The sequence below is a fragment of the Microbacterium sp. 2MCAF23 genome (assembly GCF_052115565.1).
Classification (GTDB): domain Bacteria; phylum Actinomycetota; class Actinomycetes; order Actinomycetales; family Microbacteriaceae; genus Microbacterium.
This window is the reverse complement of record NZ_JBFRGY010000019.1, coordinates 1-53273: the sequence shown is the minus strand read 5'-3', so window position 1 is coordinate 53273 and position 53273 is coordinate 1. Positions and strand designations below refer to the sequence as shown.

Annotated in this window: 44 protein-coding genes, 1 pseudogene and 2 riboswitches; of the genes and pseudogenes, 25 read left to right on the top strand and 20 right to left on the bottom strand. The window is 71.4% G+C overall.

What is annotated here, in order from left to right:
* From ptsP to dhaK, 3 genes are all read right to left on the bottom strand, one after another.
* On the bottom strand, window positions 1-2496 hold a 2496-nt coding region (gene ptsP / locus AB4078_RS18280; protein WP_441978312.1), incomplete at its 3' end, for a phosphoenolpyruvate--protein phosphotransferase.
* 50 nt (window positions 2497-2546) lie between these two features.
* Window positions 2547-3185: a dihydroxyacetone kinase subunit DhaL gene (gene dhaL, locus AB4078_RS18275; protein WP_440733448.1), complete on the bottom strand. Its 639-nt coding sequence runs from the start codon at window positions 3183-3185 to the stop codon at window positions 2547-2549.
* A gap of 23 nt (window positions 3186-3208) precedes the next feature.
* The gene (gene dhaK / locus AB4078_RS18270; protein WP_441978311.1) at window positions 3209-4204 is read right to left on the bottom strand and encodes a dihydroxyacetone kinase subunit DhaK; all 996 of its coding nucleotides are present in this window, start codon (window positions 4202-4204) and stop codon (window positions 3209-3211) included.
* Between the two features lie 186 nt (window positions 4205-4390).
* On the opposite strand from dhaK, the gene AB4078_RS18265 reads away from it, so the two are divergent.
* On the top strand, window positions 4391-5227 hold the full coding sequence (locus AB4078_RS18265) for an IclR family transcriptional regulator (RefSeq protein ID WP_441978310.1): 837 nt from the start codon (window positions 4391-4393) through the stop codon (window positions 5225-5227).
* Between the two features lie 107 nt (window positions 5228-5334).
* On the opposite strand, the gene AB4078_RS18260 is transcribed toward AB4078_RS18265, so the two are convergent.
* Together AB4078_RS18260 and AB4078_RS18255 are read right to left on the bottom strand one after the other, a co-directional pair.
* Window positions 5335-5844 carry a phosphoribosyltransferase gene (locus AB4078_RS18260; RefSeq protein ID WP_441978309.1) on the bottom strand — a complete coding sequence of 170 codons (510 nt, stop codon included), beginning with the start codon at window positions 5842-5844 and terminating at the stop codon, window positions 5335-5337.
* Between the two features lie 47 nt (window positions 5845-5891).
* The gene (locus AB4078_RS18255; RefSeq protein WP_441978308.1) at window positions 5892-6329 is read right to left on the bottom strand and encodes an Lrp/AsnC family transcriptional regulator; all 438 of its coding nucleotides are present in this window, start codon (window positions 6327-6329) and stop codon (window positions 5892-5894) included.
* Between the two features lie 151 nt (window positions 6330-6480).
* Between AB4078_RS18255 and pdhA the strand changes: the two genes are divergently transcribed.
* The 3 genes from pdhA to AB4078_RS18240 are packed head-to-tail and all read left to right on the top strand — an operon-like array spanning window position 6481 to window position 10234.
* A complete protein-coding gene (gene pdhA / locus AB4078_RS18250) occupies window positions 6481-7620 on the top strand; it encodes a pyruvate dehydrogenase (acetyl-transferring) E1 component subunit alpha (RefSeq protein ID WP_441978307.1) in 1140 nt (379 codons plus the stop codon).
* Complete coding sequence (locus tag AB4078_RS18245) at window positions 7617-8675, top strand: alpha-ketoacid dehydrogenase subunit beta (RefSeq protein WP_441978306.1); 1059 nt, start codon at window positions 7617-7619, stop codon at window positions 8673-8675. The genes pdhA and AB4078_RS18245 overlap by 4 nt, the downstream gene beginning before the upstream one ends.
* Window positions 8672-10234 carry a dihydrolipoamide acetyltransferase family protein gene (locus AB4078_RS18240; protein WP_441978305.1) on the top strand — a complete coding sequence of 521 codons (1563 nt, stop codon included), beginning with the start codon at window positions 8672-8674 and terminating at the stop codon, window positions 10232-10234. Before AB4078_RS18245 ends, AB4078_RS18240 begins: the two co-directional genes overlap by 4 nt.
* A 9-nt stretch (window positions 10235-10243) precedes the next feature.
* On the opposite strand, the gene AB4078_RS18235 is transcribed toward AB4078_RS18240, so the two are convergent.
* Window positions 10244-12361, bottom strand: coding sequence for a RecQ family ATP-dependent DNA helicase (locus AB4078_RS18235; protein WP_441978304.1), 2118 nt, complete (start codon window positions 12359-12361; stop codon window positions 10244-10246).
* A gap of 132 nt (window positions 12362-12493) precedes the next feature.
* Between AB4078_RS18235 and AB4078_RS18230 the strand changes: the two genes are divergently transcribed.
* From AB4078_RS18230 to AB4078_RS18220, 3 genes are all read left to right on the top strand, one after another.
* Entirely contained in the window at window positions 12494-12913 is a 420-nt protein-coding gene (locus tag AB4078_RS18230) for a pilus assembly protein CpaE (protein ID WP_441978303.1), read from the top strand.
* Window positions 12914-12976: 63 nt separating this feature from the next.
* Window positions 12977-14500 (top strand): ATP-dependent DNA ligase, encoded by a 1524-nt coding sequence (locus AB4078_RS18225; RefSeq protein WP_441978302.1) that lies wholly within the window; start codon window positions 12977-12979, stop codon window positions 14498-14500.
* 170 nt (window positions 14501-14670) lie between these two features.
* Window positions 14671-16317: a thiamine pyrophosphate-binding protein gene (locus tag AB4078_RS18220; RefSeq protein ID WP_441978301.1), complete on the top strand. Its 1647-nt coding sequence runs from the start codon at window positions 14671-14673 to the stop codon at window positions 16315-16317.
* Between the two features lie 21 nt (window positions 16318-16338).
* Here AB4078_RS18220 and AB4078_RS18215 read toward each other — a convergent pair whose 3' ends face one another.
* Window positions 16339-16749: a VOC family protein gene (locus tag AB4078_RS18215; RefSeq protein WP_441978300.1), complete on the bottom strand. Its 411-nt coding sequence runs from the start codon at window positions 16747-16749 to the stop codon at window positions 16339-16341.
* A gap of 125 nt (window positions 16750-16874) precedes the next feature.
* Window positions 16875-18743, bottom strand: a complete 1869-nt coding sequence (locus AB4078_RS18210) for an FAD-dependent monooxygenase (protein WP_441978299.1) — start codon at window positions 18741-18743, stop codon at window positions 16875-16877.
* Window positions 18744-18904: 161 nt separating this feature from the next.
* Here AB4078_RS18210 and AB4078_RS18205 point away from each other — a divergent pair, with 161 nt between their 5' ends.
* Window positions 18905-19603: an IclR family transcriptional regulator gene (locus tag AB4078_RS18205; RefSeq protein ID WP_441978298.1), complete on the top strand. Its 699-nt coding sequence runs from the start codon at window positions 18905-18907 to the stop codon at window positions 19601-19603.
* 122 nt (window positions 19604-19725) lie between these two features.
* On the opposite strand, the gene AB4078_RS18200 is transcribed toward AB4078_RS18205, so the two are convergent.
* Window positions 19726-21105, bottom strand: coding sequence for an MFS transporter (locus AB4078_RS18200; protein WP_441978297.1), 1380 nt, complete (start codon window positions 21103-21105; stop codon window positions 19726-19728).
* Window positions 21106-21284: 179 nt separating this feature from the next.
* Here AB4078_RS18200 and AB4078_RS18195 point away from each other — a divergent pair, with 179 nt between their 5' ends.
* The 6 genes from AB4078_RS18195 to AB4078_RS18170 all read left to right on the top strand — a co-directional run bounded on the left by AB4078_RS18195 (window position 21285) and on the right by AB4078_RS18170 (window position 28012).
* On the top strand, window positions 21285-22853 hold the full coding sequence (locus tag AB4078_RS18195; protein ID WP_441978296.1) for a fumarylacetoacetate hydrolase family protein: 1569 nt from the start codon (window positions 21285-21287) through the stop codon (window positions 22851-22853).
* Entirely contained in the window at window positions 22853-23566 is a 714-nt protein-coding gene (locus AB4078_RS18190; protein WP_441978295.1) for a GntR family transcriptional regulator, read from the top strand. The genes AB4078_RS18195 and AB4078_RS18190 overlap by 1 nt, the downstream gene beginning before the upstream one ends.
* Entirely contained in the window at window positions 23566-25104 is a 1539-nt protein-coding gene (gene hpaE, locus AB4078_RS18185) for a 5-carboxymethyl-2-hydroxymuconate semialdehyde dehydrogenase (protein ID WP_441978294.1), read from the top strand. The genes AB4078_RS18190 and hpaE overlap by 1 nt, the downstream gene beginning before the upstream one ends.
* A 171-nt stretch (window positions 25105-25275) precedes the next feature.
* A complete protein-coding gene (hpaD, locus tag AB4078_RS18180) occupies window positions 25276-26439 on the top strand; it encodes a 3,4-dihydroxyphenylacetate 2,3-dioxygenase (RefSeq protein ID WP_441978293.1) in 1164 nt (387 codons plus the stop codon).
* Complete coding sequence (locus AB4078_RS18175) at window positions 26436-27224, top strand: 2-keto-4-pentenoate hydratase (RefSeq protein WP_441978292.1); 789 nt, start codon at window positions 26436-26438, stop codon at window positions 27222-27224. The genes hpaD and AB4078_RS18175 overlap by 4 nt, the downstream gene beginning before the upstream one ends.
* Complete coding sequence (locus tag AB4078_RS18170) at window positions 27209-28012, top strand: HpcH/HpaI aldolase family protein (RefSeq protein WP_441978291.1); 804 nt, start codon at window positions 27209-27211, stop codon at window positions 28010-28012. The genes AB4078_RS18175 and AB4078_RS18170 overlap by 16 nt, the downstream gene beginning before the upstream one ends.
* 102 nt (window positions 28013-28114) lie before the next feature.
* Here the strand turns inward: AB4078_RS18170 and AB4078_RS18165 are convergent, their stop codons facing one another.
* From AB4078_RS18165 to thiO, 4 genes are all read right to left on the bottom strand, one after another.
* Window positions 28115-29389 carry a ThiF family adenylyltransferase gene (locus AB4078_RS18165; RefSeq protein WP_441978290.1) on the bottom strand — a complete coding sequence of 425 codons (1275 nt, stop codon included), beginning with the start codon at window positions 29387-29389 and terminating at the stop codon, window positions 28115-28117.
* Window positions 29386-30126, bottom strand: coding sequence for a thiazole synthase (locus AB4078_RS18160; protein ID WP_441978313.1), 741 nt, complete (start codon window positions 30124-30126; stop codon window positions 29386-29388). The genes AB4078_RS18165 and AB4078_RS18160 overlap by 4 nt, the downstream gene beginning before the upstream one ends.
* Window positions 30127-30239: 113 nt before the next feature.
* Window positions 30240-30500: a sulfur carrier protein ThiS gene (gene thiS, locus AB4078_RS18155; protein WP_441978289.1), complete on the bottom strand. Its 261-nt coding sequence runs from the start codon at window positions 30498-30500 to the stop codon at window positions 30240-30242.
* A gap of 111 nt (window positions 30501-30611) precedes the next feature.
* Window positions 30612-31757 (bottom strand): glycine oxidase ThiO, encoded by a 1146-nt coding sequence (thiO, locus tag AB4078_RS18150; RefSeq protein WP_441978288.1) that lies wholly within the window; start codon window positions 31755-31757, stop codon window positions 30612-30614.
* A riboswitch (TPP riboswitch) is annotated at window positions 31751-31851 on the bottom strand. It overlaps the preceding gene by 7 nt.
* A 93-nt stretch (window positions 31852-31944) precedes the next feature.
* Here thiO and AB4078_RS18145 point away from each other — a divergent pair.
* From AB4078_RS18145 to AB4078_RS18135, 3 genes are all read left to right on the top strand, one after another.
* Complete coding sequence (locus tag AB4078_RS18145; RefSeq protein ID WP_441978287.1) at window positions 31945-32676, top strand: DUF6882 domain-containing protein; 732 nt, start codon at window positions 31945-31947, stop codon at window positions 32674-32676.
* Window positions 32677-32701: 25 nt separating this feature from the next.
* Complete coding sequence (locus AB4078_RS18140) at window positions 32702-33904, top strand: HupE/UreJ family protein (RefSeq protein ID WP_441978286.1); 1203 nt, start codon at window positions 32702-32704, stop codon at window positions 33902-33904.
* 63 nt (window positions 33905-33967) lie between these two features.
* A complete protein-coding gene (locus AB4078_RS18135) occupies window positions 33968-34507 on the top strand; it encodes a hypothetical protein (protein WP_441978285.1) in 540 nt (179 codons plus the stop codon).
* 106 nt (window positions 34508-34613) lie between these two features.
* Here the strand turns inward: AB4078_RS18135 and AB4078_RS18130 are convergent, their stop codons facing one another.
* Together AB4078_RS18130 and glyA are read right to left on the bottom strand one after the other, a co-directional pair.
* Entirely contained in the window at window positions 34614-35495 is an 882-nt protein-coding gene (locus AB4078_RS18130; RefSeq protein WP_441978284.1) for a bifunctional methylenetetrahydrofolate dehydrogenase/methenyltetrahydrofolate cyclohydrolase, read from the bottom strand.
* A complete protein-coding gene (gene glyA, locus AB4078_RS18125) occupies window positions 35492-36766 on the bottom strand; it encodes a serine hydroxymethyltransferase (RefSeq protein WP_440733489.1) in 1275 nt (424 codons plus the stop codon). The genes AB4078_RS18130 and glyA overlap by 4 nt, the downstream gene beginning before the upstream one ends.
* A gap of 35 nt (window positions 36767-36801) precedes the next feature.
* Window positions 36802-36884: riboswitch (ZMP/ZTP riboswitch) on the bottom strand.
* Between the two features lie 84 nt (window positions 36885-36968).
* Between glyA and AB4078_RS18120 the strand changes: the two genes are divergently transcribed.
* The 6 genes from AB4078_RS18120 to AB4078_RS18095 all read left to right on the top strand — a co-directional run bounded on the left by AB4078_RS18120 (window position 36969) and on the right by AB4078_RS18095 (window position 44648).
* Window positions 36969-38546, top strand: a complete 1578-nt coding sequence (locus AB4078_RS18120) for a beta-N-acetylhexosaminidase (RefSeq protein WP_441978283.1) — start codon at window positions 36969-36971, stop codon at window positions 38544-38546.
* Window positions 38543-39718: an N-acetylglucosamine-6-phosphate deacetylase gene (locus AB4078_RS18115; protein ID WP_441978282.1), complete on the top strand. Its 1176-nt coding sequence runs from the start codon at window positions 38543-38545 to the stop codon at window positions 39716-39718. Before AB4078_RS18120 ends, AB4078_RS18115 begins: the two co-directional genes overlap by 4 nt.
* 468 nt (window positions 39719-40186) lie before the next feature.
* The gene (locus tag AB4078_RS18110) at window positions 40187-42313 is read left to right on the top strand and encodes a sigma-70 family RNA polymerase sigma factor (protein WP_441978281.1); all 2127 of its coding nucleotides are present in this window, start codon (window positions 40187-40189) and stop codon (window positions 42311-42313) included.
* 70 nt (window positions 42314-42383) lie between these two features.
* Window positions 42384-42806 carry a YrdB family protein gene (locus AB4078_RS18105; protein WP_441978280.1) on the top strand — a complete coding sequence of 141 codons (423 nt, stop codon included), beginning with the start codon at window positions 42384-42386 and terminating at the stop codon, window positions 42804-42806.
* 8 nt (window positions 42807-42814) lie between these two features.
* Window positions 42815-44248, top strand: a complete 1434-nt coding sequence (locus AB4078_RS18100) for an FAD-binding oxidoreductase (protein WP_441978279.1) — start codon at window positions 42815-42817, stop codon at window positions 44246-44248.
* Window positions 44241-44648, top strand: coding sequence for an NUDIX hydrolase (locus AB4078_RS18095; protein WP_441978278.1), 408 nt, complete (start codon window positions 44241-44243; stop codon window positions 44646-44648). The genes AB4078_RS18100 and AB4078_RS18095 overlap by 8 nt, the downstream gene beginning before the upstream one ends.
* A gap of 15 nt (window positions 44649-44663) precedes the next feature.
* Here the strand turns inward: AB4078_RS18095 and AB4078_RS18090 are convergent, their stop codons facing one another.
* The 3 genes from AB4078_RS18090 to AB4078_RS18080 form a co-directional block, all read right to left on the bottom strand.
* Complete coding sequence (locus AB4078_RS18090) at window positions 44664-45443, bottom strand: glucosamine-6-phosphate deaminase (protein ID WP_441978277.1); 780 nt, start codon at window positions 45441-45443, stop codon at window positions 44664-44666.
* 64 nt (window positions 45444-45507) lie between these two features.
* The gene (locus AB4078_RS18085; RefSeq protein ID WP_441978276.1) at window positions 45508-46434 is read right to left on the bottom strand and encodes an ROK family protein; all 927 of its coding nucleotides are present in this window, start codon (window positions 46432-46434) and stop codon (window positions 45508-45510) included.
* Window positions 46431-47579 (bottom strand): ROK family transcriptional regulator, encoded by a 1149-nt coding sequence (locus AB4078_RS18080; protein ID WP_441978275.1) that lies wholly within the window; start codon window positions 47577-47579, stop codon window positions 46431-46433. The genes AB4078_RS18085 and AB4078_RS18080 overlap by 4 nt, the downstream gene beginning before the upstream one ends.
* 283 nt (window positions 47580-47862) lie before the next feature.
* Here AB4078_RS18080 and AB4078_RS18075 point away from each other — a divergent pair, with 283 nt between their 5' ends.
* A complete protein-coding gene (locus AB4078_RS18075; protein WP_441978274.1) occupies window positions 47863-49341 on the top strand; it encodes a L,D-transpeptidase family protein in 1479 nt (492 codons plus the stop codon).
* Between the two features lie 147 nt (window positions 49342-49488).
* Here AB4078_RS18075 and AB4078_RS18070 read toward each other — a convergent pair whose 3' ends face one another.
* Complete coding sequence (locus tag AB4078_RS18070; protein ID WP_441978273.1) at window positions 49489-51708, bottom strand: NADP-dependent isocitrate dehydrogenase; 2220 nt, start codon at window positions 51706-51708, stop codon at window positions 49489-49491.
* A gap of 247 nt (window positions 51709-51955) precedes the next feature.
* Here AB4078_RS18070 and AB4078_RS18065 point away from each other — a divergent pair, with 247 nt between their 5' ends.
* Window positions 51956-52408, top strand: coding sequence for an N-acetyltransferase family protein (locus AB4078_RS18065; RefSeq protein ID WP_440733501.1), 453 nt, complete (start codon window positions 51956-51958; stop codon window positions 52406-52408).
* 271 nt (window positions 52409-52679) lie between these two features.
* Here AB4078_RS18065 and AB4078_RS18060 read toward each other — a convergent pair.
* Window positions 52680-53273 (bottom strand): annotated as a pseudogene (locus AB4078_RS18060) (hypothetical protein); the annotation flags it as partial.

The following is a 53273-nucleotide window of genomic DNA, read 5'->3' as shown; positions in this document are numbered from 1 at the left end:
CGCCTCGACGGCGGTCGCGGATCCGCGCGCCGCGGCGGCCGCACGCCAGCAGTCCTCCGCCGTCACCGTGCGCAGCCGGGCGGACACCCGGGCCAGGGATCGCGCCGTCATCGACAGGCTCGTGACGCCCAGCCCGACCAGCACGGGCGCGAGGGCCGGATCACCACCGGCCTCCCCGCACACGCCCACGGGCTTGCCCGCCGCACGTCCGGCCTCGCCTACCGCGCCGATGAGCCGCAGGACCGCCGGCTGCCACGGGTCGTTGAGCGCGCCGAGCGGCGCCGACAGCCGATCCGCGGCCATCGTGTACTGGGTGAGGTCGTTGGTGCCCAGGCTCACGAAGTCGACCACGGCGAACAGCTCCGCCGCCACGAGCGCGGCGGCGGGGGTCTCGATCATGATGCCCGCCCGTGCGATGCCCGCGGCCCGGCAGGCCGCCGCGAAGTCGCGGGCCTCGTCGACCGTCGCCACCATCGGCGCCATCACCTCCAGCTCCGCGCTCTCGGCAGCTCCCGCCACCGCGATCGCCGCGAGCTGGTGCGCGAGCAACGCCGGATGCGCCCGAGCGACGCGCAGCCCGCGCACGCCCAGAGCCGGGTTCTGCTCGTCCGCCGCGGTCGCGAACGGGAGCGGCTTGTCGGATCCGGCGTCGAGCGTGCGCACCACGACCTTGCGCCCCGCGAACGGTGCGAGCACGCCACGGTAGGCGGCGACCTGCTCGGCGACCGTCGGCTCTTCGGCGCGGTCGAGGAAGCAGAACTCGGTGCGGAACAGGCCGATGCCCTGCGCGCCGGCGTCGGCCGCGGCGACCGCATCGGCCGCGCCGCCGACGTTTGCCAGCAGCGGAATCGCGGTGCCGTCAGCGAGCACCCCGGTGCCGTCGAAGGCCGGCAGCGGCGGCGCCGTGGCCGCCTGCTCGTCCGCGGGCGGGTCGAGGCGCACGATCCCGGCCTCGCCGTCGACGAGCACGGTGGTCCCCGCCGCGATGCCGGTCGCGCCCGAAGCGCCAACAACCGCCGGGATGCCCAGTGCGCGGGCGAGGATCGCCGTGTGCGAGGTGGGTCCGCCCTCCTCTGTCACCAGACCCACGCAGGAGCTGCGGCCCAGGGTCGCGGTCTCCGCGGGCGCGAGATCCCGGGCGACGAGCACGAACGGATCCGGCCGATCCGGGATCCCCGGCACCTCCTGACCGGTCAGCCGCGCCACGATGCGGTCGCGCACGCTCCGCACGTCGATCGCGCGCTCGGCCATCCGTCCGCCCAGGCCGCGCAGCATCTGCTCCTGCGCGACGGCCTCGTCCCACACGGCGCGGGCCGCGGTCGCGCCGTCGGCGCGCACTCGTGCCGCGGCGCCCGCGGCAAAGTCGGGGTCGGCGGCCAGCAGCGCGGTCGCCTCGAGGATCTGCGYGACCTCGCCGTCAGCCCGGGCCGCGCGCTCCCGCAGCGCGGTCGCGATTTCGGCCGCCGCGGGCGCGATCCGCTCCGCTTCGGCGTCGCGGTCGGCGGCGGGCAGGGCCTCGGCCGTGGCGGGCTCCGCGATCGCCGCGCCGAGCTGGGCGACCGGGGCGACCGCGCGCCCCGGGCTCACCCCGAGCCCGCGCAGGGTGGATCCCGGTGCAGGTGCGCCGGGCGGCGTCCCCGCGGGCCGGTCCCTGAGCGCGGATCGCGGCGTCGAGACGGAGGGCGTCTCATCGTTCGGATCTGGAGCGCCTGTACCCGGCGCCCCTTCCCTCTCACCGAAGCCGTCCTCGAACAGCGCCGCCACGCGCTCCACGGCGACAGGATCCCCCTCCAACTGCACCTCGTCGCCAGGGCGAGCACCGAAGGCGAGCAGCCGCATCATGCTCGATGCGGGAACCGGGTCTCCGCCCGGCAGGCGCCGCAGTCGCAACTCCGCCCCGGCGGCCGCCTGCGCGATCATCGCGGCGGGACGCGCATGCACCCCTGCGGGGTTGCGCACGACGACCGTGCGCGCCCTCTCCCCCGGCCGCGAGACCGCAGGTCCCGGCACGCTCTCATCGAGCACGCTCTCATCGAGCACAGGGCCCCCCGACCCGACCGGAGCCTGCGGCTCGTCCGAAAGCTGCGCCGACTTCGCGATCAGCGCGCCGTTCGCCTCCGCCGCGACCTCGTCCAACGACGCCCCCTGCGCCGCCGTCACCGCGGCCGCGAGCAACCCCTCCACGAACGGCGCCGACGCGAGCCGCACCGGAACCTCGCTCGCGCGCAGCTCGAGGGCGAACTCGGCGCTCATCACCGCGGATCCGAGATCCATCAGCACCAGCACGCCGTCGCACGAGCTCGCGAGCTCGTCGATCGCCGCCGCGACCCGCGTCGCATCCGTGCCGAGAATCGGCACGCCGTCCGCATCCGTCCCGGCCCCCGCGGCGAGCGCGATCGGCACAGCGCCACCGGGCACCATCTGCGCCGCGAGTTCCCGGGCGGCCTCGGCGAGGCGCATGCTGTGCGAGACGGCGACGATCCCGGTGGTGCTCATCGATCCGGCCCCCGTACCCCGCGAGCGTCAGCACGCATGAGATCGATCCGTCAGTCCGCGACGGCCGCGGCGAGCGTCTCGAACAGCAGCGTCGCCGACGCGGATCCAGGATCCATGTGCCCGGCGCTGCGCTCCCCGAGATAGCTGGCCCTGCCCTTGCGCGCGACGAGGTCGATCGTGGCGTCGCGCCCGGCCGCGGCGGCGACGGCCGCCGTCGCCGCCGCCTCTCCCGCGGACTTCCCGTCGACGAGTGCCGCGTCCATCGCGTCGATCGCCGGAGCCACCGCGTCGAAGAGCGTCTTGTCGCCCGCCTCCGCTTTGCCCCGCGCGACGATGCCCTCCAGGCCCGCACGCAGACCCGCGGCCAGCGCCGACGGCTCCACGTCCGTCACCGCGCCCAGCGTCGCTCCGATCCGCAGGAAGAACGTGCCGTACAGCGGCCCGCTCGCCCCGCCCACGGTCGACACCAGCGTCATGCCGACGGTCTTGAACAGTTCGTCCGCCGTCGCGGGCGCGGCCTGGTCGACCTTCTCGACCACCGCGTTCATGCCGCGGGCCATGTTCGCGCCGTGGTCGGCGTCGCCGATCGCGGAGTCGAGTTCGGTGAGCCAGTCGCGCTGCGCGACGACGGCGTCACGGAAACGGTGCAGCCAGTCGACGAGAGCGGCGAGCGGGATGGTGTTCGACATGCAGATGTTCTCCTTCGAGCGGTTCAGGCGCCCCAGCGCAGGCCGGGGGTGACGACGGGCGCGTCCCACAGCCGGATGAGCTCGTCGTCGGCCTTGAGCAGGGTGACCGAGCACCCGGCCATGTCCAGCGACGTGATGTAGTTGCCGACGAGGTTGCGGGCGACCGTCACGCCGGCCTTCTCCAGCAGCGTCGCGACCTCGCCGTACATCAGGTACAGCTCGATGAGCGGCGACGCTCCCATGCCGTTGAGCATCACGATCGCCGGGGATCCGGTGAAATCCAGATCGGCGAGGATCGGCTCGACCAGCTGCGCCGCGATGTCCTTGGCGGGCGCGAGCGGAACGCGGTGGCGGCCGGGCTCGCCGTGGATGCCGATGCCGATCTCCATCTGATCGTCGGGCAGATCGAACGTGGGCTTGCCCGCGGCCGGCACGGTGCAGCTCGAAAGCGCCATGCCCATGGACCGCCCCTGGCCGTTCACACGCGCGGCGAGATCGGCCACAGCGGCGAGATCCTGCCCCTCTTCTGCGGCCGCCCCCACGATCTTCTCGAGCAGCACCGTGAGGCCTACACCGCGGCGGCCCGCCGTGTAGAGCGAGTCCTGCACGGCGACGTCGTCGTCCACCACGACCGAGCGCACGTCGATGCCGTCCATGGCGGCGAGCTCGGCGCCCATCTCGAAGTTCATCACGTCGCCGGTGTAGTTCTTCACGATGTGCAGCACACCCGCGCCGCGGTCGATCGCCTTCGTGGCGACCTGCATCTGATCGGGCGTGGGCGAGGTGAAGACCTCTCCGGCGCAGGCGGCGTCGAGCATGCCGGTCCCGACGAATCCGCCGTGCAGCGGCTCGTGTCCGGATCCACCGCCGCTCAGCAACGCGACCTTGCCCTCGTCCTTGCGTGTCGCGCGCAGGATCACGCGGTTCGCCAGGTCGACCTCGAGCTCCGGATGCGCGAGCGCGAGCCCGCGCATCGACTCCGCGAGCACGTCCTCCGGGGCGTTGATGAGCTTCTTCATCCTGCGACCTCCTCGTTGCAGTTCCACCAGCACCATTGCGATCCGACCAGCATTCCGCGACGGTCGGGATCCCGACGGATCCGCATCCGGGGGCGTGCCGAGACCCGAGGTCGGAACCTCTTGCGTCACGGGCGACTGCACTCCAGAATCGGAATACTTTTCGTTAATGTCGAATATGCGTTGAGGATGTCGGATTGTCAAGAGATCCGGATCCGCACCGTCGTCGCCGCTGCCGTCGAGGAGGGAACCGCACCGATGATCCAGGCGATCGATCGCGCCGCGAAGGTGCTCGAGCTGCTGCAGGGCTCCCGCCACCTCGGCATCACGGATCTCGCGACTGCCTTGCAGCTGCCGCCGTCGACCGTGCACGGCATCGTGTCGTCGCTGCGCGAGCACGGGCTCGTCGCCAAGGAGCGCGGCGGCCAGCGGTACATGCTGGGCCCGACCCTGCTGAAGCTCAGCAGCGTCTACCTCGACTCCCTCGATGTGCGGGCGCGGTCGATGCGCTGGACGCAGGAGCTCGCGCGGCGCACCGGCATGGCCGTGCGGCTCGGCGCCCCGCACTTCGCCGAGGTGCTCGTGATTCACCACGTGCTTCGCCCCGATGACAGCCCCCAGATGCTGGAGACCGGCGCGGCGCTGCCGGCGCACGCCTCGGCCATGGGCAAGGTGCTACTCGCGCACGACCTCGGATTCCAGCGGGCCGTGTTCTCAGGCCCGCTGCGGAGCCTGACCGGCGACACCGTCACGCATCCCGAGGTGCTCGCGGCCGGCCTTCCCGCGATCGCTGAGCACGGCATCGCAACCGAGGTCGACGAGGCCGTTCTGGGCGAGTCGTCGCTCGCCTCCCCCGTCGCCGACTCCCGCGGGGACATCGTGGCGGCGGTCGCCGTGGTGTACCCGACGGCCGACGGTCCCGCGCCCGACGCCGTGCTGCACGCGCTGCGCGACACTGCCCGCAACATCTCCCGCGAGCTCGGCGCCACGGCCTGGCCCCCGCGCATCGCACCCGCCGACGACTGAGGCCTCGCCACGGAGCCGCCCCCTTGAGCGCACGCCTCACAACCGAGTCGTCCCCCTGAGCACGGGCCATGGCTCGTGCTCAGGGGGACGACTCGGAAAATAGGAGGTCAGGCCGTGGGCGCCAGGCCCAGGTCCTCCTCGCGGACCGTGCCCTTGGCTGACCACGGGAAGTCGATCCAGCGATCGGTGTCCTTCCACGCGTAGTCGGGCTGGATGATCGTGGTGKGCTTGGTGTAGATCGTGACCGAGCGCACATCGGCGCCCTTGCTCTTGAGCAGCTCGACGGCCAGTGCGAGCGTGCGTCCGGAATCGGCGACGTCGTCGACGAGCAGCACGCGACGACCGTTCAGGTACTCCATGTCGAGCGCCGGCGGCAGCACCTCGGGAGCGTCCAGCACCGTGCCGATGCCGGTGTAGAACTCGACGTTGATCGCGCCGCAGTTCTTCGCGCCGAGGCCGTACGCGATGGCCCCGGCCGGCAGCAGCCCGCCACGTGCGATCGCGACGACCACCTCGGTCTCGAAACCCGAATCGAGGATCCGGCGGGCCAGATCCCGCGTCGCCTCGCCGAAACCGTCCCAGGTGAGCACTTCGCGCTCGATCGCCGTATCCGTCATGGATACATTCTGCCGTGCGGACGCGCCTCCCGGGAACGCGGATGCGGTCAGCTCTGCCCGAAGTCCTCGAAGATGAGCGTCGTGCGCGTGGAGCGGACCGCGGAGATCGCCTGGATGTCCTCGAGCACGATCCGGCGGAGATCTCGTGCGTCGCTCGCCCGCACGAGCAGGATCACGTCGAAGTCGCCGCCCACGAGTGCCATGTGCTCGACCTCGGGGATCCGCTGCAGCTGCTCCTGCACCTCCTGCCAGGCCGGCTGCTCGAGCGCGAGCATGACGTATGCCGATGCATGGTGGCCGAGCAGCACCGGATCCGTGCGCACGGTGTACCCGGTGATGACCCCGGCGTCGGTCAGCCGTTTGATGCGCGCATGCGCGCCCGCCCGCGAGATGTGCACGGACTCGGCGATCGCCGTCATGGACACGCGCGCATCGCGGCGCAGCTCACCCAGGATCGCCCGGTCGATGTCATCCAGCTCCGCCATGCGCGCGCCTTCCCTGCTTCTCATCACTGACACTCTGCATCATTCTGGTGCCTCTGCTCTGCAATCGTCCAGATTCGCCGCGATCCTGTTGGACGACTGCATCTGCCGACGCACACTGGAGACATCACGTTCGGCAAGGAAGGCGGACCCGATGCAGCACACCATGCCTGCCACGAGCCACGCGCAGAACGCGGATCCCCGCGATCTGCTCCCCCACGATGAACCGGTGCGGCTCATCGACGAGAGCGGATCCTCGCGCGTCGACGACGGCTATCCGATGCCCGCGGACGAGGTGCTCGGCCGGGCCTACCGCGGCCTCGTCGAGGGACGCCGCATCAACGATCAGGCGAACGCGCTGGTCCGCCAGGGGCGTCTCGCGGTCTACCCCTCCTCGCACGGCCAGGAGGCCTGCCAGATCGCGGCGTCGCTCGTGCTCGGCGCGCAGGACTGGCTGTTCCCGACCTACCGCGACTCGGTCGCGGTGATCGCCCGGGGCGTCTCCCCCGACGACGCCATGGTGCTGCTGAAGGGCGACTGGCACTCCGGCTACGACCCGCACGAGCACCACGTGGCCCCGCAGACCACGCCGCTGGCGACGCAGCTGCTGCACGCGGTCGGCTTCGCGCAGGCCGCGAAGCACCGCGGCGAGGACACCGTCGTGCTCGCGATGTGCGGTGACGGGTCCACGAGCGAGGGCGACTTCCACGAGGCGCTGAACTTCGCCGCCGTGTTCCATGTGCCCGTCGTCTTCTTCGTGCAGAACAACGAGTTCGCGATCTCCGTGCCGCTGAGCCGGCAGACCGCCGCCCCCTCGCTCGCGCACAAGGCGGTCGGCTACGGCATGCCCGGGCAGCGCGTGGACGGCAACGACGTGGCGGCCCTCATCGCCGTGCTCGGCGAGGCCGTGGATCGCGCCCGTGCCGGCGGTGGACCGACCCTCGTCGAGGCCCACACCTACCGGATGCAGGCGCACACGAACGCCGACGACGACACCCGCTACCGCGAGCGCGCCGAGGTGCAGGCCTGGGTCGCGAAGGATCCGCTGACCCGCCTGCGCGCGCACCTCAGCGCACGCGGCCTGCTCGACGAGGCCCGCGAGCAGGAGCTCGCCGAGGGCGCCGAGACCATCGCGGCGGCCCTCCGCGATGCACTGAACGCCGACCCCGAGCTCGACCCCGAGGACCTGTTCCGCTTCGTCCGCAGCACCCGTTCGCCACAGCTGCAGGAGCAGTGGCATCAGCTGCGCGACGAGCTGGAGCGCTCCGGATCCGCCGAAGGAGGCACCCTATGACCATCGCGCACGAGGGCGTCCGCGTGGACGCCGCCACCCCCGAGAACCAGACGGTTCCGACCGTCCAGACGATGACGATGGCGGCGGCGCTCAACCGCGCCCTCGCCGACGCCATCGAGGCCGACCCCGACGTCGTCCTCTTCGGCGAGGACGTGGGCGCGCTCGGAGGAGTCTTCCGGATCACCGACGGACTCACCGAGCGCTACGGCGAGGACCGCTGCTTCGACACGCCGCTCGCGGAGTCGGGCATCATCGGCACCGCAGTGGGCATGGCCATGAACGGCATGCGACCGGTCGTCGAGATGCAGTTCGACGCCTTCGCGCTGCCCGCGTTCGAGCAGGTCGTCAGCCACGTCGCGAAGATGGCCAACCGCACCCGTGGCGCGCTGCCCATGCCGATGGTGATCCGGATCCCCACCGGCGGCGGCATCGGCGGCGTCGAGCACCACTGCGACTCGTCCGAGGCCTACTACGCGCACACTCCGGGGCTCACGGTGGTGTGCCCGTCGACCCCGCAGGACGCGTACTCCCTGCTGCGCGCGGCGATCGCGTCGCCGGATCCGGTGGTCTTCCTCGAACCGAAGAAGCTGTACTGGACGAAGGGCGAGGTCGACACCTCGATCGTCGGGGAGATCGGATCCGCCCGGGTCGCTCGCGAGGGCACGGACGTGACCCTCATCTCCTACGGCTCCTCGGTGGCGACGTGCCTCGAGGCCGCCGAGATCGCCGCCGCGGAAGGCCGCAGCGTGCAGGTCATCGACGTGCGCACGCTGACGCCGATCGACGACGCCACGATCACCGCTGCCGTGCGCTCGACCGGCCGCGCTGTGGTCGTCGCCGAGGCGCCGGGTTACGCGAGCGTGGCCAGCGAGATCCAGTCCCGGGTGTTCGAGCGCTGCTTCGAGTTCCTCGAGGCGGCCGTGCGCAAGGTCACCGGCTTCGACACCCCGTTCGCCCCGCCGAAGTTCGAGCACTGGTATCTGCCCGACGCCGACCGGGTGCTCGATGCGATCGACACCCTGCACTGGCTCGACGAGCAGGGAGAAGAAGTATGACCACCGCGACGACGAAGGTGTTCCGCCTGCCCGACCTGGGCGAGGGCCTCACCGAGGCCGGCCTCGTGCAGTGGCTCGTGCAGGTCGGCGACACCATCCGCACCGACCAGCCCATCGCCGAGGTCGAGACCGCGAAGAGCGTGGTCGAGCTGCCGTCGCCCTACGCCGGCGTGGTCGTCGCGCTGCATGGCGAACCCGGCGAGACGATCGACGTCGGCGCCCCGGTGCTCGAGGTCGCCGATCCCGATGCCGCTGCAGCAGCGCCCGGCACCGCGGGCGGCGCTGCCGGCGGAGATGTCGAGAAGGAGGCGTATCGGTCCGAGGAGCGCGCCGGATCCGGATCCGGCAATGTGCTGATCGGTTACGGCACGACCGAACGCGCGGGGTCGGGACGACGCCGCGCGCGCCGCACGGCGGGGCCCGTGCGCGGAGACGGCTCCCCCGCGGGGCGTCCGAGCGTGCCTTTGGACGTTGAGCGAGCACCGGCGGAGCCGGTGTTCGTTGAGCGAGCCGAAGGCGAGTCGAAACGCAGAGACGAGACGCCGCGCGCTGACGATACGGCTGAGTCCGTCGGCCCGGTCGCCGTGCGCTCGCCCCTCGTCCGCCGCCTCGCGCGCGACCTCGGTCTCGACGTGCGCCGGGTCACTCCGACCGGATCCGACGGCGCCGTCACCCGAGCCGACGTGCTGCGCGCCGCCGTGGACCAGGCCGTGGACGGCATGTCCCTGCACGCGCTCGGCGCCTCGGCAGGCGCGACCCTGTCGAGCACCGCCTCTCCCTCGCTCACTGGTCTCGAATTGCGGTCACCGGATGCGAATGACCGCAATGTGCGACCACTGAGCGGGGAGATCGTCGACGGGCTCGCCGTCGCCTCCCGCGAGCGCATGTCGCCGCTGCGCAAGGCGGTGAGCGCGAAGCTCACCCGCAGCCGGTCCGAGATCCCCGAGGCCACGGTCTGGGTGGACGTCGACGTCACCGAGCTCTGGACGCTCCGCGCCGCCATGGCGCCGGAAGGCGGCAAGGCCCCGTCGCTCACGGCTCTCGTGGCACGGTTCGTGCTGATCGCCCTCGCCGAGCATCCGCTGCTGGCATCGCGGCTCAGCGACGACGCGAGCGAGATCCTCTCGTTCGACGGCGTGAACCTCGGGGTCGCCGCCGACACCGACCGTGGCCTCATGGTGCCGGTGATCCCGCGTGCGCACGAGCTCAACGTCGACGAGCTCGACGCGGCGCTGCGCGAGCTCGCCACGACCGCACGAGCCGGATCCATGCCGCCCGAGCGCCTGCGCGGATCGACCTTCACGCTGAACAATTACGGCGGCCTTGGCGTGGACGGATCCGCGGCGATCATCAACCACCCCGATGTCGCGATCCTCGGCATCGGCCGGATGATCGAGCGCCCGTGGGTCGTCGACGGCGCAATCGTTGCGCGGCGCATCGCGCAGCTCTCGCTGGTGTTCGACCACCGCGTGTGCGACGGCGGTTACGCCGCCTCGTTCCTGCGCCGGGTGATGGAGCTGCTGGAGCACCCGGCGCGCGCCTTCGGCCGGGTGCGCTGACCCCGCGGATCACCCCCGCAGCGCGAGCACGAACGGCAGGACGTCGGTCGCGCCCGCCCGACGGAGCAGGCGGGCGGCGACGGTGAGCGTCCATCGGCTGTCAGCCTGATCGTCCACGAGCAGCACGGGGCCCGCGGGCATGGCGAGAGCATCGGTCGAGAAGCGGTCCCAGACCCCCGCGAGGCGGAACGCGCTGTTGCCCCCTGGCCCGCCGGTCGGGCCTGCTCCGACCATGTCGAGCTCGCCCAGATACGGCAGCCGGCCGATCTCGGCGAGGCTCCGCGCGAGCGACCCGACCAGAAGCGGCCGGGACCGCGACGGCATCGAGACCACCGCGACCGGACGCTCGGCCCACCCCCAGCCGGCGAGCACCCGCACGCAGGCGTCGCGGAGCCGATCGGGAACCGGGCCGTCGGGGGCGCCGGCGGCGAAGAGCTCGCGCAGCGCACCGCCCCAGCCGAGGTCCGTGAGACGCGCGAGCGCGCGCCCTTCCCCCGCCTGCTCCTCCACGGCGATGCGCCCCTTCACGGGGACCCCGAGCCGGTCGGCGCCCGTCGGCCAGGCCCGGCGCGGCTCGATCGGCACGCCCACCCGGTCCAGCGACGCCGTGGCCGCGACGCTGGCCTCGGTGCCGATCCCGGTCGGAAACCAGACGCCGGCGCAGTTGTCGCATCGCCCGCACGGCTCGGCCGTGTCGTCATCGAGGGTGCGCTGCAGGAACTCCATGCGGCAGTCGGAACCCTGCTCGTACTCCACCATGTGCTGCTGCTCCGCGCGGCGCTCGGCGGCGATCCGGTCGTACCGCTCGGCGTCGTAGCCCCAGGGCTCGCCCGTGGCGATCCAGCCGCCCTGCACGCGGCGCACCGCGCCGTCGACGTCGAGCACCTTGAGCAGCAGCTCGAGCGGTGTGCGCCGGATGTCGACCATCGCCTCGAGCACGGGGGTCGACACCGGCACGTCCCCCAGCGCGGCGATCACCCGCTCGGCCCGCTCCCGGTCCGGCATCGAGGCCGTCGCGAAGTAGTGCCAGATGTCGCGGTCCTCGACCCCCGGCAGCAGCAGCACGTCGGCGCTCTCGCTTGCGCGCCCCGCGCGGCCCACCTGCTGGTAGTACGCGACCGGTGACGACGGGGCGCCCAGATGCAGCACGAACCCGAGATCGGGCTTGTCGAATCCCATCCCCAGCGCGCTCGTCGCGACCAGCGCCTTCACCTCGTTGCGCTTGAGCATCGCCTCCGACTCGGCACGCTCGTCCGGATCCGTCTGGCCCGTGTAGGCGCGCACCTCGTGTCCGCGATCGCGCAGCAGACGCGCCGTGTCGACGGCTGCGGCGACCGTCAGCGTGTAGATGATGCCGGATCCGGGCAGCTCGTCCAGATGGCTGAGCAGCCAGGCCAGCCGGCTGGGCGCATCGGGCAGGCGCAGCACGCCGAGCCGCAGAGAGGAGCGGGCGAGCGGACCCCGGATCGTGAGCACCTCGGATCCGCCTCCAGCCTCCGCAGCGCCGAGCTGCTCGGCGACATCGGCCACCACCCGGCTGTTCGCGGTCGCGGTCGTGGCGAGCACGGGCACGTCGGCGGGCATCTGCGCGATGAGCTCGCGCAGCCGCCGGTAGTCCGGGCGGAAGTCGTGCCCCCAGTCGCTGATGCAGTGCGCCTCGTCGACCACGAGCATGCCGATCCGGCGTACGAGGGCGGGCAGCTGCTGCTCGCGGAACGAGGGGTTGTTGAGCCGCTCGGGCGAGACCAGGAGCACGTCGACCTCGTCGCGGTCCAGCTGCGCGAGCACGTCGGCCCACTCATGCGCGTTCGTCGAGTTGATCGCGACCGCGCGCACGCCCGCGCGCTCCGCGGCGGCGATCTGGTCGCGCATGAGCGCCAGCAGCGGCGAGACCAGCACGGTGGGGCCCGCGCCCTCGTGCCGCAGCAGCAGGGTCGCGACGAAGTAGACGGCCGACTTGCCCCACCCGGTCCGCTGCACCACCAGCGCCCGCCGCCGGTCAGCGACCAGCGCCTCGATCGCCTCGTACTGCCCATCGTGGAACTCGGCGTCGGGTCGGCCGACGAGGGCCCGCAAGGCGGTGAGGGCGGCCGCGTGCGTCTCGGGTGAAGCGCCGTGCTGCGTCATGCCTCCAGCCTGCCGCACTCCTCCGACATGCGCTCGCCCGCCCTCCCCCGCGCGCGGCTACGCTCAGAAGATGAGCACACCGGCGGGACCAATGACCGGTCCCTGCGCCGCGATCGCCCCGAGGACCGCTTCGTGATCACGCGGGACCTCGCGCTCGCGCTGCGCGACGCCGGCCTGGCGTGGCACCCCGCGGAGGGCGACCGCTTCCAGCTCGTTCTGCCGGATGAGGTGGAGCTGGAGATCGAGGCCGACGTCTTCACCGTCAGCATCATGACCATCGAGGCCCGGCGCACCCCGACCGGCACGATCCTCGCATTCAACGGCACCACCGAATGGGCGCTCGACGCGGTGACGGTCACCGAAGCGGTCTGGCTGCCGCGTGAGGATCAGCTACGGGATCTGCTGCGCGGCACATTCCGCCGCCTGGTGCGGCTCGACGACGCGTTCCAGGTCGAGATCGAGATCGCCGGGCAGCCGCTGCTCTTCGAGCATCCGGATCCGTCCGAGGCGTACGGGCGGGCGCTGCTCGCCCTCATCCAGCGCTCGCGCTGATGCCGCGCAGGTCGGGTCGGGCACACCCAGCGCGATGTCCGACCCCAGTGCGACAATGCCGTCATGAAGCTCAGCGAGCTCGTCGCCGCGGCCGGCCAGACCGCTGCCACCTCATCACGCCTGGCCAAGATCGATGTGCTGGCGCGGCTGCTGCAGAGTGCCGAGCCCGGGGAGCTCGCACCCGTCGTCGGCCTGCTGCTGGCCTCACCCAGACAGGGCCGGCTCGGCGTCGGCTGGCGCGGTATCACCGCCATCGACGTGCCGCACGCCGCCGAATCGGCGCTCACGATCGACGACGTCGACCGCGCGCTCGACGAACTCGCCGCCGTCACGGGATCGGGATCCGCCGCTGTTCGCTCCGCCGCGCTCGAGGGGCTCGCGGGACGCGCCACGGCCGCGGAATGGGACTTCCTCGCCCGGGCGATGCTCGGCGAGCTGCGCACCGGCGCGCTCGCGGGCGTGGTGCTCGACGCGATCGCCCGCGCCTCCGACCGCCCTGCCGCAGCGGTGCGACGAGCCGCGATGCTCTCCGGCGACCTCGGCGCGACCGCGCTCATCGCCCTGACCGGCACGGCGGAAGACCTGGATGCGGTGGGTCTGGCCGTGGGCCGCCCCGTGCTGCCGATGCTTGCAGCGAGCGCTGCGACGCCGAGCGCGGCGCTGGAGATCACCGGCGAAGCATCCGTCGAGTACAAGCTCGACGGCGCGCGGATCCAGGTGCACCGCCACGGTGACGACGTCCGCATCTTCACGCGCAGCCTCGCCGACGTGACGCACCGCCTCCCCGAGATCGTCGAGATCGTGCGCGCGCTACCCGCCCACGACGTCATCCTCGACGGCGAGACCCTGTCGCTCGACGAGGACGGCGGCCCGCGCCCGTTCCAGCAGACTATGTCCCGCTTCGGCGCCGACGTCGCACGCGAGCTCGTGCTGCGGCCGTGGTTCTTCGACGTGCTGCGCGTCGACGGCCGCGACCTCCTCGACGAGCCGCTCACCGTGCGCCTCGAAGAGCTCGAGCGCGTCGCCGGCGCCTGGCGCATGCCGGGCATCGTCACCGCCGATCCCGAGGAGGCCGAGCGCCTGTCCCGGGAGGCGCTGGCAGCCGGGCACGAGGGCGTGGTCGTCAAGGCCATCGGATCCGCCTACTCCGCAGGGCGCCGCGGCAAGTCCTGGGTGAAGGTCAAACCCGTGCTCACCTACGACCTCGTCGTGCTCGGTGCGGAATGGGGATCCGGCCGCCGCCGCGGCTGGCTCTCGAACCTGCACCTCGGGGCCAGGGATCCGGACGGCGATTTCGGCGAGCCCGGCGGCTTCGTCATGGTCGGCAAGACGTTCAAGGGCCTCACCGACGAGTTGCTGCGCTGGCAGACGGAGACGTTCCCCGGCTACGAGACGCGGCGCACGGCATCCACCGTGTTCGTCCGCCCCGAGATCGTCGTCGAGATCGCGATCGACGGCGTGCAGCATTCGCCGCGCTATCCCGGCGGGATCGCGCTGCGCTTCGCCCGGGTCAAGCATTACCGCCCCGACAAGACCGCGGCCGACGCGGACACGATCCAGACACTCCGCGCCCTGCTTCGGGAGTAGGCGCTCCGCGGCAGCTGCCGCCGATGGCTACACTGGGAGGGTCCGGCGCATGCGCGAACCGCTGCCGCGCCGGTGCTCGAAAAAGGGGCACGAAGCCCGCAGTGCGACGACGCGCTCCGGCGAGACACATACGGATCCTCGTTCCGTTGTCGTCTCGAAAGGCCTTCAGCATGCCCACCGTCTCCGCGCACGTCGCCCTCACCCTCGCCCAGCACATCGACGCCGTCTTCGGCGTCATGGGCAACGGCAATGCCTACTTCCTCGACGCGATCGAGCAGCAGACCGACGCCTCGTTCACCGCCGTCCGTCACGAGCAGGGTGCCGTGGTCGCCGCCGACGCGCACTTCCGGGCCTCCGGCCGCATCGCCGCCGCCACCAGCACCTACGGGGCCGGCTTCACGAACACGCTCACGGCCCTCGCCGAATCGGTGCAGGCGCACATCCCCTTGGTCCTGGTCGTCGGCGACGAGCCCACGAGCGGGCCGCGCCCCTGGGACGTCGACCAGATCGCGCTGGCGTCGGGCGTCGGCGCCCGCACCTACACCGTGGGCCGGGCCGACGCCGCCGCCACCACGGTCATCGCCATCGAGCACGCCCTCACCTACCGGGTGCCCGTCGTGCTGGCCATCCCCTACGACGTCGCCGCGCTCGAGGCCGGCGAGGTGCCCGCCGCTCCGGCTCCGCGTGTGCCCGCGCCGCTCGCTCCCAAGGGGGAGTTCGCCGAGGGCATGCTCGACCGGATCGCCGAGGCGTTGCGCTCCGCGAAGCGTCCGTTCCTGCTCGCCGGGCGCGGTGCCTGGCTGGCCGGCGCCGGCGAGGCCCTGACCGCGCTCGCCGACGCGACGGGCGCGCTGACCGCCTCGTCCGCGCTCGGCCGCGGAGTCTTCGGCGACCAGCGCTACGACCTGGGCGTGACCGGCGGATTCGGCGCCGAGGGCGCGATGGAGCTCGTCCGCACCGCCGACGTCGCCGTCGTGTTCGGGGCGTCGCTGAATCAGTTCACGATGCGGTTCGGCGCGCTGTTCGCACCCGGCACGCAGGTGTTCCAGATCGACGTGGCCCCGGCCGCGACCCACGCGCACGTGGGCGGCTTCGTCCGCGCGGACGCGCGGCTCGCCGCCGAGGCACTCGTCGCCCGGCTGCAGGGCGCGACGGGCTCAGACTGGCGCGAGAGCGTCGACGTGGCCACCGCCCGCGCGTACGAGCCCGGTGACGTGGCCGCGCCCGACGGCCGGCTCGACCCACGCTCCGCCGCCCGCCGCATCGCCGAGCTGCTGCCCGAGGATCGGGTGGTGGTCTCGGACGGCGGGCACTTCATCGGCTGGGCCAACATGTACTGGCCGGTGGCATCACCCGACCGGATGATGATGATCGGCACCGCGTTCCAGGCGATCGGACAGGGCTGGCCCAGCGTCGTCGGCGCGACCCGGGCGCGCCCCGAGTCGACCGTGGTGCTCACCTCGGGTGACGGCGGCGGGCTCATGGCGATCGCCGATCTGGAGTCGGCCGTGCGCTCGGCCGGCGGCCGCGGTGTGGCCGTGATCTGGAACGACGCGGCCTACGGCGCCGAGGTCAACCTGTACGGGCTCAAGGGTCTGGCGCGCGAGCCCATGCTCATCCCCCAGGTCGACTTCGCCGCGTTCGCCGCGGCCGTGGGCGCGGAGGGCGTCGCCGTGCACACTCTCGCCGACCTCGACCGGCTCGCCACCTGGGGCGCCGAGGATCCGGCCACGCGCCCGTTCCTCGTGCTCGACCTGCGCATCTCGGGCGACGTGATCGCGCCGTACCAGGAGGAGATCATCCGCGTGAACTCCTGAGCGGAGGGCGCCCGGCCCTGCTCAGCGACGCCAGGGCATGTGCTGCAGCGTCCAGGTGTTGCCGTCGGGATCCTCGAATCCCGCGTAGAGCACGCCGCCCAGGTCCACGACGGGAGCGACATCGACGCCGCGGCCGATCAGCTCGGCACGCGCAGCCTCGATGTCCGCCACCACGAGGTGCAGACCGCGCAGCGAGCCCGGGTCCATCCGCTGATCCGGCAGGCCTTCGGTCAGCGTGATCGAGCAGTAGGAACCGGGCGGCGTCAGCTGCACGATGCGGACGCCCTCCTGCGGGCAGACGTCCACGTCCGCGGTGAAGCCGAGCTGCTCGGCGTAGAAGGCCTTGGCCCGGTCGATGTCCGTCACCGGCACGAGGACCAGCTCCAGCATCATCGAACCCGGCAGCACCTCGGGCACAGGGTTGTCCGTCATCGTCACGACCTCTCCACAGCGCTGCGGCGCGCGCAGAGCCGACGTTACCGGCGGGTGCCGGGCGACGCCAGAGGCGACAGGGATCCGTATCTTCTCGGGATCCGGATCCCTGCCGCTGGTGATCATCACGCCTCCAGGAAGGCGCCCTCCAGGAACGACGCGAGTTCGTCCACGCCGCCGAGCGGCAGGATCGCGGCGACGTACTGGTCGGGCCGCACCACGATCACGACGCCGTCGCGTGACAGCTCCCGCTCGACGAAGATGTCGCCCTTCGACCAGTGTGAAGGCGCAGCGGCGTAGAGCTTCTCCCAGTCGGTGAGGCCGAGCGGGCCGGTCTTCGGCTGGAAGAGCGCGGGCGCGGTCGTGACGTCGAGGTCCTCGTACGACTGCTGGTAGATCGCCTTCACGTCGAAGACCGCGTCCACATCTCCCGCGGCCGGCGTGAACCGCGCCAGCACCGGTGCCACCGCCTCGGCCCAGGCATCGAGCCCGGACCCGGTCGCGTCGCCGAACGCGTACACGCGCCAGCGGCCGTCCGCCTTCGCGTGGTGGCCGAGGTGCACGACGTTGCCGTCGGAGACCCGTACGACCTCCGCGCTCTTGAACCGCTTGCCGAGCGGGAACCCGGCGGCGAGAGCCTGGTGCGCATCGGATCCGATGATCATCGACGAGCCGTACTGCGTCATGAAGCCGGACGGGAACTCGGCCGTTCCCAGGTAGAACGTCGCCAGCTCCTGCGGATCCGAGATCTCCTCGGGCTTGCGCGCCATGAGCGAGGACCACTCGCGGTCGAAGTCGATGAGCTGCTGCGCCACCGGCTTGCGCTCGGCGCCGTAGGTCGACAGCAGCGCCGCCGGCGCGCGGCCGGTGAGCACCGAGCCGAGCTTCCAGCCGAGGTTGAAGCCGTCCTGCATCGACACGTTCATCCCCTGCCCGGCCTTGGCGCTGTGGGTGTGGCACGCGTCGCCGGTGAGGAAGACGCGCGGCGTGGCGGCGGAGCCCGGATCCACGTCGTCGAAGCCGTCGGTGATGCGATGGCCGACCTCGTAGACGCTGTGCCAGGCGACCTGCTTCACGTCGATCGAGTAGGGGTGCAGGATCTCGTTCGCCTTGCCGATGATCGCCTCGATGGGGGTCGCGCGCACGGCGTGATTGTCATCGGCCGCGACCTCGCCGAGGTCGATGTACATCCGGCTCAGGTAGCCGCCCTCGCGCGGGATGTGCAGGATGTTGCCGGCCTCGGCGTTGATCGCGCACTTGGTGCGCCAGTCCGGGAAATCGGTGTTCACGAGCACGTCCATGACGCCCCAGGCATGCGCGGCCATCGCCCCCACGTGCGTGCGTCCGATGGCCTCGCGCACTCCGCTGCGCGCGCCGTCGCAGCCTGCCACGTACTTCGCCCGGATCGTGCGCTCTTCGCCCTCGCGCGCCCCGGCGACGTATCGCACCTGCACCTCGACCGGGTACTCGCCCTCCTCGTGGACGGTGAGGCCGAGGAACTGCACTCCGTAGTCCGGCACGATGCGGCCGGGTCCGTCGGCGGCGGCCTCGGCGAAGTAGTCCAGCACGCGCGCCTGATTCACGATCAGGTGCGGGAACTCGCAGATGTCGAGGCCGTAGTCCGCGGTGCGCGCGGTGCGGACGATGTTCTGCGGGTTCTCCGGATCCGGGCCCCAGAAGTTCATCCAGCCGATGTTGTAGGCCTCGGCCACGATGCGCTCGGCGAAGCCGAACGCCTGGAACGTCTCGACGCTGCGCGGCTGGATGCCGTCGGCCTGGCCGAGCACGAGCCGTCCGTCGCGGCGCTCGATGATGCGCGTCGTGACGTCCGGATACTGCGACATCTGCGCGGCGAGGAGCATGCCCGCGGGACCGGATCCGACGATGAGCACGTCGATCTCGTCGGGAAGATCGGCGGGGCGGTCGATGCCCGTGCCGGCGGCGGGGAGCACCCGCGGGTCGTGGGACACATATCCGTGGTGGTGGAACTGCATCGTCGTCGATTCCTTCCTGACGGCGCCGTCGGGCTCGGTTCTGCGTGACTGCGAGGCTCTTGTGCTTCGCGACGCCTTGTTCTATATTCGAACACGAAGTTCTACTATTGAACACAATCTATCCGAGGTCGCGTCAGCGATCAAGACGGCGAGGAGTATTCGTGGCCGACGCACCCGCTTCGCAGACCCTCAGCCGCGGCATCCGGATCCTGGAGGTCCTCGCCGATGCGCGCGGAGCGCTCTCGATCGACGAGATCGCCGGCGCACTCGGCGTGCACCGCTCGATCGCCTACCGGCTGCTGCGCACGCTCGAGGATCACGGACTCGTCTCCCGAGACGCCTCGGGGCTCGTGTCCCTCGGCGCGCGCATGGCCGCTCTCGCCGCCGGCGTCGCGAACGATCTGCAGGCGGAGGCCCTCCCCGAGCTCACCGCCGTGGCCAACGAACTCGGCATGACCTGCTTCCTCGCAGTGCTCGACGGCGAGGAGTGCATCACGCTGGTGAGCGTCGAACCGCGGCATGCCGTGGCCAGTGTCGCCCAGCGTCCCGGGGCGCGGCACTCGGTGAAGGTCGGCGCTCCGGGCAAGGCGATCCTCGCGCAGCTGGCGGAGGCGGAATGGCCCTCGGACGCTTCTTCGGCGCTGCGCTCGGAGGCTGCGGGCGTGCGCACCGCGGGCTTCGCGACGAGCCACGACGAGGTGATCCCGACCGTGCAGTCCGTGGCCGTGCCGCTGGCCCTGCGCGGGCAGCGCCCGGCGGCGATCGCCGTGGTGCACGTCGCCACGGACCGCACCGACGCAGAGATCGCGGCACGCCTGCAGCGCTCGGCGACGACGATCCGAGAGGCCCTCGGGGCCTGACCGCGACGCGGCGCCTGAACTCCCCTGCACCGCATCACCTCAGGACGGATGCACTTCTGGAGGACGTTCCCGACGGAATCGTCCTCCAGAGCTGCAATCATCCTGTGGAGTCGCGGCCGGCCTCAGGCCTTGGACAGCCCGTAGATCGGGCTCACCGACTGCTCGGCCTCGTGATCGGGCCCGAGCGGGATGCCGCTGCGGTCGCGCAGCAGCAGCGTCGCGATGAGGCCGATCACGGTCATCCCGGCGAGGTACCAGGTGACCGCCTGCGTCGAGCCGGTCGCCTGCACGATCGCGGTCGCGATGGTCGGCGCGAAGGCGCCCCCGGCGATGGCCCCGATCGCGTACGAGATGGAGACGCCCGAGAACCGGATCGATGCCGGGAACAGCTCGGTGTAGAGCGCCGCCTGCGGGCCGTATGTGAAGCCGAGACCGATCGTGAGGATGGCGAGCGCCGCGAACAGCAGCCCGATCTGACCCGTGTTCACCAGCGGGAACAGCGTGAACACACCGATGAGCTGCAGGATCCATCCGACGATGTAGGTGGTCCGGCGACCGATCCGATCCGAGATCCATCCGGCAACCAGGGTCGACAGCAGCCAGGTGACGGCGGATCCGGCCACCGCCCAGAGCACGGGCCCGCGATCGAGCTTGAGCGCGCCCTCCGGGTTGGTCGCATACCCCTGGATGTATCCGCCGGTGGTCATGTAGCCGACCGCGTTGTTGCCGGCGAAGACGAGCGCGGCGATGATCACGAGCAGCAGATGCTTGCGGAACAGCTGCACGATCGGCATGCTCGCGGCCTCCTTGCGCTCGGCGAGCTCGGTGAACACGGGGCTCTCCTCGACCCGGCGGCGCACGTAGTAGCCGACCACGATCAGTACGACGCTGAGCAGGAACGGAATCCGCCAGCCCCAGGACAGGAACTGGTCGCCCGGCGCGACCAGCGCCATGATCGCCATCACACCGGAGGCGATCAGCAGCCCCAGCGGCACGCCGATCTGCGGCGCGGCGCCGAAGATGCCGCGCTTGGCCTTGGGCGCGTGCTCGACGGCCATCAGCACCGCACCGCCCCATTCACCACCGGCCGAGATCCCCTGCAGGATGCGCAGCAGCACCAGCAGGATCGGAGCCGCGACGCCGATCGCGTTCGCATCGGGCAGCACGCCGATCAGCGCTGTCGCCGCACCCATCAGGATCAGCGTCCACATCAGCACCGCTTTGCGGCCGAACTTGTCGCCGAAGTGGCCAGCCAGGAAGGCGCCGAGGGGTCGGAACAGGAAGCTCACGCCGACCGTCGCGAACCCGATCAGGGCGCTGTTGGCGCCGAGGTCCTTGAAAAAGAGCTGGCCGAACACGAGCCCCACCGCGGTGGCGTAGATGAAGAAGTCGTACCACTCGACCGTGGTGCCGATGACGGTGGCGAAGACCACCCTGCGCCGGTCTGCGGATGAGGCGATCGTGCCGGTGGGCGTGAAACCCGGGGAGGATTCTGCGGACATGCTGTCTCCTTTGCGTGGGACGTCGTCGTCTTGGCCGACATCGTCGTCGTGCCCGACGCGGGATCCAGGATCCTGCGGACGGATCCGGATCCCATGCTTGCCGGGCTCGACACGATGATATACGATTTCGAATACGACGCCAAGGGTCCCCCTGGCACCCACCGCGCGAGGAGGCGCCCATGTCCGCACCGATCGACCGGCCCGGCAAGATCATCGCGATCCACCTCAACTACCGCTCCCGTGCCGACCAGCGCGGCCGCACCCCCGCGACCCCCTCCTACTTCTTCAAGCCGTCCTCCTCCGTCGCCGGCACGGGCGGCGTCGTGGAGCGTCCCGCCGGCACCGAGCTGCTCGCCTTCGAGGGCGAGATCGCGCTCATCATCGGCACCGCCGCTCACCGGGTGAGCGTGCAGGACGCGTGGTCGCACGTGGCCTGGGTGACCGCGTCGAACGACCTCGGCCTGTACGACCTGCGCGCCAACGACAAGGGCTCGAACGTCCGCTCCAAGGGGGGCGACGGGTACACCCCGATCGGCCCCGACCTCATCCCCGCGTCCGAGGTCGACCCCGCCGAGCTGCGCGTGCGCGCCTGGGTGAACGGCGACCTGCGCCAGGACGACGAGACCAGCGGACTGCTGTTCCCGCTCCCGCAGCTGATCGCCGATCTCTCCCAGCACTTCACGCTCGAGCCCGGCGACGTCATCCTCACCGGCACCCCTGCCGGATCCAGCGTGATCGTCCCCGGCGACGTGGTCGTCGTCGAGGTCGACGCTCCGCACTCCTCCAAGACGCTCACCTCCGGCGGGCTGCGCACCACCGTCACCCAGGGCACCGTCGCCTTCGACGGCGCGCTCGGATCCCTCCCCGCCGTGGACGACCTGCAGCGCGCCGAGGCCTGGGGGTCGCGCGAGAGCGCGGGGCTCTCCCCCGCGGGGTCGTTGAGCGAGGACGGCGAAGCCGACCGAGACGAAACGCCGCACCCCGCAAACGACGTTTCGTCTCGCTCCGCCTCCGGCGATGCTCGCGCAACGACCGCGCTGAGCGACGAGCTGCGTGCCAAGCTCACCGCTGCCCCGACCGCAGGGCTCAGCGCCCAGCTGCGCAAGCGCGGCCTGCACGCCTGCTTCATCGACGGCGTCTCAGCCAACCTGCCCGGCACCAAGATCGTGGGCACCGCGAAGACGCTGCGCTTCGTCCCCGCCCGTGAGGACCTCTTCACCAGTCACGGCGGGGGCTACAACGCACAGAAGCGCTGCTTCGACGCCGTGGAGGAGGGCGAGATCATCGTCATCGAGGCCCGCGGCGACGCCACCACGGGCACGCTCGGCGACATCCTCGCCCTGCGCGCCAGGGCCCGCCGCGCCGCCGGTGTGGTCACCGACGGCGGCGTGCGCGACTTCGCGGCGGTCGCAGAGATCGGCCTGCCCGTGTTCTCGCAAGGCGCGCACCCCTCCGTGCTCGGCCGCAAGCACGTGCCGTGGGACGTCGACGTGACGATCGCCTGCGGCGGTGCCACGGTGCAGCCGGGTGACATCATCGTCGGCGACAGCGACGGCGTGATCGTGATCCCGCCCTCCCTCGTCGAGGAGGTCGTGGATGCGACCCTCGCCCAGGAGGACGAGGACGCCTGGATCGCCGAGCAGGTCGAGGCCGGCCACCCGGTTGACGGGCTGTTCCCGATGAACGCCGCCTGGCGCGCGAAGTACGAGGCCGCGTGCTCGGGCACTCAGGGGTCTGCGGGCGCCTGATGAGCGACATCCTCACGGAGAGCAAGTCGGAGCAGGCCTACGCCTGGATCCGCGCGCGCATCGCCTCGCACGCATTCGGCCCCGGGTTCCGCCTGGTGCTGGGCACGATCGCCGATGAGCTGGGCATGAGCGTCGTGCCGGTGCGCGAGGCGATCCGCCGGCTCGAGGCGGAGGGCCTGGTCACTTTCGAGCGCAACGTCGGCGCGCGGGTTTCGCTCATCGACGAGAGCGAGTACGCGCACACCATGCAGACCCTGGGCCTCGTCGAGGGCGCTGCCACCGCGCTGTCCGCCCCGTTCCTCGACGCCGACGCCCTCGAACGCGCCGCCGACGTCAACGCTCGGATGACCCGGCTGCTGGACAGCTTCGACGCGCACCGGTTCACCGAGCTGAACCGGCAGTTCCACTCGGTGCTGTACGAGCCGTGTCCGAACCCGCACATCCTCGATCTCGTGCACCGGGGCTGGGCGCGCCTCAGCGGGATCCGCGACTCCACGTTCGCCTTCGTCCCCGGCCGCGCCGGGCACTCCGTCGAAGAGCACATGCAGATCCTCCACCTGATCCGCACCGGCGCCGATCCCCTCGAGATCGAGCTCGCCGCACGCAACCACCGCTGGCGGACGCTGGACGCGTTCCTCGCCGCCCGGCACCCCGCTGACCCGCACGAGACCACCCAGAACGAAACCAGCCAGACCCACCCGGAAGGACGATGATGACCGACGTTCACACCCCCGCTGATCTGCCCACGAAGCTGCAGCACTACATCGACGGCGAGTTCGTCGACTCGATCGAAGGCGGCACGTTCGACGTGCTCGACCCCGTGTCGAACCAGACGTACGTGCAGGCTGCGTCCGGCACCGAGGCGGATGTCGACCGTGCGGTCGCCGCCGCCAAGCGCGCTTTCGACGAGGGCCCGTGGCCGCGCATGCTCCCCCGCGAGCGTTCGCGCGTGCTGCACCGCATCGCCGACATCGTGGAGTCGCGCGACGCCCGCCTCGCCGAGCTCGAGGCCTTCGACTCCGGTCTGCCGATCACGCAGGCACTCGGCCAGGCTCGCCGCGCCGCCGAGAACTTCCGCTTCTTCGCCGATCTGATCGTCGCCCAGGTGGACAACGCGTTCAAGGTCCCCGGCCGCCAGATGAACTACGTGAACCGCAAGCCGATCGGCGTCGCGGGTCTCATCACGCCGTGGAACGTGCCGTTCATGCAGGAGTCCTGGAAGCTCGCCCCGGCGATCGCGACCGGCAACACGGTCGTCATGAAGCCCGCCAGCTACACCCCGCTCTCCGCGGTGCTGTGGCCCGAGATCTTCCGCGAGGCGGGCCTGCCCGACGGCGTGTTCAACCTGATCTTCGGATCCGGCGGCGTGGCGGGCGACCACCTCGTGCGCCACCCCGACGTGCCGATCATCTCGTTCACCGGCGACAGCTCCACCGGCGCGACGATCTCGACCGCCGCGGCCCCGCAGTTCAAGAGCCTGTCGCTCGAGCTGGGCGGCAAGAGCCCGGCGGTCGTGTTCGCCGACGCCGACCTCGAGGCGGCTCTCGACGCCACCGTGTTCGGCGTGTTCAGCCTGAACGGCGAGCGCTGCACGGCCGGATCCCGCGTGCTCGTCGAGCGCAGCATCTACGACGACTTCGTCGCGAAGTTCGCCCAGCGCGCGAAGAACATCGTCGTCGGCCTGCCCGGCGACCCCTCGACCGAGGTCGGCGCGCTCGTGCACCCGAACCACTTCGAGAAGGTCATGAGCTACATCGAGATCGGCAAGGGCGAGGGACGCCTGCTCGCCGGCGGCGGACGCCCCGAAGGGTTCCCGACGGGCAACTACGTCGCCCCGACGGTGTTCGCCGATGTCGCCCCCGAGGCGCGGATCTTCCAGGAGGAGATCTTCGGCCCGGTCGTCGCGATCACCCCGTTCGACACCGAGGAGGAGGCGCTCGCGCTCGCGAACGACACCAAGTACGGTCTCGCCGCGTACGTCTGGACCTCGGATCTGCGCCGTGCGCACAACTTCGCGCAGGCGATCGAGTCGGGCATGGTCTGGCTGAACTCGAACAACGTGCGCGACCTGCGCACCCCGTTCGGCGGCGTGAAGGCGTCGGGCCTGGGGCGCGAGGGCGGCTACCGCTCGGTCGACTTCTACACCACGCAGCAGTCCGTGCAGATCACGCTCGGCACCGCGCACACGCCCGCCTTCGGCAAGCAGCTTCCGCCCGTCGAGCAGGACCTCGACGACCCGGACCCCCGCTGATCCGGACCGGCCACCGACTGATCCCGACCGGCCGCCGACCGATCCCGACTGGCCGCTGAGCCTGTCGAAGCGCCGATCCGAGCCGGATCCCTTCGACAGGCTCAGGGACCCCCGCCGAGCAGGATCTCGACGACCCGGATCCCGAACCTCTCATCACGCAAGGACGCTGACATGACCAATCGTGCAGACATGACGCTCACCTCCTCGGGCTTCTTCACCAGCCAGGAGGCGCCCATCACGACCGACAACCCGGTCGCCACCCCCTCCTCCCCGCCGCCGGACGTGCTCCGCTGCGCGTACATGGAACTCGTCGTCACCGACCTGGCCGCGTCGCGGGTGTTCTACGTCGACGTGCTCGGGCTGTACGTGACCGAAGAGGACGACGAGGCGATCTACCTCCGCTCCACGGAGGAGTTCATCCACCACAACCTCGTGCTGCGCAAGGGCCCGGTCGCGGCGGTCGCCGCCTTCTCCTACCGTGTGCGGACGCCCGAGGACCTCGACCTCGCCGTCGCGTTCTACACCGAGCTCGGCTGCGACGTGCGCCGCAACCCGTCCGGCTTCGTGAAGGGCATCGGCGACTCGGTGCGGGTCGTGGATCCGCTGGGCTTCCCGTACGAGTTCTTCTACCAGACCGACCACGTCGAGCGGATGAGCTGGCGCTACGACCTGCACATCCCCGGCGAGCTCGTGCGCCTGGACCACTTCAATCAGGTCACGCCCGACGTGCCGCGCGCCGTGAAGTACATGCAGGACCTCGGCTTCCGCGTCACGGAGGACATTCAGGACGACGCGGGCACGGTCTACGCCGCGTGGATGCGCCGCAAGCCCACCGTGCACGACACCGCCATGACCGGCGGTGACGGCCCGCGGATGCACCACGTGTGCTTCGCGACGCACGAGAAGCACAACATCCTCGCGATCTGCGACAAGCTCGGGGCGCTGCGCCGCTCCGACGCGATCGAGCGCGGTCCCGGCCGTCACGGCGTGTCGAACGCGTTCTACCTGTACCTGCGCGACCCCGACGGCCACCGCGTCGAGGTCTACACGCAGGACTACTACACGGGCGACCCGGACAACCCGGTCATCACATGGGACGTGCACGACAACCAGCGCCGCGACTGGTGGGGCAATCCCGTCGTGCCGTCCTGGTACACCGACGCATCGCTCGTGCTCGACCTGGACGGCAACCCGCAGCCGGTCGTCGCCCGCACCGACTCCAGCGAGATGGCCGTCACGATCGGCGCCGACGGGTTCAGCTACACCCGTCCCGCCGACGAGGAGGCCATGCCGGAGTGGAAGCAGGGCGAATACAAGCTCGGCCATCAGCTATGAGCCTGCCCGAATCCACCATCGCCGCGCTCGCTGCAGAGCTCGCCGAGGCCGACCGCACGCACGGCGTGATCCCGCGCATCACGGCACGCCATCCCGAGGCGACCGTCGAGGACTCGTATGCGATCCAGGGCGTCTGGCGCGACGCGCAGGTGGCCGCGGGTCGCAGGCTCGTGGGGCGCAAGATCGGCCTCACCTCGAAGGCCATGCAGCAGGCCACCGGCATCACGGAGCCCGACTACGGCGTCATGTTCGACGACACCGTGTACCCGTCCGGATCCGAGATCCCCGTCGATCACTTCTCGAATGTGCGCATCGAGGTCGAGCTGGCCTTCGTGCTCAAGGAGCCGCTGTCCGGCCCCGACTGCACACTCGAGGACGCCCTCGCCGCGATCGACTACGCCGTGCCCGCGCTCGAGGTGCTGAACTCGCACATCGAGCTCGAAGGACGCACGATCGTCGACACGATCAGCGACAACGCCGCCTACGGCGCCATGGTGCTCGGAACCGTGCACAAGCGCCCCGACGAGATCGACCTGCGCTGGGTGCCCGGCGTGCTCTCGCGCAACGGCGAGATCGAGGAGACCGGCGTCGCCGCCGGAGTCCTGGGCCACCCCGCCACCGGCGTCGCCTGGCTGGCGAACAAGTTCCACCAGCACGGCGCGCGTCTGGAGGCAGGAGAGGTCATCCTGGCAGGATCGTTCACGCGCCCGATGTGGGTGGCGCGCGGCGACGAGGTGCTGTGCGATTACGGACCGATGGGAACGATCGAATGCCGCTTCGTCTGAATCCGACCTTCCGCGAAGTCCTCGCCTCCTCGGACCGCGCACTGATCGGCATGTGGGCGTGCACCGGCAGTCCTCTCGTCACCGAGATCGCCGCCGGATCCGGACTGGACTGGCTGCTGATCGACGGAGAGCACTCGGCCAACACGCTCGACTCGCTCCAGACGCAGCTGCAGGCTGCTGCCGCCTACCCGATCACGCCTCTCGTGCGCGTGCCGTGGAACGACCCGGTGATCATCAAGCAGGTGCTCGACCTGGGCGCGCAGAACATCATCGTCCCCATGGTCTCCTCCGCCGATGAGGCCCGCGCCGCGGTCGCGGCCACCAGGTATCCGCCCGCGGGCGTCCGCGGCGTCGGATCCGCCCTGGCCCGCAGCGCCCGCTGGAACCGCGTGGCGGGCTACCTCGGCGACGCAGCGCAACACGTGTCCCTGACCGTGCAGATCGAGACCACGGCGGGTGTGGACGCGGCCGCCGAGATCGCCGCCGTCGACGGCGTGGACGCCGTGTTCGTCGGCCCCTCGGATCTGGCCGCGTCGATGGGGCTGCTCGGACAGCAGACGCACCCCGACGTGGTCGCCGCGGTCGAGCACGTGTTCCGTGCGGTGGCCGCAGCCGGAAAGCCGGTCGGGGTGAACGCGTTCGACCCGGTCGCCGCCGATGCATACATCGCCGCGGGTGCCGCGTTCGTCGCCGTCGGGGCGGACGTGGCTCTGCTCGCCCGCGCCTCCGAGGCCCTCGCGACCCGCTTCCTCCCGGCCGCGGAGGCGGGCCCCGCCGCCAGCTACTGACCCGATCCGTTTCAAAGCGCGCAAATGGCTCCATCCGAGCCCGATGTGGAACCATTTGCGCGCTTTGAAACGGGAAGGGGAACCTGCCAGGCTGGGGCCCGCTCAGGGCGCCGCGGACTGAGCGGGCCACGGCTCCTCCCCCGGTCCGGCCGTCTGCACGCCCCAGGCCGCCATGCCGCCGGCGAGGTTGCGCAGCGGGGTGTCCTCTGGGGCGGTCGCTCGCAGCGCATCGATCGCACGGGCCGAGCGGATCCCGGACTGACAGGTGACGACGATGTCGCGTCCGTCCGCGGCGGCCTCGCCCAGCCCCGCGGCGAGCGCAGGCCAGCCGTCGGCGAGGATACGGTCGAGCGGCACGTGCACGGATCCCGGGATCGACGCCGCCGCCCGCTCCGTGGACGTGCGCACGTCGACCACGACGAGACCGCCCGCCCCGGCGCGCAGGCGCACGGCCACCTCGCCCGCGGAGATGTCATGGAGGCGATCCTCCGGCAGCGCCGCCGCCGCGCGACACGCATCGGCGACCGCCTCGAGCCCGGTCGCTCGCGGGCGGTCCGGATCCGCCGCGAAACGCAGCTCGTCCCATCTCGCGGTGAGCGCGTCGTACCGGGCGAGCCGTCCGACGAGCGGCTCGCCGATCCCGCAGACGAGCTTGAGGGCCTCCACGGCCATCGCCGATCCGACCACGCCGCAGAGCGCACCGAACACGCCTCCGGTCGCGCAGTCGAGGGACTCGTCATCGGGAAGCTCGGGGAACAGATCCCGGAGCATCGGCCCGCGACCGGGCCAGAACACGCTCATCTGGCCGGCGAAGCGCAGGATCCCGGCCCACACCACGGGGGTGCCGGTGAGCTCCGCCGCGTCGTTGCAGAGGTACCGGGTGGCGAAGTTGTCGCTGCCGTCGAGCACGAGATCGTGCGCCGCGAAGAGCGCGAGCACATTGTCCGGACCGAGCCGTTCGACCCGTGCGACCACCTGCACCACGGCGTCCCGAGCCGCCACGGCTTCCCGCACCGATTCGGCCTTGGGACGACCGACATCGCTCTCGGTGTGCAGCACCTGCCGCTGCAGGTTCGTGCGCTCCACCCGGTCGTCGTCGACCACGGTGATCCGGCCGATGCCGGCCGCGGCGAGGTACTGGATCGCGGGGGCGCCCAATCCGCCGGCGCCGATCACCAGCACGCGGGCGGCGGCGATGCGGCGCTGCCCTTCCACGCCGACCCCCGGGAGGGCGAGGTGCCGGGCGAACCGCGCGGCCCGCGCCGGAGGCAATTCGGGGCCTGGCTCCACCAGGGGTGGCAGCGCAGCCGGCCCAACCGCATCAGCCGACCCGACCACATCGTCCGCGACGGCGGCGCCGACGGCGGCCGGCGTCACAGGTCCGCCTCCGACGGGCGGCGTGCGATGAGCCCCTCGGCGCCGGACGAGGCGAGGGCGAGCGGTCGCTTCGGGATCCGCCCCGCCGCGCGCGCCAGCCGCCCCGCCTCGACGGCGGCGCGCATCGCCCTCGCCATCGCCACGGGGTCGTGCGCGCGGGTGACGGCGCTCGCGAGCAGCACCGCGTCCACGCCGAGCTCCATGGCCAACGCGGCGTCCGACGCGGTGCCGACCCCGGCGTCGAGCACGATCGGCACCCCCGCGCGGTCCACGATCGTCGCGATGTTGTGCGGGTTCAGGATGCCCAGACCGCTGCCGATCGGCGACCCGGCGGGCATCACCGCGGCGACGCCCACGTCCTCCAGACGGCGAGCCAGTGCGGGGTCGTCGTTCGTGTAGGCGAACACGCGGAAACCATCGGCGGTGAGCTCCTCCGCGGCCCGGAACAGCGCCACCGGATCCGGCAGCAGCGTCTCCTTGTCGGCGATCACCTCGAGCTTGACCCAATCGGTCTCGAGCGCGTCGCGGGCCAGCTGCGCGGTCAGCACGGCGTCGCGGGCGGTGTAGCAGCCGGCGGTGTTCGGCAGGGCGCGCACGCCCAGCCGCTCCAGCAGCGCGAACACGGAGTCGCGTCCCTCCAGGGAGAACCGGCGGATCGCGACGGTGGTGATCTCGGTGCCCGAGGCCAGGAGCGCCTGCTCCAGCAGTGCGAGGCTGGTCGCGCCTCCCGTCCCCATGATGAGACGGGAGGAGAACCGCTCCCCCGCGACGAGGAACGGATCCGTCTCCGCGGGCAGGTCCGCAGCGAGGTCGGGACGCGCGCGGGTGGTGTCGATCGCGGTCATGACGGTCAGCCGCCCTGCACCGCGGTGACGACCTCGACCTCGTCGCCATCGGCGAGAGTGCGCACGGACCAGCCGGTGCGAGGCACGACGGAGCCGGCGATCGCCGCGGCGACGCCGAGGCGTCCGCCGTCGGCGCGCGTGCCGTCGGCGCGGAGCTCGCGCCCGGTGACCTGCGCCACCAGGTCGAGCAGAGACGATCCGGCCGCGACGGCACGCGGGGCGCCGTTCAGCCGGATCGTGGGGGCAATGGAGGTGTCGGTCATCATCGGCCTTTCTTCGGAGGATGCGCGATACGCGGGAGGGGACCTGCAGAGGCACCGGCGAGGCGCGGGGCGTCGAGTGCACGGCGAGGTCCGGGCGCACGACGGACGAGGTGTTCAGGCGACGCTGAGAGCAGAGGCGACGGTGGCATCCGCCACGCCGGTGCCGCCGAAGCGGAACGGATCCAGCGCCGCCGAGAAGGCCGGGGCGACATCTCGCCCTTCGACCAGGTCCGAACCGAGCTCAGCGGCCAACGGCGTCAGCAGCACGCCATGCCGGTCGAACCCGGTGGCGACGACCAGCCCTGGCGCCACACGGCCGAGCAGCGGCACGGCGTCGGGGCTGCCGGGGCGAGCCCGGGCGAGCACCTCGACGACCTCGCACTCCGCGATGCCGGGCAGGATCCGCTCCGCGTCGCGCAGCAGCGCGAGCACTCCACCGGCCTGCACGCCCTCGACGCCGCCCTCGCGCACGGTGGCGCCGAGCACGAGCTCGCCGTCCTCGCGCGGCACGAGGTACACGGCGGAGCCCCGGACCAGTCCGCGGACCGTGTGCGTGAGCAGCGGGCGGATCGCATCCGGCACCCGCAGGCGCAGGATGTCACCCCATACGGGCCGCAGCGGCAGCCGCGGCACTCCGTCGATCAGCGTCGCACCCAGGCCGGCGGCCACGAGCACCTCGTCGGCAACCGCGCGTTCGCCGGATGCCGACCGGATCCCGGTCGCACGTCCGGAGCCGGGCTCGCGTTCGACGGCGGCCACCGCGTCCAGGCGCACCCGCGAGCCGAGCTCGGCGAGCAGCGCGGCAGTGACCAGGCGCGGGTCGACCTGATGATCCTCGGAGACGAGCAGTCCCCCGGACACGGCGGGGGCGAACGCGGGCTCGAGCTCCCGCGCCTCCGATCCGGTGATCCTCCGCACGGCGCCTCCGCGCAGCGTGGCGAGTTCGGCGAGCGTCGCCCGGTCAGCGGCGTCGACGCCGACCGCCAGTGTGGCGGTGCGGCGGTGGCCTGTGCCGAGCCCGGTGCGCTCCTCGAGGGCGGCGACGAAGGCCGGGTACCGCGCCGCCGCCTCTGCCAGCAGCGGATGCAGGGCGTCCTGACCCCAGGCGAGCTCGGTGGTCGGAGCGAGCATCCCGGCGGCGGCGCGGCTCGCCCCCGCCGCCGGGGCAGGGTCGAACACGGTCACCTCGTGCCCGCGTCGAAGCAGTTCGGAAGCGCTGGCGAGGCCGATGATCCCGGCGCCGACGACGATGATGCGCATGGCTGTGCCCTTTCCTACGACGGTATGACCCGTATCAGGTTCAGCGGTCGGCATGTGGCCCTCTCAGCCCCTCTGGGCTCCCGCGGACCCCTCCACCCTAGGGGGTCGTGACGACGGTGATGCACCGATGCCGCCTCCGTGACGGCGCGACTGGCGCATTCATAGGCCTGCGCGGCAGGATGAGGGCATGACGTTCCCCGCCCTCGCGCCCCTCGCCGACCGCGCCGCGCTGTTCGCCGCCCTCCGCCAGGACCAGCTGGTCACCGCGACCGCCGCCCTGGGCGAGCACCGCTGGGACGTCGACCTTGCAGCGGGCACCCTCACCTTCACGTCGGAGACCGATCCGAGCCGCCAGCTCGTCGCGCGGGCATCGCTCGTCGCCACGATCGCCCCGGGACCCCGTTCGCTGATGTGGGCCTGGGCGCACCCGCAGGGCGGATCCGATCCGTCCGTCGCCGGCCTCCGCGACTACGGCACGACCTATTCGATCGATGCGCTGTCCAATCCGGAGCTGCCGTTCCCGGCCGAGATCGACGCGGACCTGGACGGCTGGATCGCCGGCGTCGCGCATCAGGTCGGCGCGATCGCCGAGGAGATCACCGGACGCTCGCCGTACTACTCCGCCCCGGTCGGCAGCGGCACGCGCGCCGTGTTCCTGCTGGACGCAGCCCTTCCGCCGCTCACGGTCGCCGACGCCGTCGTCGCCCTGCCTCGGATCCTGTCCGAGCTGACGCTCTCCGACGCGCGCTCCTCCGTGTGGGATCTGGCCCGGCTCGCCGGCTGGAACATGCAGTGGGCCGATGAGGCGTATTCGGCCGCGGTCGTCAGCGATGCGAGCGGCAGCGCCACGTTCCGCTTCGACGAGTACGCCCGGATCGCGAGCATCGAGTCGCAGCTCGGGCAGGCCCCACAGGCCTGATCCGGAAGCTGCGAAGCACCCGGAGATGCGCTCGGCCTCGCGCGTCGCGGTGGCCCTCGCCGTCACCGTCGCCGCGCTGCTGCTGTCCGCCGGCCCGGCCTGGGCGCATGTGACAACGGTCGCGTACGCCGACCTCACCGCGACCGGCCCGAGCGATGTCCGGGTCGAGTTCGACCTCCAGCACGAGCTGCTCAGCGCGTCCGCCGCCAAGGCGCAGGACGACCCTGCGCTCTTCGCCACTGCCATCGAGCACCCTCGGCCGGGCGCGGAGAACCAGGTGCTCGCCGACCACGCCGCCGCCATCCTCGCGTACACCACGAAACGATTCACCGTTGCGGTCGACGGCGGCTCGGTCTGTGCACCGCATCCTGACGGCCCCGCGGTGTTCCACACCAGGGACGCGACCGATTACGCCCGTTTCGGGATCCGCTATGCGTGCGCGGCCGGCCACGGCGGCGCGTTGGTCGTGCACAGCACGCTGTTCCCCGACGCCGAGGGCATGGTCAGGGACACCAAGACGATCGTGACGTACGCGATCGACGGCCGCAGCGGCAGCGCCGCCCTCGACGCCGCGCACCCGCAGTTCTCGACGGCGCAGCCCTGGACCGCGCGCTTCGCCGAGTTCTTCCTGCTCGGCGCCGAGCACCTGCTGACCGGGATCGACCACATCCTGTTCCTCATCGCGCTCATCATCAGCTCGCGCCGGCTGCGCGACGTGGTCCTCGCCGCGACCTGCTTCACCCTCGCGCACTCGATCACGTTGCTGCTCGCCGCGCTCGGGCTCGTGCACATCGGTGCGAATCTGGTCGAGCCCGCCATCGCGCTGTCGATCGCCGCCGTCGCGGGCTGGCATCTCTGGGAGGAGCGGCTCCGACGCGCGGCGCGACGACGAGGCGAGCCGGCGCCGCCGCCGTCCCGCTCGGCCTCGCTCGTGCGACTCGGGATCGTGTTCGGTTTCGGCCTCGTGCACGGGCTCGGCTTCGCGACCGCGCTGAAGATCGACGAGCCGTGGTCCTGGACGCTGCTGTGGTCGCTGCTCGTGTTCAACCTGGGCATCGAGGCGGTGCAGCTGGCCGTCATCCTCGTGGTCTTCCCGCCGCTCCTGCTGCTGCGCCGCCGCATGCCCCGCACGGCGACCGTGCTGGGCATCGTCGTCACCGCCGTGGTGCTCCTGTTCGGCCTGCTCTGGTTCGCGATGCGGGTCCTCGGCCTGCCGGGAACCCCCTGAGCCCACCCCTGCCCATCCGACCCGCGCAGCGGCCCGGACCGGATTCCGTGACAGTCTGGACGCATGAGGAATCTGATCGTGCGGTTCGCGTCGCTCTACGTCTTCAACGTGGTCGTGCTGCTCGTCATCGGGGGGCTGACACCCGCCCGAGTCGGCCTGCATGCGCTCTGGGCATCGGTGATCCTGACCCTGGCGGCGCTCTTCCTCAAGCCGCTGCTGCAGAGGGTCGCATCGTCGATGTCTGCCGGCGGCACCAAGATCGTGCAGTACCTGGCCGTGTTCGTGGTCGAGTTCGTCATCTGGCTGCTCACCGTCTGGCTGAGCGGCGTGCGCGCAGGCAACGTCTGGGGCTGGATCCTGCCGCCGCTGATCCTTCTGGTCGGCTGGGTGGTCTACGACCAGGTCGACGATGCGCTGACACGCAAGACCGGCGAGCTGTATGACGCCGCCGGGGCGAAGATCGCCGGATCCCGCTCCGCATCCGCGTCCGAGACGGCATCGGCTCCCTCCGCCGCGTCCTCCCCGGCGACCGCGGCGGCACGCGAGGAGCTCGAGGACGGCCTCACGCCCGAGCAACGCCGCATGTTCGACGAGCTCGGCTGAGCCCGCGACCCGCAGACGGAACGGGCGGATCCGGCCTGTCGTCGGATCCGCCCGTTCTTCGTCGGTGCGCGTGCGCCGGAGCGTTCAGCCCGCTGCGCTGGTGCGTTCAGCCCGCGGCGCGCTCCGCCGCCTCGACCACGTTCGTCATGAGCAGGGCGACCGTCATCGGGCCGACCCCGCCGGGGTTCGGCGAGATCCAGCCGGCCACCTCGGCGACCCCGGGCTCCACGTCTCCGTAGACCCTGTTCTTGCCGGTCTCCGGATCCGTCTCGCGCGTCACGCCCACGTCGAGCACCGCGGCGCCCGGCTTGACGTCTTCCGCCCGGATGAGGTGCTTGACTCCGGCGCCCGCGACGATGACGTCCGCCTCGCGCAGGTACGGCGACATGTCCGGCGTACCCGTGTGCACCTGGGTGACGGTGGCGTTGATGTCGCGGCGCGTGAGCAGCAGGCCCATCGGACGCCCGATCGTGACGCCACGGCCGACGACCACCACGTGCTTGCCCTTGAGGTCGTAGTCGTTGCGCAGCAGCAGCTCGATCACGCCGCGCGGCGTGCACGGCAGCGGCGTGCGGATGGGCGCGTTCACGTTGAGCACCAGCCGGCCGAGGTTCGTCGGGTGCAGCCCGTCGGCGTCCTTGGCCGGGTCGATCCGCTCGAGGATCGCGTCGGTGTCGAGGTGCTTCGGCAGGGGCAGCTGCACGATGTAGCCGTGGCAGGACGGATCCGCGTTGAGCTCATCGATGACGGCCTCGACCTCGGCCTGCGTGGCGTCGGCGGGCAGCTCGCGTTGGATCGAGTTCATCCCGATCGCCTCGGACTGCTTGTGCTTCATCCCCACGTACAGCTGCGAGGCCGGGTCGGCCCCGACCAGCACCGTGCCGATGCCGGGAACGATGCCCCGCTCCGCGAGCGCGGCGACCCGCTCGGCGAGCTCCGCCTTGATCTCGGCCGAGGCCGCCTTGCCGTCGAGGATCCGAGCCGTCACTGCACGAGGTCCGGGTAGAGCGGGAAGGCGCCGGCGAGCGCGTCCACGCGGGCGCGCAGCGACTCGACGTCGGCGCCGGGCTGCAGCGCGAGCGCGATCACGTCGGCGACCTCGGTGAACTCGGCGTCGCCGAAGCCGCGGGTCGCGAGCGCGGGCGTACCGATGCGCAGGCCCGAAGTGACCATCGGCGGACGCGGGTCGTTCGGGACGGCGTTGCGGTTCACCGTGATGTGGATGTCGTGCAGCAGATCCTCGGCCTGCTTGCCGTCGATCTCGGCGTCGCGCAGGTCGACCAGCACCAGGTGCACGTCAGTTCCACCGGAGCGGACAGCGATGCCCGCGTCCTTCACGTCCTGCTGCGAGAGGCGGTCGGCGATGATCGCCGCGCCCCGCAGCACGCGCTCCTGGCGCTCCTTGAACTCCGGGGTGCCGGCGATCTTGAACGCGGTCGCCTTGGCGGCGATCACGTGCATGAGCGGACCGCCCTGCTGGCCCGGGAAGACGGCGGAGTTGATCTTCTTCGCGATGTCCGCGTCGTTCGTGAGGATGAAGCCCGAGCGGGGGCCGCCGATGGTCTTGTGCACGGTCGAGGAGACGACGTGCGCATGCGGCACCGGGTTCGGGTGCAGGCCCGCGGCGACGAGTCCGGCGAAGTGCGCCATGTCCACCCAGAGCAGCGCGCCCACCTCGTCGGCGATCTCGCGGAATGCGGCGAAGTCGAGGGTACGCGGGTAGGCCGACCAGCCCGCGATGATGACCTTGGGCTTGTGCTCGATGGCGAGACGGCGCACCTCGTCCATGTCGATGGTCGAGGTCTCGGGGTTCACGCCGTAGGCGACGATGTCGTAGAGACGCCCGGAGAAGTTGATCTTCATGCCGTGCGTGAGGTGGCCGCCCTGGTCCAGGGACAGGCCGAGCAGGGTGTCGCCGGGGCGGGCGATCGCGTGCAGCACGGCGGCGTTCGCGGTCGCACCGGAGTGCGGCTGGACGTTGGCGAACTCGGCGCCGAACAGCTCCTTCGCGCGGGCGATCGCGAGCTCCTCGGCGACGTCGACCTCCTCGCAGCCGCCGTAGTAGCGGCGGCCTGGGTAGCCCTCGGCATACTTGTTGGTGAGGACGGATCCCTGCGACTGCAGGACGGAGACGGGGACGAAGTTCTCCGAGGCGATCATCTCGAGGAAGGTCTGCTGACGCTTCAGCTCACGGTCGAGGACCTGGGCGATCTCGGGGTCCACCTCGGAAAGAGGCGCATTGAAGAAACGGTCGGTCATGGCATGCTCCTTTGACGGTTGCGAAGAGAGGGGTGCTCATCGGCCCAGGCGCGCGGTCGAATCCATGACGGTCGCTCCCCGGTGGTGACCCACCCAGACGCCAGTCGCGACATCGACGAGCCTACCGGATCGGGATGAGGATCCGGAGGGCGATGACGTCGCCCGTCCGTGCGGCACGCCGTGCGCACGGTAAGTTTTGTTCATGGTCCTGCATGATGCACCGTCGCTCATCCCGTTCCCCTCCTCGGTGCGACTCGGCGAAGGATCCGTCCCGCTCGGATCCGTGCGCCTCGACGGTGATCCCGAAGCGGTCGCGCTTCTGCGCGCCGAACTCGGCGCACTCCTCGGGGCCGATGCGGTGGACGACAGCGGCGGCACGCGGATCACGCTCGAGATCGACCCCGCCCAAGGCTCCGCGGAGGGCTACACGCTCGATGCCGGCGCCGACGTGATCCGCGTCACGGGGCACGACGCCGCCGGTCTCTTCTACGGCACCCGCACCCTCCTGCAGCTGCTGCGCCGCGGCGAGCGCGCCGGCTGGTCCATGCCGGAGATCCGCGTCGAAGACGCCCCGCGCTTCCGTTACCGCGGCGTCATGCTCGACGTCGCGCGCCACTTCTTCTCGGTCGCCGACGTCGAGCGCTGGATCGACGGCGCGGCCTCGCTCAAGTACAACCACCTCCACCTGCACCTCACCGACGACCAGGGCTGGCGCATCGAGATCGAGTCCTGGCCGCTGCTCGCCGAGCGCGGCGGAGCCAGCGAGGTCGGCGGAGGCGCCGGCGGGTTCTACACCCAGCACCAGTACCGCGAGATCGTCGCCTACGCTGCGGCGCGCCACATGATCGTGGTGCCGGAGATCGACCTGCCGGGGCACACCCACGCCGTCGGGGTCGCCTATCCGGAGCTGGTCGCGCTGCCCTCCCTCAGCGACAAGACGATCACCGAATCGACCGCGCTGAGCCAGTCCCTCCCGGTACACGGCGAGCCCTACACCGGCTGGGCGGTCGGGCATTCCTCGGTGCAGATCCACGACGAGAGCACGTACGCCTTCATCACCGACGTGCTCACCGAAGTCGCCGCCCTCACGCCCGGACCGTACCTGCACATCGGCGGCGATGAGTGCCTCGGAACCTCATCCGAGGACTTCGCGCTGTTCTTCGAGCGGGTCAGCCGGATCGCCGCGGCCACGGGCAAGACCCCCATCGCCTGGCACGAGGCCGGCGCCGTCGACGACCTCGCCGAGGGCATGCTCGGGCAGTACTGGGCCGGCGCCACCCCGGAGGGCGCGCACGGAGAGCATGCCGCGCACTTCGTGCAGCGCGGCGGCGCTCTGATCCTGTCCCCCTCCGATCGGGCGTACCTCGACATGAAGCCGCACGCCGGCTTCCCGCTCGGCCTCGCCTGGGCCGGTGTGGTGCCGTTGCGCACCGCCTACGACTGGGAGCCGACCGCGGTCATCGACGATGTGCCCGCCGGCGCGATCCTCGGCGTCGAGGCGCCGCTGTGGACCGAGACCGTGTCGAGCCTGGCCGATGCCGACCGCCTCGCCTTCCCGCGCATCGCCGCGCAGGCGGAGATCGGATGGTCGGCGCAGAATGGACCCGAGCGATCCTGGCCCTCGTTCCGGGCCAGGGTCGCGCGGCTGATCCCCGTGTGGGAGTCTTCGGGCATCGCCGTCGACCGCACCGCGCTGGACGACGAGACCACTCCGGAGCCGGACGGCATCCCGCAGCCCGTCACCGCCGCATCCGCCCCGAGCTTCGAGGAGACCGCATGACCGCCCGCACCGAGAGCTCCGCACAGGGATCCCTCGTCATCCACTCCGCCCGTATCGTCTCCGGCGGATCGATCGTCGAGGACGGCTGGGTGCGGTTCGAGGACGGGTCCGTCGCAGCGCGCGGCACCGGATCCGACTGGGTGCCGGCGGACATCGTCGTGGACGCACGCGAGACGGCGGGCCACGGCGCGATTCTCACCCCCGGCTTCGTCGACATCCACGGGCACGGCGGCGCGAACGCGGCCTTCGACGACGGCGTGGACGCGATCCGCACCGCCCGCGCGATGCACCGCACGCACGGCACGACGCGCGCCGTCGTCTCGCTGATCACCGCGACCCTCGACGAGCTGGGCGCCCGTGTCGGCATGGTCGCCGACCTCATGCGGACCGACCACGATCTGCTCGGTTCGCATCTGGAGGGCCCGTTCCTCGACCCCGGGCACATGGGCGCCCACGACCCGGCGCTGCTGCGTGCTCCTGCCGCGGCCGACGTGCAGCGTCTGCTCGACGCCGGCCGCGGCACGGTCCGCCAGGTCACTCTGGCTCCCGAGCTCGAGGGCGGCCTGGAGGCGATCCGCCTCGTCGTCGCCGCGGGCGCCGCGGCCGCGGTGGGCCACACCGACGCCGACGACGACACGATGCGCGCCGCGTTCGACGCCGGGGCGACGATCCTCACGCACGCCTTCAACGCCATGCGTCCGGTGCACCACCGCGACCCCGGGCCGGTGCTCACCGCCGCGCACGACGAGCGCGTCACGCTGGAGGCGATCGCGGACAACATCCACCTGCACCCGCACATCATCAAGCTCGTGTTCGACGAGGCACCGGGACGGGTCGCGCTGGTCACGGATGCGATGGCTGCGGCCGGATCCGCGGACGGCGACTACATGCTGGGCTCGCTGCACGTCACCGTGCTCGACGGCGTGGCGAGGGTGGACAGCGGCTCGATCGCCGGCTCCACGCTCACGCAGGACGTGGCGCTGCGCCGTGCCGTGGAGGCCGGCGTGCCGCTCGCCGACGCTGTGCTCGCGCTGACCCGCACGCCCGCGCGTGCCATCGGGGTCGGCGCGTACGTCGGCGAACTCGAGCCTGGGTGCCTAGGCGACGCCGTCCTGCTCAGTGCCGACCTGGATGTTGCGCGGGTCTGGACGGGTGCGGCTCTGATCCGCTGATCGGCGCGACGGGACTCAGTCGGGGCCGGGGGCCTGCCGCTCCCCAGCGGAGGCCCCCGTACCCTCAGTTCCCCAGATCCCCTGAACCCGAATCAGAGGGTCCCCGTATCAGAGCAGGTCGGCCCGGAACTCCTCCCCCGAGGTGCCGGGCCGACCTTGCCGGCGGATCCCCACCCGCCGGAGCCTGTGCTCGCCGCCCCCCGGTGGCCCACGCAGACTGTCTCTGACAGGGAGATGGGGTTCCTCGCGATCCATTACGCGAGTTCGCAGAAAATCATCGGGAAAGTTCTGACACTCCGTCTCAGCCCCGACGACACCACGTCCTGCGTGTTCAGATCCTGCACGCCTACCCCGATTTCGTTCGTACCCTGGCGTGTTCACAGCCAGAGGGTGAAGAATAGGTGGTCCGCGTGATGAGCAATTGGGACGCTCTCTTCTCATGAGCCTGTCCCGACTGAGAACCGAGAAATGACCGACCACCACACCAGTGCATCGATGGATAGCGCCGAATCGGCGCGCAGCGACGCCGACCTCGTGCTGCGCACCCGCTCCGGCGACCCCGACGCCTACGCAGAGTTGTGGCGCCGTCACTACGCATCGGGCATGACGGTGGCGCGGTCGATCACGAGCACCTTCGACGCCGACGACCTCGTACAGGAGTCCTTCGCGCGGATCTACCAGACCATCCGGAAGGGCGGTGGTCCCACGGGGTCGTTCCGCGCCTATCTGTTCACCAGCATCCGCAACACCGCGGCCGGATGGGGCCGCGCCCGCCGCGAAGCCCCCATCGATGAGCTCGACACCGTCGCGGATCCCTCCTCGACCGAGCAGGCCGCGAACGACGCCCTCGACCACAGCCTCTCCGCCAAGGCCTTCCGCAGCCTCCCTTCGCGCTGGCAGGAGGTGCTCTGGTACTCCGAGATCGAGCAGATGAAGCCGGCCGAGATCGCGCCACTGATCGGAATGACTGCCGGGGCAACGGCGCAGCTCGCGTTCCGTGCCCGCGAGGGTTTGCGAGAGGCATGGATCCAGGCGCATCTGAGCACGGCAGAACCCGGATCCGTCTGCGAATGGACGATCGAGCGTCTGGGCGCATACTCGCGCGGCAACCTCGGCGCCCGTGATCGCAACAAGCTGGAGAAGCATCTCGGCGAGTGCGCTCGCTGCCTGATCGTCGCTGCAGAGGCCAAGGAGGTCTCGCACCGGCTGGCGTTCGTACTGCTGCCCCTGGTCTTGGGCATCAGCGGATCGGGCGCCTACCTCGCGATGCTGCAGAGCGGGTCCGCGCCCGTCGTCGCGCTCGCAGCAATGCCCTCCAGCGTCGTGCAGGGCGCGGTCGTCGCCAGTTCGGCAGGCGTCGGAGCCACCGGTGCGGCCGCTCATGGAGCTGCTTCCGCCGCCGGCTCTTCCACGGCCGGTTCCGGCGGTTCGACGGGCGGCGCCGTCGCTGGTTTCGGTGCCCTGGTCGGCGCAGGTTCTGCAGCTCTTGTGATCGCCGGTGCGATCGTCGCCGCAGCCGTGGTTCCTGGCCTCACCGCGAACCCCGCCTCGACCTCGGCACCATCCGCGTCGGATCAGGGCGACTCCGGCATCGTCGCGCAGATGTCGCCGGTCCCGCCCGCGGCTCCACCTGCCCCCGTGGCCCCCGTCGACCCTGCGCCGCACCCCGATCAGCCGAAGACCGTTGCGCCCGCGCCTGTCGACGTCACGGCGCCGCCCGCAGCGGCTGCCGATGTCATCCCGGTCGCGCCGCCGGTGTCACCCGTCGATCCGTCCAAGCCCGGCACCGACCCCGGAACAGACCCCGGCACCGACCCCGGAACAGACCCGGGAACAGACCCCGGCACCGACCCCGGAACAGACCCGGGAACAGACCCCGGCACCGACCCCGGAACAGACCCGGGCACGACGAATCCCCCGGCCTCCGCGCCCGTCCTCGGAACAGCGACGCTGACCTGCAGCCTGCTCCCGCCACTGCTCGAGGATCGCGTGCGGGTGGCGATCTCCATCAGTGGCGTGCACGGCGCGACCGTAGTGGCCGCAATCGATGGCGCGGTCTCCGCGAACACGACGCTCGACGCGACCGGCGCAGGATCCGTCGTGCTGAATCCGACCTACAACCAGGTCAACGGGGGAGCGAAGATCTCGTTCACCTATGTCCTGGGCGCCAAGGTGGGCGGTTCCGCTGAGTTCGACCTCGGCAGGCTCGCCCCGGTGAGCTGGCCCTCCTGCTGGACCTACCCGGCACCACCTACCCCGGCCGAGCCGCCGGCCACGCCGCCGCCGACCACTGCCGTCACGCCGATCACGGATGCGCCCACCCCGAGCGGTCCGGCGCCCGCCGACCTGACGTCGCCGACTGCTCCCGCAGCGGGATCGGATCCCAGCACCCCGACTGCACCCGCGACGCAGGCTCCGGCGGGGCCGCAGAGCGCAACGCCTGGCGTGGACGCCGCCTCGGCGCCCGCGCCAGCTGCACCCGACCCGACCGCGGACCCGGCACCTGCGGCCCCCGACCCGGCACCCCCGGCGCCCACCGACCTTCTCGCACCGCTGAGCACCCTCATCGCACCGCTGACGACGACCGCCCCCTGAAGGCACCCGAGACCTCTGGTGCCGTTGCCCACCGCGGACTCATCCGTCCCCGGCGCGTAGAATCGTGGGTATGCCCTCCGACGTCCCCGCTACCGACAACCTCCGGTCGGTGCCCTCGCTTCCCGACGAATCGAGCGCGCTCCCATCGCAGGGCATGCTCCCCCGCGCCACCGCGCTGGACATCGTGCGCGTGATCGTCCTGGTCGCCGCGCTCGCGTCGCTCGTGCTGTGGGGCCTCGCCGCGTGGACCCTGCCGTGGAACCTCGTCGCCGCGATCGGCGCGCCGGTGATCACGCTGCTGCTGTGGGCGCTGTTCCTCTCGCCGCGCCCGGTGCTGGTCGTGCACCCGTTCGTGCGCGCCGCCGTCGAACTCCTCCTCTACGCCGCTGTGACCGTCGCCTGGTGGACGATGGGACAGGCCTGGATCGGACTCGGCTTCGCCGTCGTCGCGGTCGCCACGGGACTCATGGCCGGCCGCCGCGCCCTGTCCTGAGGCCGCCGGTGCCCGTCACCGTCCTGGACCGGCTCCGCATCGCGCTGGGCGACCGCGTCGACACGACGGATGCCGCGCTCGACGCCGCCCGCGCCGATCGATCCGGGCATGCCTCGCCGTCCGTTCCTCTCGCCGTGGTGCACGCCGAATCGACGTCCGACGTGCAGGCGACGCTTCGCATCGCGCAGGAGACCCGCACGCCTGTCGTGGTGCGCGGGGCGGGCACCGGGCTCGCAGGCGCCGCGATCGCCGGCGCCGGCGAGATCGTGCTGTCCACTCTGCGCATGCGCCGTGTGCTCGAGATCCGCCCCGACGATCTCCTCGCCGTGGTGGAACCCGGGATCCTCAACGCCGAGCTCGATGCGCTCCTCGCCGAACACGGCCTGTGGTGGCCGCCCGACCCCGCCAGCCGCGACATCTCCACGATCGGCGGCAACATCGCCACAGGCGCGGGCGGGCTGCTGTGCGCGAAGTACGGCGTCGTGCGCGATGCCGTGCTGGCGCTCGACCTCGTGCTCGCCGACGGTCGCCTGCTGCACCTCGGACACCGCAGCGTGAAGGGCGTGACGGGCCTCGACCTCACGTCACTCGTCATCGGCTCCGAGGGCCGGCTCGGCGTGATCGTCGGCGCCACCCTGAAGCTGCGCCGCGTCGTGCCCGGCACCCCGTGCACGATCGTCGCGACCTTCCCCGCCGTCCGCGACGCGGCCCGCGGATCCGCGGCCGTCACCGCCTCGGGCGCCGAGCCCGCGATCATGGAGCTCATGGACGCGCGCTCCCTCGCCGCCGTGCACGCGCTGCTCGGGCTGGAGCCGCCGCTCGAGGGCGTGGCGCAGCTGACGATCCAGACCGACGGACGCTCGGCCGCGGTCGAGGCGGAGCAGATCGCCGCGGTGCTGCGCGGGGCCGGCGGCACCGTGACGGTGACCGACGACCCCGTCGAGGGCGAGGAGCTGCTGCGGGTCCGTCGATCGATGCACGCCGCCATGGCGGCCCTGGGCACCACCCTCATCGAAGACGTGTCCGTGCCGCGCAGCGCGCTGCCGGCGATGTTCGACGAGATCGCGCGCATCGAGCAGGAGTACGGGATCGAGATCCCCACGGTCGCGCACGCCGGCGACGGCAACCTGCATCCGAACTTCATCGTGCAGAGCCCGGAGATCCCCGAGCGGATCTGGCAGGCCGCCGACGACCTGTTCCGCGCGGCCTTGCGCCTGGGCGGCACGCTCACCGGCGAGCACGGCATCGGAATACTGAAGAGCCGCTGGCTCGCCGAGGAGCTCGGAGAGGACCAGTGGGAGCTGCAGCGCGAGATCGTGCGGGCGTTCGATCCGACAGGAATACTCGCCCCCGGCAGGGTCTACGCGCCCCGCACCACCGAGCCTGACAACCCAGCGCCGAACGACGCGGTGCAGCATGACACGGAGGATCCCCATGCCTGACATCCACGTCTCGGCCGCGATCATCACCGACGCCGCGGGGCGCGTGCTGGTCGTGCGCAAGCAGGGCACCGAGCGGTTCATGCAGCCGGGCGGCAAGCCCGAGGCCGGCGAGACCGCCGCGCAGACCCTCGCACGCGAGCTGCACGAGGAACTGGGGCTGCGCATCGACGAGGATGCGCTGCGCCCGCTCGGCGTGTTCGTCTCGGCGGCCGCGAACGAGCCCGGTCATCGCGTGGTCGCGACCGCATTCGCCACGACCGCCGAGCCCGGCGACGTGCAGGTGCAGGCCGAGCTCGCCGAGTTGCGGTGGATCACCCCGGCCGATGCGGAGTCGCTGCCGCTCGCCCCGCTCAGCGAGGAGCACCTGCTCCCCCTGGCATGGCCGGATCTCACCCGCTGAACTCGCGCCCGCCGGTCAGATGCCCTGCCAGGCCGGCTTGTTCGCGAAGGTGTAGCGGTAGTAGTCCGCGAGCGTGAGCTTCGACGCCGCGGCCTCGTCCACGACCACCGTGGCGTGCGGGTGCAGCTGGATCGCCGTGGCCGGCACCAAGGCCGACAGCGGCCCTTCGACGGCGTCGGCGATGGCCTGCGCCTTGCCCTCGCCATAAGCGAGCAGCACGAGGTGGCGCGCCTCCAGGATCGTGCCGAGCCCCTGGGTGATGCAGTGCATCGGGACGTCGTCCGGGGAGTCGAAGAAGCGCGCGTTGTCCTCCCGGGTCTGCTCGGTGAGGGTCTTCACCCTGGTGCGCGACGCGAACGAGCTGCCGGGCTCGTTGAACCCGATGTGGCCGTCGGTGCCGATGCCGAGCAGCTGCAGGTCGACCCCGCCCGCCGCCCGGATCTTGGCGTCGTACTCGGCCCCGGCGTGCTCGATGCCGTCCTCGGATCCGTCCGGCACGTGCACGAGCGCCGGCGTCAGGCCGAGCGGCTGAACGACCTCGCGCGTGATCACGGAACGGTAGCTCTCCGGGTGCGAGGGGTCGATGCCCACATACTCGTCCAGCGCGAAGCCGCGAACGCGCGACACGTCGAGGCCGACGAGTCGCGTGCGCAGTGCCGAGTAGACCGGCAGTGGGGTGGATCCGGTCGCGAGTCCGAGCACCGCATCGGAGCGGCGCGCGATGAGTCGGGCGATCTCGGCGGCGACCAGTTCGCCGGCGGCGGTGGAGTTCTCGACGATGACGACTTCGGCCATGGGGTGCTCCCTCTAGGTGTCGGTGGCGTGGATTCGGATGTGCGGGTTCGAGGCGGTGCGGTGATCAGACGAGTTCGGCGGGCAGGCCGGCGGCCCCGACGAGCGCGGCCCCGAGCGCTGCCGCAGGGGATCCGAGCGGCAGCAGTTCGACTCTCCGGTCCAACCGCAGCGAGCCGATGAACGGCGATTCCGCACCCTCCTGGCGCAGCCGGCGCACGAGGTCGTCCAGCAGGCGGTCGCCGAGGGCGGTGACCCCGCCGCCGATCACGACGGTCTCGACGTCGGCGCTGAGCACGAGGCTGCGGACCGCGGAGGCCGCGCCGAACGCGATGCCCTCGCGCAGCTCCAGGGCGAACGCGTCGCCGTCCTCCGCAAGGTCGAAGATGTCGCGGAGCGGAAGATCGCCGCCGCGCGCCCAGGCCTTGGTCACGGCGCCTCCGCCGCAGAAGGTCTCGATGCAGCCGCGCTGCCCGCAGCCGCACACCCGCCCGCGGGGATCCACGGAGAGATGCCCGACCTCCCCGGCCGTACCGTGCGCGCCGCGCCAGAGAGCCCCGTCGATGACGATCCCCGCGGCGACCCCGGTGCCCAGGTTCAGGTAGGCCATCGAGTGGGCGTCGCCGCGCAGTGACCCGGCGCCGAGGGCCGCCGCCTTCACGTCGTTCTCCACGGAGACGGGGACGGGCAGGCGGATGCGCACGGCCTCGGCGAGATTCAGGTCGGTCACGCCGAGGTTCACCGCGTACAACACGCGGCCCGCATCGGCATCGATGAGACCGGGGATGCCGATGCCGACCGATGCCACGTCCGAAACCGGGAAGCCGCCCTCGCCGGCGAGCGCGTCGACGGCGTCGTGCACGGCGGTGACGACGGCGTGATCGCCCCATCCCGTGGGGATACGGGTGCGCGCGAGGATCGCGCCGCCGGCGGCGAGAGCGAGCGCGTCGATCTTGGTTCCGCCGACGTCGAGGCCGACGCGGATCGCGCTCACGAGACGCCCAGCTGGCCCGACAGGACCATGACGGCGGCTCCGCGCAGCACGATGTCGTCCTGCGCGGTGAGCCGGATCGCGACGTCGTCGAAGACGCCCTCCAGCGTGCGCTCGGTCAGCGTGCGCGTGGCTGCGTCGATGAGCGTGCCGGCGAGCAGATCCGCAGGTCCCGACAGCACGATCTCGGAGAGGTCGAGCGCGGCGACGATGGGCGCGATGGCGACGCCGAGCCGTGTTCCGGCCTCACGCAGCACCTGCTCCTCGGCTGCAGGGTCCTCGGCGATGCGCGCGCGCAGTTGGGATGCGCTCAGCCAGGCCTCCAGGCATCCCTCCTTGCCGCACGCGCAGCGCGGCCCGCCGTCGGTGCCGACGACGACGTGGCCGATCTCGCCCGCCGCGTAGCGGCTGCCCACGAGGGGCTGGCTGTCCGAGATCAGGCCTGCCCCGACGCCGCGGCCGATCTTGATCAGCAGCATGTCCGGACGAGCCTGGCCGAAGGTGTACTCGGCGAGCACCGCGGCGTTCGCGTCGTTGCGCACCAGGACCGGCAGGTCCAGGGCCGCGCTGAGCAGCCGCTCGAGCGGGAAATCGCTCCAGTCCAGATTGGGCGAGTTCAGCACGACCCCATCGGGCCGGACGATTCCCGGAGCACCGACGCCGATGCCGAGCACCGGCACGGTGGACAGCTCGACCAACTCCGCAGCGAGGGAGCGGACCGCCTCGTACGCGGCCGCGCCGCCGTTCGGGCGGGGCACCTCGCGTCGCTCGAGCACCACGCCGTCCAGGCTCATCAGCGCACCCTCGAAGGCGCCCGGACCGGAGAGGTCGAGGCCGACGATGCGATGGCCGTCGCGATCGATGTCGATGAGGATGGGCGGCTTACCCGGGCCGGTGGTCTCGCGGATGCCCTTCTCCACGACGATGCCGTCGTGGATGAACTCGCCGACCAGGTCGGAGATCGTCACGCGGGTGAGGCGGGTCTCCCGGGAGAGGTCGGCGCGGCTCATGGCGCCGGAGTGATACAGCGTCTGCAGCACCAGGGCGCGATTGTGTCCGCGCGCGTGCTCGGGGAGCACCTTGGTGCTCGTGCGCAGCTTGCGCGCGGACCCGAAGCGATGCGGGCTGGACCCGCTCTCCGCGTTCATCGGGCGACGCTGCTCATCCGTGGGGCCATGTTTGTTAGTACACCTTACGAACGGGTGAAAATCAAGCCCGGTCGCGCGCGTCGCGAACCGGGTCTCCTCGAACGTTACCGGATCCTGGCTCGTTCACCCCAAGTTTTCCCGCGCGCGGCGCTGTACGACGAGGCCCCTGGGCCGCTGATCCCGCGCACCTCCGTCCGTCCATGTGCTTCCGTTGCCGTTTTGTGATATGGCATCCCGTATCCTTGAAAGACTGACAACGCTGAAGGGCAAGGGGGGTGTGCACGTGACGGATCTGGTGACGGCAGCGGGGGCTCCGACCGAGGAGAACACGATCGTCGACGGCACGGATGCGACCGCAGAGGCCGCCGCCGGAGACGGCGCGGGCGATCGCCCTGTGGAGTGGGCACCCGCCGATGAGCCTCCGCGCAAGAAGCGCCACGTCGGCCGCTGGGTCGGCATCGGCCTCGGCGTGCTCGTCCTGGGCCTGGGCGCCGCGTCGACGATCCTCATCGCCCCCGGCACCGCGATCGCCGGTGTGCAGGTCGGCGGAATGACGCCCGGCGCCGCGGCAGAGGCCGTCAGCAACCACATCGGCGCCATGCAGGTGACACTGACCGGCGAGGGCGACGGCAAGCACGTCAGCGGATCCGACCTGGGCGCGCATGTCGACGCGACCAAGCTCGCCGACAAGGCCTTCGCCGAGCGCCCGATGTGGAACATCACGAGCTGGATGTCCGCCCCGATCCCCGGCACCATCACCCTCGACGAGCGCGCCGCCGAACACGCGCTGCGCGCGCAGGTCCCCACGGTCTATCGGGACGCCACCGATGCCACGGTCGCCTTCCACGGCACCGGCTACGCGGCGACTCCCGCGAAGGACGGTTCCGGCATCGACCTCAAGGCCCTCACGGCGGCGATCTCGTCAGCCGCCGAGAAGGGGCGCAGCTCGCTCACGTTCGAGGCGAACGCGGCGCCGGTCGCCCCCGCCATCAGCGATAAGACCGCCGCCGCCACGGTCACCGAGCTCAACACCCTGCTCTCCACGATCGGCTTCTACGTCGGCACGGAGCGCACGGTCCCCGTGGACCCGGCCACAGCCGCCAGCTGGCTCACCCTCACGCCCGACGACGGCAAGCTCGCGATCACCGCGGATCGTACCGCCATCCAGAAGAGCATCGACACGCTCGCGGCGACGGTCAACCGCGCGCCTGTCAACGCCACCACGGTCGTGAACTCCTCGGGCGAGGTGCTCGCCGACATCACCCCCGGTGTGACCGGCCGCCAGCTCGGTGACATGTCGGGGGCGGCGGCGACGTTCGCCGCGCAGATCGCGAAGGGCAACGGCACCCTCACTCTCCCGGTCACAGACACGCCCTTCAGCTCCACGACGCTGCTGCGCAAGATCGACGTCAACCTCAGCACCGAGACCGTGACGGTCACCGAGAACGGCAACGTGGTCGACTCCTGGTTGGTCTCCTCGGGCCGCGAGGGCTTCGCGACGCACACCGGGTCGTTCGCGGTGAACTGGAAGCTCGAGACCCAGAACATGGGCAACACCGACCTCACCAAGGCGCCGTACTACTACCAGCCCGACGTCAAGTGGATCATGTACTTCAACGGTGACGAGGCCCTGCACGGCGTGTACTGGCACGACAACTGGGGCAGCCCGATGAGCCACGGCTGCGTCGGCATGCCGGAGTGGCGCGCCGAGTGGCTGTTCGACTGGAGCCCGCAGGGCACCGAGGTCAACGTGCACTACTGATCCGGATCCGGATCTCTCGTCCGGACGGGGCTCGTCGCATCGCGCGGCGGGCCCCTTCTCGTGCCCGGCGCGACGCGATGCGACGGCTCGCCGGACGGAATGACGAAGGGGGCGGATGCCGCAGCATCCGCCCCCTTCGTCGTGCTGTCAGTTCAGGCCGTCGATGACCGCGTTCAGCGTCGCCGACGGACGCATGATCTTCGCCACGAGGGCGCCGTCGGGGCGGTAGTAGCCGCCGATCTCGGCAGGCTTGCCCTGCACCGCGGTGAGCTCGGAGACGATGCGCTCCTCATCCGCGGCGAGCGCGGCGGCGACCGGCGCGAACGCGGCCGCGAGCTCGGCGTCCTCGGTCTGCTTCGCCAGCTCCTGCGCCCAGTACAGGGCGAGGTAGAAGTGGCTGCCGCGGTTGTCGATCGTGCCGAGAGCGCGGCCCGGCGAACGGTCGTTCTCGAGGAACGTGCCCGTCGCGGCGTCGAGCGTCTTCGCCAGGATCGCGGCCTTGGCGTTGCCCGTGCGGTCGGCGAAGTGCTCGAACGACGCGGCGAGCGCGAAGAACTCACCCAGCGAGTCCCACCGCAGGTAGTTCTCCTCGACGAGCTGCTGCACGTGCTTCGGGGCGGATCCACCCGCACCGGTCTCGAACAGCCCGCCGCCGGCGAGCAGCGGGACGATGCTCAGCATCTTCGCGCTGGTGCCGACCTCGAGGATCGGGAACAGGTCGGTGAGGTAGTCGCGCAGCACGTTGCCCGTGACAGAGATGGTGTCCTCGCCCTTGCGCATCCGGGCGAGCGAATAGCGCGTCGCCTCCTCCGGGGTGAGGATCTCGATCGTCAGGCCGTCGGTGTCGTAGTCCTTGAGGTACTCGGTCACCTTGGCGATGAGCGCGGCGTCGTGCGAGCGCTCCGGGTTCAGCCAGAAGACGGCGGGCGCTCCGGTGGCGCGGGCTCGGCTGACGGCGAGCTTGACCCAGTCGCGCACGGGGACGTCCTTGGTCTGCGTGGCGCGCCAGATGTCGCCCGCGTGCACCTCGTGCTCCAGCACGACATCGCCCGCCGAGGTGAGGACCTGGACGCGCCCGTCGGCGGCGATCTCGAAGGTCTTGTCGTGGCTGCCGTACTCCTCGGCCGCCTGGGCCATGAGGCCGACGTTCGGCACGGTCCCGATCGTCGCCGGGTCCAGCGGGCCGTTCGCGATGACATCCTCGATCGTGGCCTGGTAGACGCCGGCGTACGACGAGTCCGGGATGACGGCGAGGGTGTCGTCCTCTCCGCCATCCTTGCCCCAGAGCTTGCCCCCGTTGCGGACGAGGGCGGGCATCGAGGCGTCGACGATCACGTCGCTCGGGACGTGCAGGTTGGTGATGCCCTTGTCCGAGTTGACGTAGCTCAGGCGCGGGCCGTTCTCCATCGCCGCCGCGAATGCCGCCGCGATCTCCTCGCCGCCCTCGATGCCGGCGAGTCCGGCGAGGATGGAACCGAGCCCGTCGTTGGCGGTCAGGCCCGCCGCGGCGAGCTTGTCGCCGTACTGGGCGAAGACGTCCGCGAAGTAGGCGCGCACGACGTGGCCGAAGATGATCGGATCCGAGACCTTCATCATCGTCGCCTTGAGGTGCACCGAGTAGAGCACGTCTTCCGCCTTCGCCTCGGCGAGGGTCTCGGCGAGGAAGGCGTCGAGGGCCGCGGCGTTCAGGAAGGTCGCATCGACGATCTCGCCCGGGAGGACCTTGAGGTTCTCCTTGAGGACGGTGACCTGCCCGTCGGCGGAGACGTGCTGGATGGTGAGCACGTCATCGCCCGGGGAGACCCAGCTGCGCTCGTTCGCCTTGAAGTCGTCGTGTCCGAGCGTCGCGACATGCGTCTTGGATCCGGCGGCGAAGGCCTTGTTGCGGTGCGGGTGCTTCTTCGCGTAGTTCTTCACCGCGAGCGGGGCGCGGCGGTCGCTGTTGCCCTCGCGCAGCACCGGGTTCACGGCGGAGCCCTTGATGCGGTCGTACCGGGCGCGGATGTCCTTCTCCTCGACCGTCGTCGCGTCGTCCGGGTAGTCCGGGACGTCGAAGCCCTGCTTCTGCAGCTCGGCGATCGCCGCCTTGAGCTGCGGGATGGAGGCCGAGATGTTCGGGAGCTTGATGATGTTCGCCTCGGGCGTCGTAGCGAGCCCGCCGAGTTCGGCGAGCGCGTCGCCCACGGCCTGGCCGGCGCTCAGGCGCTCCGGGAACGTCGCGAGGATCCGACCTGCGAGCGAGATGTCGCGGGTCTCGATGTCGACGCCCGCCTGGTGGGCGTAGGCCTGGACGATCGGCAGCAGTGAGGCGGTGGCCAGTGCCGGCGCCTCGTCCGTGTAGGTGTAGATGATGGCGTCGTCGGTCACCGGGGTCTCCGTTTCACGCAGGAAGGGTTTCAGACAGCGGCCTCGCGCGATGCGCGCGCGGGGTATCGCGCGGATTTGTCTCGATACCAAGATACCTGCCCTCGGTCGGTTCCCGAGCGAGGTTCGTCGGTTCCTGCACGCGCGTGCGCCCGGCCCCATCCGCACGCCCGGTGCCGCGCAGATGAACTTATCCCCACGTTTCGGCTCGGACCGTCACGAGGCCCATCCAGGGTTTAGCCTGTTGTCCATGACGGAACTGCGACTGGTCGAACTGTCCGCGGCGACGATCGTCGCCGTCAACAACCTCTCCCTCAAGCCCGGGCAGGAGCAGTACCTCGCGCCCGTCTCGTACGGGATCGCAGCGACCGTCATGAATCCGCAGACGAGCTGGCAGCGGGTCGTGCTGGACGGCGACGAGGTCGTCGGCTTCGTCAGCGCCAACTTCGATCCCGATGCCCCGGAGGAGCACTTCCGCTCCGTGCTGTGGCGCATCAACGTGGACGCCGACGACCAGGGGCGCGGCGTCGGCCGGTTCGCCGTGGAGAGCCTCATCGCCGAGGCCCGTGCACGCGGCTTCCAGCACCTGAACGTGATCTACGAGGCGGGCACGGGAGGCCCCGAGGCGTTCTTCGAACGCGTCGGTTTCACGCCGGTCGGCCAGACCGAATACGCCGAAGTCATCGCAGAGATCCGCTTCTGACCCCGGCGCGCCCGGTTCTGCACCCCGACGCGCCCGCGACACGCGTACGCTGTGATCGGCGGCGGGGTTTCGAATCCCCTCCCCCATCGAAGCCCCGTCGTCTTCTCTCCCCGATGAGCAGGCGAACCGGACGTCGCCGCCCTGTGGACCGTTGCCTGTCATCGCCTGTCATCGTCGACTCCGCAGGGCATCCGCGACTCTGACGGACGGATCCGACCGACACATCCTGCGGAAGCGGGAACGCACTCCGAACGCATCGCTTCGCGCGCGCTCAGTCGTTCTGGTTGCGCGGCTTCGGTCCGCGCTCGCGTGCGTTCCACGCGGCGATCGCCGAGGCCGCCGCATCGGCCGCCCGATCCAGAGCCTCGGCCGACAGCGCGATCACGTGCTGGGCGGTGTCCTGCCATCCGGTCCCGCGCGATACGCGCTCGCGCTCCGGGTCCCTGCCCTCGGCACGGGCATGCGCGTCGCGCTCGGCGAGGTCGAACGCGCGCTCGAGGCGGGCCACCGCGTCGCGGTAGGCGCCGAACTCGGCCGGGGCGACGCGGCGGGCAGGATCCGGGCGCGCCTGCCGCGCCTCGTCCATCGCGAGCAGGAACGCGGCGGTGGACGGATCGCGGGCGTCGCCGATGGTGGGGTATGCGATGAGCTTCGCCGGATCCGTCTCGTAGGCCATCCAGCGCGCCACGACCGCGTCATGGGCCGCCATCGCGCGGGGCAGCGGACGACGCCGCGGATCCGCGTTCAGCGCCAGGTCCGCTCGCGCCGCCTCGGCCTGCGCTCGTCGTGCCCGCACCGAGGCCGCCGCGGCTCTGGCGCCCGTCTCGGCCTCGCGCAGGGCGCGCCGGGCATCGGCCACCTCGGC

What these genes read in the sequence shown, in the direction of transcription:
- dhaL (WP_440733448.1), bottom strand. Translation starts at nt 3,185, where the DNA reads ATGTCGAACACCATCCCGCTCGCCGCTCTCGTCGACTGGCTGCACCGT.
- dhaK (WP_441978311.1), bottom strand. Translation starts at nt 4,204, where the DNA reads ATGAAGAAGCTCATCAACGCCCCGGAGGACGTGCTCGCGGAGTCGATG.
- AB4078_RS18265 (WP_441978310.1), top strand. Translation starts at nt 4,391, where the DNA reads ATGTCGGATTGTCAAGAGATCCGGATCCGCACCGTCGTCGCCGCTGCC.
- AB4078_RS18255 (WP_441978308.1), bottom strand. Translation starts at nt 6,329, where the DNA reads ATGGCGGAGCTGGATGACATCGACCGGGCGATCCTGGGTGAGCTGCGC.
- pdhA (WP_441978307.1), top strand. Translation starts at nt 6,481, where the DNA reads ATGCAGCACACCATGCCTGCCACGAGCCACGCGCAGAACGCGGATCCC.
- AB4078_RS18245 (WP_441978306.1), top strand. Translation starts at nt 7,617, where the DNA reads ATGACCATCGCGCACGAGGGCGTCCGCGTGGACGCCGCCACCCCCGAG.
- AB4078_RS18240 (WP_441978305.1), top strand. Translation starts at nt 8,672, where the DNA reads ATGACCACCGCGACGACGAAGGTGTTCCGCCTGCCCGACCTGGGCGAG.
- AB4078_RS18235 (WP_441978304.1), bottom strand. Translation starts at nt 12,361, where the DNA reads ATGACGCAGCACGGCGCTTCACCCGAGACGCACGCGGCCGCCCTCACC.
- AB4078_RS18225 (WP_441978302.1), top strand. Translation starts at nt 12,977, where the DNA reads ATGAAGCTCAGCGAGCTCGTCGCCGCGGCCGGCCAGACCGCTGCCACC.
- AB4078_RS18220 (WP_441978301.1), top strand. Translation starts at nt 14,671, where the DNA reads ATGCCCACCGTCTCCGCGCACGTCGCCCTCACCCTCGCCCAGCACATC.
- AB4078_RS18215 (WP_441978300.1), bottom strand. Translation starts at nt 16,749, where the DNA reads ATGACGGACAACCCTGTGCCCGAGGTGCTGCCGGGTTCGATGATGCTG.
- AB4078_RS18210 (WP_441978299.1), bottom strand. Translation starts at nt 18,743, where the DNA reads ATGCAGTTCCACCACCACGGATATGTGTCCCACGACCCGCGGGTGCTC.
- AB4078_RS18200 (WP_441978297.1), bottom strand. Translation starts at nt 21,105, where the DNA reads ATGTCCGCAGAATCCTCCCCGGGTTTCACGCCCACCGGCACGATCGCC.
- AB4078_RS18195 (WP_441978296.1), top strand. Translation starts at nt 21,285, where the DNA reads ATGTCCGCACCGATCGACCGGCCCGGCAAGATCATCGCGATCCACCTC.
- AB4078_RS18190 (WP_441978295.1), top strand. Translation starts at nt 22,853, where the DNA reads ATGAGCGACATCCTCACGGAGAGCAAGTCGGAGCAGGCCTACGCCTGG.
- hpaE (WP_441978294.1), top strand. Translation starts at nt 23,566, where the DNA reads ATGACCGACGTTCACACCCCCGCTGATCTGCCCACGAAGCTGCAGCAC.
- hpaD (WP_441978293.1), top strand. Translation starts at nt 25,276, where the DNA reads ATGACCAATCGTGCAGACATGACGCTCACCTCCTCGGGCTTCTTCACC.
- AB4078_RS18175 (WP_441978292.1), top strand. Translation starts at nt 26,436, where the DNA reads ATGAGCCTGCCCGAATCCACCATCGCCGCGCTCGCTGCAGAGCTCGCC.
- AB4078_RS18170 (WP_441978291.1), top strand. Translation starts at nt 27,209, where the DNA reads ATGCCGCTTCGTCTGAATCCGACCTTCCGCGAAGTCCTCGCCTCCTCG.
- AB4078_RS18160 (WP_441978313.1), bottom strand. Translation starts at nt 30,126, where the DNA reads ATGGGGACGGGAGGCGCGACCAGCCTCGCACTGCTGGAGCAGGCGCTC.
- thiS (WP_441978289.1), bottom strand. Translation starts at nt 30,500, where the DNA reads ATGATGACCGACACCTCCATTGCCCCCACGATCCGGCTGAACGGCGCC.
- thiO (WP_441978288.1), bottom strand. Translation starts at nt 31,757, where the DNA reads ATGCGCATCATCGTCGTCGGCGCCGGGATCATCGGCCTCGCCAGCGCT.
- AB4078_RS18145 (WP_441978287.1), top strand. Translation starts at nt 31,945, where the DNA reads ATGACGTTCCCCGCCCTCGCGCCCCTCGCCGACCGCGCCGCGCTGTTC.
- AB4078_RS18140 (WP_441978286.1), top strand. Translation starts at nt 32,702, where the DNA reads ATGCGCTCGGCCTCGCGCGTCGCGGTGGCCCTCGCCGTCACCGTCGCC.
- AB4078_RS18135 (WP_441978285.1), top strand. Translation starts at nt 33,968, where the DNA reads ATGAGGAATCTGATCGTGCGGTTCGCGTCGCTCTACGTCTTCAACGTG.
- glyA (WP_440733489.1), bottom strand. Translation starts at nt 36,766, where the DNA reads ATGACCGACCGTTTCTTCAATGCGCCTCTTTCCGAGGTGGACCCCGAG.
- AB4078_RS18120 (WP_441978283.1), top strand. Translation starts at nt 36,969, where the DNA reads ATGGTCCTGCATGATGCACCGTCGCTCATCCCGTTCCCCTCCTCGGTG.
- AB4078_RS18115 (WP_441978282.1), top strand. Translation starts at nt 38,543, where the DNA reads ATGACCGCCCGCACCGAGAGCTCCGCACAGGGATCCCTCGTCATCCAC.
- AB4078_RS18110 (WP_441978281.1), top strand. Translation starts at nt 40,187, where the DNA reads ATGACCGACCACCACACCAGTGCATCGATGGATAGCGCCGAATCGGCG.
- AB4078_RS18105 (WP_441978280.1), top strand. Translation starts at nt 42,384, where the DNA reads ATGCCCTCCGACGTCCCCGCTACCGACAACCTCCGGTCGGTGCCCTCG.
- AB4078_RS18095 (WP_441978278.1), top strand. Translation starts at nt 44,241, where the DNA reads ATGCCTGACATCCACGTCTCGGCCGCGATCATCACCGACGCCGCGGGG.
- AB4078_RS18090 (WP_441978277.1), bottom strand. Translation starts at nt 45,443, where the DNA reads ATGGCCGAAGTCGTCATCGTCGAGAACTCCACCGCCGCCGGCGAACTG.
- AB4078_RS18080 (WP_441978275.1), bottom strand. Translation starts at nt 47,579, where the DNA reads ATGAACGCGGAGAGCGGGTCCAGCCCGCATCGCTTCGGGTCCGCGCGC.
- AB4078_RS18065 (WP_440733501.1), top strand. Translation starts at nt 51,956, where the DNA reads ATGACGGAACTGCGACTGGTCGAACTGTCCGCGGCGACGATCGTCGCC.